Source organism: Streptomyces sp. NPDC018693 (assembly GCF_044391385.1).
Lineage (GTDB): Bacteria > Actinomycetota > Actinomycetes > Streptomycetales > Streptomycetaceae > Streptomyces.
Map to the genome: position 1 here is coordinate 57,672 of NZ_JBIRZZ010000004.1, position 56,109 is coordinate 113,780.

Genomic DNA, 56,109 nt, shown 5'->3' on the forward strand with positions numbered 1-56,109 from the left:
GGTCGGGGGTGGTCTCCTCACGGATGACCTCCTGCGCGACCCGGAAGGCGCTGCTCGCGGCGGGTACGCCGCAGTAGACGGCCGTCTGGAGCAGCACCTCCTTGATCTCGTCCGGGGTGAGGCCGTTGCGCAGGGCGGCGCGGGTGTGGAAGGCGAGCTCCTCGAGATGGCCGCCGGCGACCAGCGCGGTGAGCGTGACACAGCTGCGGGTGCGCCGGTCGAGGCCGGGGCGGTCCCAGATCTCGCCCCAGGCGTAGCGGGTGACGAACTCCTGGAAGTCGCCCGAGAAGTCGTCGGCCTGGGCGAGCACCCGGTCGACGTGCGCGTCGCCGAGCACCTCACGGCGCAGCTTCAGCCCCACGTCGTACAGGTCGGGGCGGCCGCCCTCCACCTGCGGGGGCACGACGGCGGCGGGCGCGATCTCCGCGATCGGCGCGACCGGCTGCGGCGGGACGGCCGGGGCCACCGGGGTGGGCCCGAGGGGGACGCCGGGGACGGCGGTCTGGCCGGTGTTGCTGTCGTACGCGGGCTGCCAGGCGGTGGAGAAGTGGGTGACCAGCAGGTCGGTGACGGCGGCGGGCTGCTCCACCGGGACCAGGTGCGAGGCGCCGGGTACGACGGCGAGGCGGGCGTCCGGGATGCCGGCGACCAGGGTACGGGCCTCGGCGGGCCCGGTGACCTGGTCCTCGGAGCCGACCAGCACCAGGGTGTGTACGCCGACCAGGCCCAGCTCGGCCCGTACGTCGAAGGCGGCGAGCGCCTCGCACGCGGCGATGTAGCAGCCGGGGTCGGTGGTGCGCACCATCTGCACCGCCCAGTCGGTGATCGCGGGCTGCGCGGCGGCGAACCCGCCGGTGAACCAGCGGTCGGGCGAGGTGCGGGCGATCGGGTCCAGGCCGTTGGTACGGACGATGACGCCGCGCTGCCGGAACTCGTCGGCCGTGCCGAACCGGGGCGAGGCGGCGATCAGCACGAGCGACGCGAGCCGCTCCGGGTGACGCAGGGCCAGCTCTACGCCGACGGCTCCGCCGAGCGCGCAGCCCGCGAAGCCGAAGCGCTGCACGCCGAGCCCGTCGAGGGTGGCGAGCAGGCGGGCGGTCAGCTCGGTGACGGAGCCGGCCGGGTAGGCGGGGGCGCCGCCGTGTCCCGGCAGGTCGAACCGGAAGACCCGCCACTGCTGGGCGAGTTCGGGGACCTGACGGTCCCACATGTGCCATGTGGTACCCAGGGAGGGACCCAGGATCAGGACCGGAGCGTCTTCTGGCCCGTCAAAGCGGTATTGCAGGGTGTTCGGTGGTGTCTCGCTCACCCGTCAGACCCTCTCACGTATCACGGACGCCCCTATAACGAGGGGGCGCTGGACGCCGCCCTGACCAGGTTGAAGACCTCTCGGGCGGCATATCGCTTGAGGCATCGAATGATCTCACGTCGGGTCTTGCCCTCTTGGGTACGGCGTTCGTAGTACGCCTGGGTGCGGGGGTCGAAGCGCAGCCGGGTGAACACGATCCGGTGCAGGGCGGCGTTGGCCTGGCGGTCGCCGCCACGGTTGAGTCGACGCGAGGTCCGACGGCCCGAGGAGTACTCGATGGGGCTGACTCCGCACAGAGCGGCGAAGGATGCCTCGGTGTTCAGCCGCTCGGGGTTGTCTCCCATGGTGATCAGGAGAGTGACGGCACTGTCCGGTCCGATGCCCACCGGCACGAGCAGCTGCGGGGCGTGGCGTTCGACGAGCCTGGTCAGGCGCTGATTGAGCTCGTCGATCTGTGCGGTGAGTTGCTCGATGCGCTGGGCCAGCAGGTTCAGGGTGATGCGGGTGGCCTGGGCCACGGCGTCCTCGTCGTCTCCGTCGCGCAGGCTGAGGCGCGCGCAGGTACGGAACAGTTCGCGGTTGCCCAGACTGGACAGTCGTTCTCGCAGGGGCGGGTCGGCTATGACCAGGACAGCTTTGAGCTGGTTGATCGCCTGGGTGCGAGCCTTGACCGCGGAGTCCTTCGCGAGTTTGAACATCCCGGCGCTGTGCACCGGACCGTCGCCAGTTTTGGCGCGGGCCCGGGCGCGACCGCTGAGCACGGCCCGCGCGGCAGCCTGCGCATCGAGCGGGTCCGACTTCCCGAGCAGACGGCGGGCTGTGCGGTCAGGCCGGTTCACTTCGTACACCTGGACGTGCTGAGCCAGCAGGTAGCGGGACAGGCCCGCGCCGAAGGTGCCGGTGCCCTCCACACCGGCCCGGCGCACGGCTCCCAGCTTGCGGGCCCAGACGAGCAGCCGACGGTAGCCGGCCGTCGTGGCAGGGAAGGACTCGGTGCCCAGGACCTTCCCCAGCGGGGAGACCACGGCAGCAACGTGAACCTCGCCGTGCGTGTCCACGCCCAGGACGACCTCGCCCGGAACGGGAGGATCCGTGCTGGAGGAGGTGCTGCGTTGTTTGGTCGTCATGGTGGTTCGCCTCCCGCGTGGTGACGTGCTGGGTGGATGGCACCGGCCTGCTCGGGCGGTCTGAACCGTGATGGCGCCTGATCGTCGGCAAGGCCCCTATTGGGACACGCCCTGTGGCTCGGTACCAGCAGTCGCCATCCCGCAACGACAGTCGACACGCCTGCGACTGGACACTTCGGTCATAGATCTCATGAGTCAGACCCTCGTCCGGGACGGCATTGCGCAACCGTCCCATTGATCCCGGCACAACGGCATGACTCGACCACAGCCGGATGGCTTCGTCCGAACCGGCGCTCAACCTGGCCTGGACGGGCTGACAATGAGTTGACTCTTCGTCCACTCGTGACCGGCATTGACGGGCAGCCGTGTGGCCCGCCTTACCGGCTGTCCTTCGTCGACCATGGCACGAACGGGCTCTTCGCAGTCGAGGGTGTAGAGCTGTTGGACGGTTGGATGTGAGTCGTCAGGAGGTGCGAGCGTCGTGGTTCTCGCGGTTTGCGAGGACCTCGACCATGTGCGTCTGCGCCCAGTTTCTGAGCCCGCGCGTCATGTGGTGGAGCGAGAGACCGAGGTCGGTCAGCTCGTAGGAGACGGTGACGGGGACTGTTGGCGTCACGGTACGGGTGAGCAGACCATCGCGCTCCAGCGACCGTAGCGTCTGGGTCAGCATCTTCTGGCTGACCCCGGCCAGAAGCCGAGAGATCTCGGAGTAACGCATCGCCTTCGGAGCGTCTGCGTGTGCTGCACCGGGCTGGCCGGGGCTGTTGTCGCCGCCCAGCGCACACAGGATCAGGACGACCCACTTGTCCGAGATTCGGTCGAGCAGCTGCCGGCTGGGGCACTCTGCCAGGAACGCGTTGTACTCCACCTTGGCCTGAGCCCTCTTCTGGGCCGCCTTCGTCGTCGTCACTGATCGCACCTCTCAGCTCTGGGTGGGTTACGCACTCCAGAGTGCCTACTTCCCGATGGGAAGTTTCTCTCCAATGCTGATGCAGGGAGGCAGCAGGCGCCACCCCCAAGTGCACGACGAAAGGCGACAAGATGAGCACTCCCTCCCTCTCTCTTCCCGGCGGCACCTGGACTCTGGGTGACCTGACCGTCACCCGGTTCGGTTACGGCGCCATGCAACTGGCCGGCCCGTGGGTCATGGGGCCGCCCGCCGATCGCGAGGGTGCCCTGGCCGTTCTGCGTGAAGCGGTCGACCTCGGTATCACCCACATCGACACCAGCGACGCCTACGGGCCGCGCGTCACCAACGAGTTGATCCGCGAGGCACTGCACCCCTATCCCGAGTCGCTGCACATCGTGACCAAGGTGGGTGCGACCCGCGACGAACAGGGTGGCTGGCCTCCGGCCCGGCGACCGCAAGATCTGCGCCGCCAGGTCCACGACAACCTCAAGTCCCTCCGGCTCGACGTACTCGACCTGGTCAACCTCCGACTGGGCAACGCCGAAGGTCCCCAGTCCGGTTCGCTCGCCGAGGCGTTCGAGACGCTCGTCGAACTCCAGCAGCAGGGCCTGATCCGCCACCTCGGGGTCAGCAACGCCACCGAGGAGCAGGTCACCGAGGCACAGAGCATCGCGCCGATCGTGTGCGTGCAGAACATGTACAACCTCGCCCACCGCCACGACGACAAGCTCATCGACCGGCTCGCCACCGACGGCGTCGCGTACGTGCCCTTCTTCCCCCTCGGAGGCTTTACCCCGCTCCAGTCCTCGGCGCTCTCGGCGGTCGCCGCTCGATTGAAGTCGACACAGATGTCCGTCGCACTGGCCTGGCTGCTGCAGCGATCACCCAACATCCTGCTCATCCCCGGCACGTCGTCCACGGCACACCTACGCGAGAACATCACCGGCTCGGGACTCTGTCTCTCTCATGAGGACTTGACCGAGCTGGACGACATCAGCCGCTGAATGCCGCAGAGCTGAACGGCCCACAAGCCACGACCGAAGCCACCGTTCAAGTTTCGGCCCCGGTCACTTCAGATCATCAACCGTCAGGGACCGGCGGTGGCAGCTCACCCCGCGTCGGTGGCCGGGTAGGCGTCGAGGTCTCCCGAGGAAGGGGGGTTCCTGCACCAAGCCCATCCGAAAGACCTCGACGTTGCACGACGCTACCCCTGAGGCGGGCTTCGCCCGCGCTGACATGAATACGTTCTGCCGCCTTGACGAGCTCGGGCTCGAAGTCACCGGTCAGCGACTCGCCACGGATCGTGCGGTTCTCGCGTGCCGGGTCGTCGAGCCCGATCAGTGGTGCCGCCGCTGCGGTTGCGAGGGCACACCGCGTGACACCGTGACCCGGCGACTGGCGCACGAGCTACTCGGCTGGCGGCCCACGATCGTTCACGTCACGATCCGCCGCTGCCGCTGCATCGACTGTGGGCACGTGTGGCGGCAAGACCGCCCCGAACCCCAGGACCGTGTCGACTACGTCCTCCACAACGGACAGGGCCTGAAAGTCCTCGACCCCCGCACCATCGTCAGCGGTACCCCACGCGCATGGCCCGACGTGGCCGGCAACGACTGTCCGTCGGACCTTGCGGCGGTACTCACCACCTTCGCCCTGCACCGCACGGAGTGACCGGCATCGTGCGCGTCATGCCTCGGGTGGAGCTGCCTTCGGACCGCGCGGGCGACGAAGGTCGCGCACGAGCGCGATGACTGCAGCCAGAAGGATCACAGCCCCCAGCCCCACCCAGAGAGCCGATGCCCCGGCCTGGTACTCCCGAAAGGCGCCGACGAGCAGCATCACGCTGGTGAGGACGCCGGCAACGGAGATCACTGTGCTGATGCGGTTGGCCACCGGTACATCATGAACGCTGCCGACACTCGCCGGGAGCCATCCGCCGCAGACGGACCGAGCGTCCACGATCCTTGCGCTGCGGAGATGCTCAGCCGGCCGGGCTGGGACAGCGAGTTGTTCGGCTGCCCACTGCCCGACTACGTCGGCACCGCCCAACTGCTCTGGGGATGCGCGTCTTCAACGCAGGGCATTTCGATCCCACGATCTTCGACAGCCCGGGTGGGGAGAAGTTCAACGGCGTGGTCAGCCGCGACACGGTCCTGCCCGTCATCTACTCAAGTCCGGGGCGGCTCCGGTGAGGGAACCGTGATCTGCGACAACGCGGTGGTGGTTGCGGCCTCCCCAGCCGGACTCGGTGGGGTGGCCGGCCGGAACGCTGGTGGAGGTTCCTGTCTCAGCGGGAGTCGGCCGTGTTCCACTCCGCCCTGCCGCACAGGCGCAGGCCCTCCGAGGTCCAGCAGGGCAGGTGGCCGTGAGTGCGGATGACGTCCTGGCCGTTGCCGCGAGTGAGGTACGTCAGGAAGCTGGAGACGAGGGAGTCGGCGGGCGGTTGGCCGTAGGTGTAGGCGTATTCGAGCTCGCGGTACGGGTAGTCGCTCGTACCATCCTCGATGGCGTCGACAGACGGCTCCTGGCTGTCGAGGCGCAGTAAGTGCAGGCCCTGCGCGCGGGCGGCGGCGTTCAGTTCGCTGTAGCCGATGGCGCCCGGTATCTCGGCGACCGTGCTCAGCACCGGCTGGGTGGAGTCGAGTTCGCAGCGGACGACGGGCGAGCTGACGTAGTCCTTGCTGCGGCAGTCGGTCGAGGTGTTGGCGAACTCGCTGGCACTGAGCACCCGGCGCTGGAAGACCTGCCGGGTACCGGAGTTGGCGTCGCGGCTGACCAAGTGCACGGGCAGGTCGGGGCCGCCGAGTTCGCTCCAGTTGTCGATATCGCCGCGGTAGAGGCGGCGTACCTGGGCCGTGGTGAGATTCCGCAGCGGTACCTCGTCGTTGACGACCAGTGCGAAGACGGACACGGCCACGCGGTTCTCCCGCAGCCGGTCCTGGCCGCTCTGCTCGGGCCCGTCGGAGAACGCGACGACGGGTGGGGAGCCCTTCCCGCTCCGGGCTCCGGCCTCGGATAGTTCCCGGACGCCCGCCGTCGAGCCGTGCGTGTCCACAACGACGGTCGCCTCCGCTTTCGCGCAGTCCTTCTCATACTTCTCCGCGACCTCCCGCAGGACGGGCGCGAACGCGGTCGAGCCGGTCAGCGTCAGTGTGCCACCCGCGCAGCCGATCGGCGGCCGGGCGCCGTCGCCGGTGACGACCATGGCCGCGAGGGTGAGGACGGAGACCGTGAGCAGCACGGTGATCGTGCGGGCGGCCCGGCTGAACAGAGGCGGCTTGGCGTCCGGCGTCGCGCTGCGGTTGAGGTGGATCTCGCCGTCCCGAACGCCGCCGGTGAGCCGGATCGCGCAACCCACGTCTCCGCCGGTCAGCAGCACAAGCAGCTTGAAGTACTCGCCGGGGTTGAGCGGGACGCGCGGGATGCGCACGGTGTTGCCCTCGTAGCCGAATCCCCGGGCCGCGGTGAAGTGGGGCATGAGGTGGTCGGTGTCCGACGGCTGCGTGACCGAGACCCCGCGGACCGTACGGTCGGTGAACACCGCGGTCAGGCCGTGGAGTTCGGGGCTGGTGTAGTCGTCGCGGTCGACGCCCTGGGAGCCGTCGTTCTCGATCCGGAGCAGCACGAGGGTGGCGTCGGACATGCCGGGGACCTCGTCGAACAGGCCGATGCGACTGTTGGTCCGGCCCGAGCGGACGTCGTCGCCGATCGGGTTGTCCATCTGTACGCGGTAGCCGACGCGTTTACGGCGCGGCACCCGACGCTCGTACCAGACCATGACGGCCGAGGCCGCGATACCGAGTACCGCGGTCGCCAAGGCAACGACGTTCTCCGCACTCAGCCACTCCACTTGGGTGCCCCCGCCACTGCCCGGAGTTGGATCGTGGGCGTAACCGTACGTCGGGCCGAGGCGACATTCCGCTACAGTTCGCTGAATTTCGGCTGACGTTCAACGCCTCGGTGCGTTAAGGCGATACGTCGCTGCCCCCGGGGCATCGGCGAGCGGCTGCCGGTCGAAACGCCGGCCCGTCGGTGTCGGGCTGCCGGGCAGCGGCACGACCACAGAGATGTTGCCCGGTCGCCCCGAAGAAGCGGCTGCGGCAACCCCCACCTCACTCAGCCAGTTCACCGGGCCGGGGCAGCGTCCACCGCCTGAACCGGTCGTGTGGGCGTCCTTCACCGGTCATTCATCTCAGGCGGAACAGGCCCGCTCCGTGAGCGGGCGGTTCGAGACACAGGTCGTGCCCGTCGTGCGGGATGTCCGTTCCCGTCCGCACCTCACGCACGTGGTAGTCCACGCTCGCGCCGATGGGCCCGAGGGGAACGGTCACCCCGCTCGGGGCGCTGGCCAGGGAGAACACTGGCGCGTAACGGGTGAGGCCGTCCACAGGACGTGGTCTCGCTCGCGCAGGATCTCCCGTGTCCCTGCTGTGCCAGATCCGCCACATGGTGGCGTGTTCCCTCAGATGGTCGGGACGGGCCAGCGACACTGTCCGTGCCGGGCGAGAGGCTGGCCTCGATCGGCCGCCCGCTGCGTTCGATGGCCCGGGGCCGCCACCATCCCGCTGCTCGGCCTGACCGGCGCCCTGCGGGCTGACTGCACGCTCGCGGTCGCCGAGCGTGCAGGCAAGGTGATCCGCTCCCCCGCCGAGGACACCCTCCTCTCCCACGCAACCGTCGCCGACCTGGTACACCGGCCACCGGGCCACCGCCCACGGCCTCTGCGGTCATGGGCGCCACCGAACTGGCGAGCGGCGCCCTGACCGGAGCCCTCCACGATGTGTCGATTCGCGTCCTGATCACCGTGGTGGCCGCCGTCCAGGCCACGCGTCGCCCGCGGCCCGACGCTGCCCGGCAGCCCACTCCGAGGTGGGAGACGAAGGTGACGTCGGGGTCGGCGTTGATCTGGCTGATGACGTGCGGGAAGTCGGCGATCTCGGCGTCGCCGTAGGGCATGTCTCCGATCACCGCGAAGGTGAACGGCATGTCGTCGGTGGTGGTGCCGGAGTCGGCGGCGCGCGGGCCGGCCGAGGCGCTCCCGGCGGACACGGCGAGCGTGAGTCGTTGACCTTTCCGCCTGGGATGCCCGCTGCCAGTCATACAGACCATCCATCTCTGGTGGAGCAGTCGTCGAGGAGCAGGTCCCGACTGCCGGTCGGGCGCCGGCAGTCGGGTCGGGTAGCCGGATCACAGGCAGACGCCAACGCCGGCACGGCTGCTGCACGGGACAGGTACGGCATCTGTCTCCTCCGGAACACGTCTGCCGAGGAGGCAGTCCCGCGTCGGCCCGCTGATGCCGGCCCTGACGACCACCCAACGGCATCGGTGAATGGGATATCGCCAACGGAAGTCGGTCCAGGGCGCCTTGGCCTGCTGCTCCCCACGGGACCTCCATCAGGTGGTTCGCAAGGATTCCCGGATCGTTCATTTGGTGGCAGATTGATCGTTTCTGCACCATATCTACTCACCGGTTGGCCGCGAAGAGTTGGTCTACGGGAGCCTGACCGTCCCCCGCCAGGGGGCCTAGGGTCCCGGTGACCAGTCGGCGGCGCTCAACACATCATCGTCCGCTCTCCCTCGACAAAGGAGTAGCTGTGGAACGTCGCAACTTCCTGCGTGGTGCAGTGTTCGGCACCTCGGTCACCGTCTTCGGCGGCACCTTGATGCACGGCGCCGCCTACGCGGCCCCGGCCCAGAAGGGCCCCGGCCCGTACGGGGCACTCGGCACCGCCGATGCCAATGGAATCCAGCTGCCCGGCGGCTTCACCAGCAGGGTCATCGCCCGTTCCGGACGGGTCGTCTCCGGCACCTCCTACACCTGGCACAACGCCCCCGACGGCGGCGCCTGCTTCGCCGACGGCACGGGCTGGATCTACGTCTCGAACTCGGAGATCTCCTCCACAGGCGGTGCGAGCGCCGTCAAGTTCAACTCCTCGGGCACCATCACCGGCGCCTACCGGATCCTGTCCAACACCAACCGCAACTGCGCGGGCGGCGCCACCCCGTGGAACACCTGGCTGTCCTGCGAGGAGGTGTCCCTCGGCTACGTCTACGAGACCGACCCGTGGGGCGTGAAGGCCGCCGTCCGCCGCAGCGCGATGGGCCGGTTCAAGCACGAGGCAGCCGCCGCCGACCCGGTGCGCAAGGTCATCTTCATGACCGAGGACGAGAGCGACGGCTGCTTCTACCGGTTCATCCCCACCACCTGGGGCGACCTGTCCTCCGGCACCCTGCAGGTCCTCAAGGCCGGCACGGCCACGTCCGGATCCTTCACCTGGGTGACCGTGCCCGACCCCGATGGCTCCCCGACCCCCACCCGTGACCAGGTCTCCGGCGCGAAGATCTTCAACGGCGGTGAGGGCTGCCACTACGCGAGCGACACCGTCTGGTTCACCACCAAGGGCGACAACCGCGTCTGGCAGCTCAACCTGCTGAACAACACCTACGAGCTGGCCTACGACGACAACCTGGTCAGCGGCGGCGGCGCCCCGCTGACCGGCGTCGACAACGTCACCGGCGCCTCCTCCGGAGACCTGTTCGTCGCCGAGGACGGCGGCAACATGGAGATCTGCATCATCACGCCGGACGACATCGTCGCGCCATTCCTGCGGATCAACGGCCAGTCGAGCTCAGAGATCTGCGGCCCGGCCTTCTCCCCCGACGGACGGCGCCTGTACTTCTCCAGCCAGCGCGGCACCAGCGGCAGCTCGTCCGGCGGCATCACCTACGAGGTCACCGGCCCGTTCCGTACCGCCGCCTGATCGCAGCCAGGTGATGGCCGGGCGGCGCAGAACGTACCGCCCCGGCCATCACCAGCCCAGCGACATCCGGCCCGCACAGCAGGCCGGTTTCGGTTGCCGTCGAGGACAGCGGCAACCGACGTCGAACGGGGCGGGCGGCGGCCAGGTCGATGGTGTGCAGCTCGGACGGCAGCTCGGCCCGGCCAAGCGGCGGGCCTTGCGCTCGACGAGGACCGGCGAAGTCACGCACAGGCCGGTCCCTGAACGCGGCGTGCGCCCCGACCACGGCGGCCTCAACGTCACCGGGCGTGTGGGTCTCGCTGGAGGCGGCCTTCAGACGGTCGGTGACACCGTGGATGGCCTCGTCCTCGCGGGGGTCGGTGGCCAAGATTCCTCTTGTGATCGCTCGCTGATCCTCAGTCCCGTCCATCGTTGCGGGGCAGCAGCATCACGCGTTGGAAATTGCACTCCGTCGGCGGGGTGCTTGCGCCAGGCGGCCACGCCTGGTGAGCCTGAAGGGCGATACTCACGAGACTCAGCAGCAGATCGAGGTCGGCGTCGCACTCGAGGCGCACGGTCACCCATCGCGAGCCGGGCACAAGCCGTATGGCTGTCGACTCCTCCAGGTCCGCCGAGAAGCGCTGGATGACGCGGGCGGTGAGGTGCACGTCGACGTCATGGTCCGAATGGAAGTGCACGATCTCGGTCTGCCGCGAGTGCAGTGCCCGACCGATGCCACAACTGGCCGGACCCGCTGTGAGGTCGGGCCAGCTCTCCAGTTGTTCCAGGGCACGCCGGGCGAAGGTCATGGACTCACGGTCGCCTCCTCACCTCACAGCCACCAGAGGTTGAGGGATCCGTAACCCGGGCGCGAGGTTGGCTACGGGTGCTCAGCGACGCTGCCCGGCACGAATCGGCGCCGGCATCACCGCTCATCCGGCTGGTGTGGCGGCGCCGGCATGGCCCGGTTCGCCGGGCTGGGGGTTGAAACGACTCCACTCGCAGCCTCCGGCCGGGACCGGAAGAGGTTCCCCCAATGCTCACTTTCCGTTGGGAATCGGACGAGGGATTCGCTCCTAGGGTGACTGGCGCCGATCCCCGATTCTCCCACTCCGTTCGTTGCACGAGAGGACTCCCATGACAGGCACGTTCGCCGGAAGATCGACCGGTCCCGGTTTCGAACGACGCACCCTCCTTCGCGGAGCAGCGGTGGCCGCGGCCGCGTCCGTCCCCTTCCAGGCCCTCGCCGCGCGCACAGCGGCAGCCGAGCCGGTCAAGCTCGCATTCGACGCCGAGTACGGCCCGTTGAGTCCGGTGAAGGACCAGGCGACCGGTCTGGAACTGCTCCAGCTGCCGCGCGGCTTCGAGTACATCTCCTATGGGTGGACGAACGACCTCATGAACGACGGGGTGCGCACTCCGGGCTCGCATGACGGCATGGCGGCCTTCCGCTACGGCGACAAGGTGCACCTCGTCCGCAACCACGAACGCGGCGCCGGCCCTGCCTTCACCGCCCCCGCCTACAACCCCGAGGCCGGTGGCGGTACCACCACCCTGGTGTTCGACCCGGACGCAGGCCAGTGGCTGGAGTCCTACGGCAGCCTCGGCGGCACGATCCGTAACTGCGCCGGCGGCCCCACCCCGTGGAACACCTGGCTCACCTGTGAGGAGACCTTCTCCACGACCGCCGGCAAGCGCCACGGTTACATCTTCGAGGTGGCCTCGCAGGGCAAGGGCAACCCCGAGCCCTACAAGGCCATGGGCCGGTTCAACCACGAGGCGATCGCCATCGACCCGGCGACCGGCTACGTCTACGAGACCGAGGACCGGGGCGACGCCTCGCTCTACCGGTTCGTCCCGGCGGTGCCCGGCGACCTGTCCAAGGGCGGCCGGCTGGAGGCCCTGCGCATCGGCGCCACGACGTATGACACCCGCCTCGACGGCGAGAAGGCGTACGGCACCGTCTCGTGGGTGCCCGTGGACGACGTCGATCCGGCGACGGACACGGTGCGCTACCAGGCGCAGGCCAACGGCGCCGCGATCTTCAGCCGCCTGGAGGGTGCCTGGTACGGCAACGACCGTATCTACGTGATCACGACCGACGGCGGTCCCGCCCGCCAGGGCCAGGTCTTCGAACTCGACCCGGCCACCGACGAGTTCCGGGTGCTGTTCGCCTCGCCCGGCGCCGAGGTCCTCAACGCGCCGGACAACATGTGCGTCAGCCCCCGCGGCGGCCTGGTGCTCTGCGAGGACGGCAGCGGCACCGAGTACGTCCACGGGCTGACCACGCAGGGCGAGATCTTCCGCTTCGCCGCCAACAATGTCGATCTGCGCGGTGGTACCGCGGGCAAGAACGTCGCCGCGGCCGACCACAGGGGCTCGGAGTGGGCCGGCTCGGTGTTCGAACCGAAGCACGGCAACTGGCTGTTCGTGAACGTCCAGACCCCCGGCATCACCTTCGCGATCACCGGTCCCTGGAGCCGAGGCGCGCTCTGAGCCGTCAGCCTGGCGGTGCGGACGCGTCGAGGCCGCCGTGCGCCCAGCCGGGCGTCACCGGATACGGAGTGCCGGTGGCCTCGACGCGTTTGCCCCAACACCAGGAGCCACTGCTCCACTCGGCGATGCCTCCCATGCCGTTCCCCGTCCGTATCCACGGGGCACAAGACGGCGTCACCATGAAGCATGAAACGGGCCCGAACGCCAACCCCGGTACCGCCGCCCAGCCCTCCGGTCACGACCGCTGTTTGCCAGGGAGGACGATCGTTCGCGGGGATCCCGGGCTTTGGGAAGACGGACAACGGCCCCACTCGGCCGTCCACGCGTCGGCTCAGCCGACGGGTGCGACGTTATAGGCCAGGCTCCCGGGCATGAAGCGGCCCTCGATGTAGGGGAACGGCCCGTCGGGCAGGTCGTAGACCGCCGTGGCCGGGCCGGGCACCGGCCGCCGCTGCCCCGCAACGTCCCAGCTCGTCACCGGAGTCCTCCAGCGCGCCAGGACCAGGCCGCCGGGCAGCGTGGCGTACCGGTCGGCGTGGAAGTCGACAGGGGCGCCGCGCTCATCGACAAACACCCGCCCGGTCACCGCGCGCCCGGCGTCAGCGAGGGTGACGTCGAACGAGCGGTCATCGACCTGGACCCATGACGCGGCAGGGGTAAGCAGCATCGACGGCGCGAGAAGCACGGCGTCGTTGAGATAGGTGATCAGCTCGCTGTGGTCGAACTCTTCGCCGCTGCTGTCGACGACGGGGACGACATTCATCAGCTTCACGCGCATCCGGCCATGGCCGTGCACGTACGTGTCGCGGCCGAGCACGGGTACCACGTGTGCGAAGCGGATGCGCATGGTGAAGACGCGGGCGATCTCGACGGCGGAGTTGTACTGCCATGCCTGCGCCGTCCTCCAGCCGGCGTCGGGCCGCATACGGAAGCGCCCGACGAAGTGGGCCCGAAACGACCAGTCGCGGGGCCGGCCGACGACACCCATGAACCGCATGTAGCGCTGCACGGCCTCGGGCAGCCCGTCCAGGTCCGCCTGCCCCACCACCTCCTCGCCGTGCGGGCCGGACCGGAGCCCGGCGGCGGCGACATCCTTGGCCAACATGTCGCAGAGACGGTCCTTCGCCCGCGACAGGTGCCCACGACGGGCTTCGCCGCCTGCCGCTGTGCCTGTGCTGATCATCAAGCCACCGACCTTCTGCCACGGCGCCGCACCGCTTGCGCAGGCACCCCCTCCATTCGACGCTTCCAAAGCCCAGGAGGACAGGTGCCATGAGACCCCTCCCCTTACCGACCCGTCGCACGCCGACGAGCCGCCGGGTCGGGGAGGCATCGCCGACGATGCCCTCAGGCGGGGATCTCATCTGCCTTGCCGACCACGGTTGCGAAGAGGTCGGCAATCCCCGCAAAGTGACGCCGACTGCAGGGTCGCGGCGGGCACCGACGCACCGTCCGCACCAGCCAGCTCACGGGTGGCGGTCGCCACGGCGAGTTCACGCCGGGCGGGACCGTTGTGCGGGACTCGGTGACTCCGTTCGCAAGACGCCAGTCCCGTCGAGCCGGACCCCGACCCGAACTGCTTGCGCGCCTCGGAGAGTCGGTGTCCGCCGGCTCCCGTCCCAGGCGGCTCGGCCCGGCCCGGTCGCGGGTCCAGGGGCGTACGCGATCTTCGCCGGCTGTTCATTCCGCCGTTCCGTCGGCACTTGTCCATCAGTGGGACGATCCGGCGCCGTAGTGGACCGTACCGGAGGGGAACGATGTCCCAGAAGAGAACCTACGCCGCGCTCGCGGCCTTGGTCGTGGCCGCCGGCTCCCTGGCGGGCGCGGGCGTGGCGAGCGCGGAGCAGCAGGCGAGCGCTCAGCACAGATCGCAGCGGCCGGTGGCCTTCGAACGCACCGCCACCTACCCGGTCTTCCAGAACCGGCCGCTCGCCGAGGACCCTGCCGCCGAGACCGTCGCCGAGATCTCGGCGGTGAGCGAGGACGGCCGCACCCTCGTCCACACGGACGCAGCGGCCCGGCGGATCGGTTTTCTGGACATCCAGAACCCCGCCCGCCCGCGCGGGCTCGGCACCCTGTCACTCGCACAGCTCGGCGACGCGGAGGACGAACCCACCTCGGTGTCCGTGGTCGGCCAGTACGTCCTCGTCGTGGTCAACACCAGCGCGAGCTACACCGACCCCTCCGGGCGGCTCGACGTCATCTCCCTGCGCGACCGCAAGCGCGTGGCGAACTTCGACCTCGGCGGACAGCCCGACTCCATCGCGATCAGCAAGGACAAGCGGTACGCCGCCATCGCGATCGAGAACGAGCACGACGAGGAGGCCACCCCGCAGGGAGGCGAGGAGGGCGACCTGCCCCAGAAGCCGGCTGGCTTCGTGCAGATCGTCGACCTCAAGAGCGGCTCCTCGCCCGCGAGTTGGCGCACCCGGACCGTGCCGCTGACCCAGGCCGATGGCACGGCGCTGCCCGCCCTGGCCGCCGCCGGGATCACCGCGCCGACCGACCCGGAGCCGGAGTACGTCTCGGTCAACGCCCGCAACCAGCTCGCCGTGACGCTCCAGGAGAACAACGGCGTGGTCGTGATCGACCTGCCGACGGGCAGGATCATCAAGGCGTTCAGCGCCGGTACGGCGTCCGTGGACGGCATCGACACGGTCGAGGACGGCACGATCGACCTGACGGGCTCCATCACCGACGTACCGCGCGAGCCCGACGCGTTGGGCTGGGTCGACGACCGCTACCTGGCGACCGCCAACGAGGGCGACTGGCACGGCGGCACACGCGGCTGGTCGGTCTTCGACAGCCATACGGGGAACGTCGTCTGGGACGCGGGCAACAGCTTCGAACGGCTCGCCGTGCGCCACGGGCTGTACAACGAGAACCGCTCCGAGAACAAGGGCACCGAGCCGGAGGGCCTGGCGATCGCCGAGTACGACGGCGTGCGCTACGCCTTCGTCGCCTCGGAGCGCAGCAACTTCGTCGCCGTCTACGACATCAGCCGTCCGGCCCACCCGGTCTTTTGCCAGGTGCTGCCCACCACCAACGGCCCCGAGGGGGTACTGCCGATCCCGTCACGCGGCTTGCTCGCGGTCTCCAGCGAGGTCGACGACGCCGAGGCGGGCGTGCGCTCCACGGTGAGCCTGTTCCGCCTGGGCAAGGGCACCGCCGAGTTCCCGACCATCGTCTCGGCTTCGGACTCCACCGGCGCGCCGATCGGCTGGGGTGCGCTGGGCGCGCTCTCCGCGGTGCCCGGCAGGCCGCACCAGCTGTACACCGTCACCGACGCCGCCTACTCCCCCACCAGGATCCTGACCGTCGACACGGCACGGCGCCCCACGGTCATCACCCGGGCGCTGACCGTCAAGGACACCGAAGGACAGCCCGTCGGCTACGACGCGGAGGGCATCTTCGCCCGGCCGCAGGGCGGCTACTGGCTGGCCGTGGAGGGCAAGACGGGTGCGGGCAACCAGCTGGTCCGGCTCGACCGAGACGGGGTGACCCGGCAGGTCGTCTCTCCGCCGGCGGACGTCGCCGCGGGCCTGGGCAAGCAGGGCTTCGAGGGGGTCACCGCCACCACCGACCGGAACGGCCGCGAGATCCTCTGGGCCGCGCTGCAGCGTGAGGTCACCACCGACCCGGCGGGGATCGTCCGGCTCGGCCGCTACGACGTCGAGTCCGGCACCTGGAGCTGGTACGGCTACCGGCTCGACGCCACCACCACGCCGGGCGACTGGATCGGCCTCTCCGAGATCACCGTGGCCGGCGACAAGCTCGCCGTCATCGAGCGCGACAAGCTGAACGGCCCAGCCGCGAAGATCAAGCGGATCTACACGGTCGACATGCCGAAGTCGGCGGCGCCCTCGGGTTCCCTGCCCGTGCTGCCCAAGACTCTCGCCTACGACGTCCTGCCCGACCTGCGGGCGACGAACGGCTGGACCCAGGAGAAGCTCGAAGGGCTGACAGTGGCCGGCAACGGTCACGTCTACGCCGTCACCGACAACGACGCTCTCGACGACGCCACCGGGGAGACGGTCTTCCTGGACCTCGGCCCCAACAAGAAGATCTTCGGCCGACGCGGCTGACCGACGTCTACAGCGGTGAAGGCCACCGCCGCACGGGGCGGAAACCCGGGCGGTCACCGGCGAACCGCTGGTGGCCGCCCGCACCATGATCCGGCCGCCGTCCTGGGCCACCGCCGCATCCGCTCGAACAGTCCTGCTCTGCTGTACTCGGCCGGGATGTCGGGGACACGCCTACTACCAGTTGTTGATCACGGAGAGAACTCCGGACGTAGTGGAGACTGCCGCCTTCACTCACCGCGGAGGTCCTGGCTGGCTATGACGTCGTCAATCGGCCCCAGCGTGACGCGGCCCCCGCTCATGCCCCCTCGTCGATCGGGCAGCGTCTTTCGGCTCAGCCACTACTCATCCAGGTCAGGCGGCCGGTCGTAGGCGCTCAGGAGCCCTTCGATGTCGTATAGGCACTTGGCGTACCGGCCCAGCAGGACCTCGACGCTGTTGTCGGCGCGCTGGGCGACCTCGGCAGGCTCGGCGAGCTCGGCCCTGAACTCGCCGGCCAACTTGGTCCGGCTCCCGAAGTCGGGAAGCCGGACCTTATTGAGGCGGCGCGATCAGATGGGCCGGATGTTCTCCGCCTGCGGGCCCTTCTGTCCCTGAGTGACGTCGAACTCGACCTTCTGGCCCTCACGCAGCTCGCGGTAACCCTGGGCTGCGATGTTGGAGTAGTGGGCGAAGACGTCGGGGCCGCCGCCCTCCTGCTCGATGAAGCCGAAGCCCTTCTCGCTGTTGAACCACTTGACCGTGCCCGTGGCCATGACTGTCTCCTTCGAGGGAAACCGGGCCCGCGCCCTGCGTACCCGGGAGGTGATCGCCCTGGTCCGGAGAGGCGCTGAAAAGCAAGAACGCCCGTGATGGCGATCACGGGCGAACGGGACTTCGGAACCACGACTGCTGAATCACAACGCTATACCGGCGTGGCGGCAGCCGCTACCGACAACGTGGCGGCATCAACGCCGGTGGCCGCCACAGCGGACGCCGCCGGGCCCCCAAGCGGACACCTGTGATCGGTGACTACTTCGGCTACGCCACCACCTTCGTCGGCGCCGGAGTGATCAGCGGGGCGGTGGTGCACCACCCGCTGGATCCCGACCGCTACACAGTGATCGCCCTGATCGGCGCACTGGTCTTCCTCGGCGCCACCCTGCTGAACGAATTCGTCCTCAAGCGGCAGCGCCCCAGCACCTCCAAGGTCCTCGGGGTCGTGCTGGCCTCGCTGGCGCTGTCCTTCGGTATCGGCATGCTCAGCGGCGGGATGCAGCACTTCGAGGACTTCCCCGAGCGGGCGGCCATGCTCATCCCCTTCGGTCTCGCCCTGTCCTTCGTCGCCTATGTGCTGCGCTACCAGACGGCACGCTGGCGCAGCATCGTCGGCCCGACGGGCATCCTCGTCCTCGTCACCGCGGCAATGGCGTTCTTCGGACTGCGCGGTATCGCCGCCGATGCCGGTCGCCGGAGAGGCGGACGATGGTGTCCATCTCGAAGGGGTACGCGATCATCGTGCCGATGGCCAGCAGCAGCGCGGCGAGCGTCGGGGGCACCGCGGCGAGAAGCCACAGCCCCACGCCGGATCCGGGTACGGGCACGGCGGTCGCGAGCAGCAGGGGCACGAACGCCAGGCCCATCAGCGCCAGGCCCCGCACGAGTGCCGGGCCGGGCTCGTAGCGGGCCTTGCACCAGGCGGTCACCCGTGTCTGGCCAAGGATGGTGCTCAGTCCGGAGACCGTGAAGAGCACCGCCACCGTGGCCGTGCCGAACTCCCCGTCGCCGCCGAGCCGTCGCACTTCCAGGGGGAGGGACAGGTAGACCTGGAAGGTCAGGACGTACGAGCCGATCATGGCTGCGGAGAAGAGCAGGAACGGCCGGTTGGCGAGGATGCCCCGCCACGCTCCTCCCCCGCGTCCTTGCGACGGGCGGGAAGGGCCGGTAGTCGCTCCCGGCGGTCCGGCTGATGGGCGATCGGCCGCCGAGCGCGGCGTGCGGCCGCTCGTGGTTGTAGTAGTTCACGAACTCCGCGAGTGCGACGCGGCGTTCATGCTCGGTTGTGCAGTCGCGGACGTACGCCCACTCGCGGGCGAGCGTCCCGTTGTACCTCTCCACCTTCCCGTTCGTTCGCGGCGTGTACGGCCTGGTCCGCCTGTGCTTCGTACCGGTCGCGGCGAGGGCGTCGGCCCAGGTCGTAGACCGGTAGCACGCGCCGTTGTCGGTGAGGCAGCGGCGGATCGGTGTGATGCCGTGGCCGGCGAAGAAGGAAACGGCCCGGTGCCAGAAGGCGACCGCGGTGACGGCCTTCTCATCGTCCAGGGCTTCGGTGTAGGCGAGCCGGGAGTGGTCGTCGAGCGCCGAATGCAGATGGGTGTATCCGAACCTTGCCGGTGCCGGGACCGGTGCGTTTGGAGGCGCGGGCGGACTCGGTGCCGACGCCGTGCATCCGCCAGCCGCCGCCGGTCGGGATGCGTCCGAGCTTCTTGATGTCGACGTGGACCAGGTCGCCGACCCGGTCGTGCTCGTAGCGGATGACCTCGCGCAGCTGCTCGCCGGTCGGTGGATCCAGGTCCCGGAGCCGGTTGAGTCCTCGCCTCACCAGGATGCGGTGCACGGTCGCCGGCGCGAGTGTGACGCCGTGCAGCCGCTGAAGGTCGGCGGCGAGCCGGGCCGGCCCGTGCTTGGTCCGCCGCCGCAGCGCCTCCACCAGGTCAGCGATCTCCTCGGGGGCGCGGGCGGGACTGGTGGCGGGACGGGAGGAGTGGTCGAGCAGTCCGTTCTCGCCGTGCACCCGCCAGCGGGCGTACCACTTGGCCAGGCAACGGCGGGAGATCCCGGCTCCGGCAGTGACGTGCGCGATCGGACGTCCGGCGTCGACCCGCAGACACAAGCGCAGACGTCCTTCGGGGGTCAGCGGTGCGTTCCGATGTCCCCTGCTGGTGGCGCTCCTGGACTCGGCGGCCGCGTTCACCGGGAGCCATGGGATCTCAGGGCTCCCGTGTGATCGGCTGTGCGTGGCGTCAGCGTGCGAACTTTTCGATGGCCGCCGGGGTGACGGGGGTGAAGAAGTTGACGAGGTTGCCGTCGGGGTCGCGGAACAGCAGCGACCGGTTGCCCCAGGGCATCGTGGTGGGCTCGTTGACGAAGTCGGTGACGAAGCCGGTCAGGTTCTGGTGCACGCGGTCCACGTCGTCGACGAGGAACTCGGTGATCACGCTGTGGTTGTCCGCCGGGCGGGCAGAGCCCGGGGCGAACAGCGGGACCGTGCGGGTACCGGCGATCGCGAGGGTGGCGCCCGCCGTCTTGAGTTCGGCGAAGTCCTCGGTGGCCCAGGTCGCCCGCACTCCTGTGGCTCGCTCGTAGAAGTCGACGAGGCGCGCTACGTCGCCGGTGATGATGCGGATCGAGACGAAGTCCATGGGAATCTCCTTGGCTGTGCTGGAGGCGTGCACGTCGCAGGCTAGGAGAAATAGTGGACAGAATCGGTCCTGTATTCGCGTTAGGCTGCGGACATGCCTCGACCCACCGGCCGCGTGCTGACACTCCTGGAGCTGCTGCAGTCGGGCGGCACCAGGACGGTGGCCGAACTCGCCGACCGGCTCGGCGTCGAAGGGCGCACCGTGCGCCGGTATGTGGACCAGCTGATCGACCTCGACGTGCCCGTGGAATCCGTGCGCGGCCGCTACGGCGGGTACCGGCTCGCCCCCGGCTACCGCCTGCCTCCGCTCATGCTCAGCGACGACGAGGCGCTGGCCGTACTGCTCGGCTTGATCGCGGGCCGCCGGGCAGGGCTGACGACGACGCAGCACACCGCGAGCGAGACGGCATCGGCGAAGATCCGGCGGGTGCTGCCCCCACACATCGCCCGCCGGCTCGACACACTCCTGCTAGCTCTCGCCTTCACAGATCGGCCCGGAGAGTTCGACACCCCGGACGCCGGTGTCTTGCTCACGATCGCCGATGCGGTGCGCCACCGCCGACCGGTCTCGATCCGCTACACCGACCGTGACGGACGGCGCAGCGAACGCACACTGCACGCGTACGGGATCGTCGCCCATGCGGGCCGGTGGTACGTCACGGGCAAGGACGCCCAGATCGGCGAGGACCGAACCTTCCGGCTCGACCGCATCGCAGACGCGCGGACCCTGCCCGGCTCCTTCGAAGCGCCCGTGGGTCCCGGCCCGGCACAGCGCCTGTTGTCGGGGTTCGCCACGGCCGAGTACCGGCATGAGGTGACCTTGCGGATCCACGGGACGGCCGAGCAGATCCGCGCCCGCCTTCCCATCAGCGTCGCGAACCTGGAGGAGCACGAGTCCGCAGCCGGCGAGGACCGCGCGACCGAGCGCTGGCTGCGCGTCGAGCTACGGGCGGAGCGACTCGACTGGTTGCCTCCGGTACTCGCCGCACTCGACCGGCCGTTCGTCATCGAGCGCCCTGATGAACTCCGCGACCTCGTCATCGCGCTCGCCGATCGCCTCACGTCCTACGCCGCCGAGCCCGACCGCCAGGAGCCAATGTCATGAGTGGGCGTTTTGCCCTACCGCGCCCCACTCGGGTCCGGATCGAGCGAGGCCGGGCACGATCCGGTGTCGGGGTGCGGGTGCGTGGCGAGTTCGATCAGTGCGTTGAGCCGTCGGCTCGCGGCCTGCAGCTCGGCGGTCTTCGCTTCGATGCGGGCGCGCTCGTGGAGCAAGCGGTCCAGTAGCTCTGGGCCCACCGAGCGGGCGTCGATGGAGGGCAGGAGTGTGGCGATCAGACGGCTGCCGAGACCGGCGCTGTAGAGCTCCTGGATGAGCTTCACCCGGTCGACGGCCGCCTCGGCGTAGAAGCGCTGGCCGCCGGACGTGCGCTGAGGGCTGAGCAGGAGCTGCTCCTCGTAGTAGCGCAGGGCCCGCGTGCTGACTCCGGCCCGATCGGCCAGTTCGCCGATGCGCATTGCGACTCCTTCTGCTCCCGGTTTCGCCGCCCGTCGACTTGCACTTCACGTCGACGTCAAGTTCTAGCGTAGGCGACACGGAGCGGGGCGGACCGCACGCCCGCCAGAGAAAGGGAATGACCATGGACATAGCCGGTTCCACCGCACTCGTGACCGGGGCCAATCGAGGGATCGGTCGGCGCTTCGTCGAGCATCTGCTGGAGCGCGGAGCCGAGAAGGTCTACGCGACCGCTCGCCGCCCGGAGTCGATCGGCATCCTGGACCCGCGGATCACGCCGCTGTACCTGGACCTGCTGGACGAGGAATCGATCTCAGCGGCGGCCGTAGCGGCGCAGGACGTCACGCTGCTGGTCAACAACGCCGGCATCAGCACCGGCGCGCACCTCCTCACCGATGACCTGGACATGGTCCGGCAGGACCTGGAGACACACCTTTTCGGCACCCTGAGAGTCATCCGCGCCTTCGCCCCGGCCCTGGCCTCCAACGGCGGGGGCGCGATCGTCAACATCCTCTCCGTGCTTTCGTGGGTGGCCACCGCCGAAGGGTCGGGCTCGTACTCGGTGGCCAAGGCTGCGGAGTGGAACATGACCAACGGCGTGCGCATCGAACTCGCCGGCCAGAAGACCCTCGTCCAGGGCGTACACCTGGGGGCTGCGGACACCGACATGATGGCGGGACGCGACGCACCCAAGATCGACCCTGCGGATGTCGCACGCGCCGCCCTCGACGGCGTACAGGCAGGAGCCATCGAGGTGCTGGTCGACGACCCCAGCCGCTTCGTCAAGTCCGCCCTCGCCGGCGACCCGGCGCTGCTGTACGGCCAGCCGTCGGGCAACTGACCGTACTCCGCCGGACCTGTCGTCGGACGATCGTTTGACGAGGGGCAGGGCCCTTCCTCCACACGGAAGGGCCGCGGTGGCGAACCTGGTCCACAAGCGGGTGTCAACCGAACAGCAGTCGTACCGCATCAGGGACTTCGAGGCCGAGCAAGAGTCACCAGTCGCGGGACTCCAGTGCGCGGAGGTAGGTGACGGCCCTGTCCTTGAGTTCCTGGCTCATGCGGCTCTGTCCTTCGTGTTCGTAGGGATGTGGGAGGCCCCGGGTCAGCCCTGGTCGGTGGCGTGGGTGAGGGCAAGCAGCGGTGGCGGCGCGTCCGTAACTGCTGTCGCGGTCCCGGCAGATGACCTCGGCGCCGGGGTGGGTGGTCAGCCACGCAGCGAGGGCCTCGGACGAGCGGTCGGGCAGGAGGTCGATCACCACCGAGGCATCGACGTCGATCAGGATGGTGCCGTAGGTACGGCCCTTACGGAACGCGAAGTCGTCCACGCCCAGCACCCGCGGAGAGCGGGACGCTCTGGTGGCCGATGGATCGGGCAGGGCCATCACCAGGCTGATCAGTGTCACCCGGCTGACCGCCGTCGAGAGCGCTGCCGCCATCCGAGCCCCAGCACGGCCGGCCAGGCCCAGCGCGAGCACCAGCAGAAGGCGGTGCAGCTGCGGGGTACGGCGCTGGTAGCGGACGGTCAGACCCTCAACCTGCTCAACGAAGGTACGGCGCGCACACCCTGACCGGTCGCAGAAGAGACGGCGCACCGACAGCTCGATGACCACCGGGCGCTCGGCGATGGCGATATCCGCAAGGTGCCGCAGGTAGCGGCTGTGGACACGGCGCGCGGAGAAGCCACAGGCCGGGCAGTCCACCGCTCGGTCGTCTCGGGTGCGCGCGGTAACGTGCACCGTGGCACCCTCCACGAACACCCGCTCCACCAGCACCGACTTCAGGTGCGGGAACACGATGCGCAGGAGCCCTGCCGGCTTCCTCTCCTGCCGCACTCGACCCGCTCCACCCTCTTTGCCGAGTGGGCCACCATGATCATCCTCATCCGTGAGGGTGACCGCCGTTACAAGCTCCCACCGCACCGGCGCGCCCTCGTCGGTCTGGTGTACCTGCGCCGAGACGGCACCCTCGCCCAGCTCGCGGCCGGTTTCGGTATCGCCGTGGGTGCCGCCCACGCGTACGCGAAAGCCGTCATCGATCTGCTCGCCGACCGTTCCCCCGGGTTGCTGCGCGTTCTGCGAGAAGCAGACCCCGACTACGTCCTGCTCGATGGCACCCTCGCGGAATGCGACCGAGTCGGCGACAGCTGGGCCGATTACTCCCACAAACGCCGCAGGCACGGGGTGAACGTGCGGCTGGTCACCGATCCGGGCGGTCGGTTGCTACCGGATCATCCGCATCTGCGAGCGCTATGGCGTCCCCATCCTGGCCGACCTCGGTCGCGCGTCTGAGTCCTGACAGATCTTCCGCAGATCCCGGTGCAGTCCCAACCGCTGGCCTCAATCGCCAAAGCCGTCCTCACCCTGGACGGCAAGGGTAACGAAGCCCAGTGACGCAGATCACTGCACATTCCCGTAGCTGTCTCGCCCGACCGGCAACCCCGAGGGCCTTCGGACGTCTGTCGGGATGGATGCGCCTCCAGCAGAGGGCCGCCGCAAGGGAAGCCACCCATGACGGACGGTCAGCCAACAAGCCGAAACCGATGATTCGAGGACCGAAAATGTCAGTACGTCACGCCGTCCGCAGCCTACGTCCGGGACGGGTCCGCGCCGCTCTGGGCGTCAGCGCAGTGGGCGCCGCGCTGGCCCTTGGCGGAGCCTTCACGGCCCACGCCGCATCCGCCGCGGCGGATGCTCCCGCCGATACGCAGAACGCGCACAAGGTTTCTCCGCTGACGTCCACTTCCACCGGCAAGCACGCCAAGCCCTACGTGTCCGGATCGGAGACACCTGGCGAGAGCTCCGAGACGGACGTCCCCGCGGACGCGCAGCCGGCCCAGCCGGCGCAGCCGCCCGCGCAGCCGTCCGTACCCGGGGAGAGCTCGGAGACGGACGTCCCGGCGAACGCGCAGCCCGCGCAGCCGTACGAGCCCGGGTCGCAGGAGCCCGGCGAGAGCTCCGAGACAGACGTTCCCGCCGACGCGCTGCCCGCCCAGCCGGCGCAGCCGCCCGCGGCTCCGGCCGGGTGAGGCTCTTCAGTGGTGTGGCCCGCTGATCGACGCTAGGTCGTTCGGCGACATCAGGTGATTGCGCGTTGCACGGCTCGGGCCCTGCACGCACGGTCCGTCCGCCCGGGACTCTGGGCGGACGGACCGGTACCGCGACGTCCAGGAGACATGTGAGAACAGCGACGTTCCCAACCGCCGCAACGTCGGTTGCCTGGTGGCGGAGCATGTGCAGACCGGTGCACCCCTTGTTCCGTGGCGGAGCCGATCTGATGCGCCGAACGCAGGACAGACTCGCTCTGCGTTCACCGGGAAGCCGACAGGACAGCGGGAGAAAACTGGTCGAAGCCGCACTCTCCGGCACGGCGACATCCGGGGACGAGCACGGCTTCAGCGAGCTCTACCAGCATCGCCGCCTAGCACTGGTGCGGCTGGCCGTGCTTCTGGTGGACGACCTTCCCACGGCCGAGGATGTGGTGCAGGACGCCTTCGCGGCGCTCCTGCGCCGCCACGGCCGTCGGCTCGCGGACCTGGACGACCCCGAGGCGTACTTGCGCACCAGTGTGGTCAACGCGGCGCGCTCGGTTCTGCGCCGGCGCCGTACGGCACGCGCCCACATTCCTGAGCGTGAACGCCATGTCCCGCCTGCCGACAAGAGCGTGCTCCTTGCCGAGACCCATCAGGAAGTGATCAACGCGTTGCAGCGTCTCACCCGCCGGCAGCGCGAGGTCCTGGTCCTGCGCTATTGGTCAGATCTCACCGAAGCCCAGATCGCCGACACCCTCAACGTCTCCCGCGGGACGGTCAAGTCAACTGCCAGCCGGGCCCTGGACGCTCTCGGCAGACACCTGGAGATACCTCGATGACCGAGCACCCCTCTCAGCCACGCCCCCGTCCATTTTGCTGTCGGCGGCCTGCGGAGATCTGGCGATGAGCCGCAACCGGATCCGCAACGAGGCGATCGAACAACGACTGCGCGACGCCCTGGAAGCCCGCGCCAACAGCGTTGACGTGAAAGACCTGCGGCCAGCCGCCCTTCCCGTCAGGCCCAGGTGGTCTTTCCTTCCCTCCCGCCGGACCGCCCTTGTGTTGTTCGGTCTGGCTGCGGCTGCTGCTTGTGTACTGCTCGCCGTCAGGTACGGCATTTCAGAGGGCCCGGTCCATCCCGCCGGCACCCCCTCGCATTCACCAAGCCCGCCCGCGTCTCAGGACCCGGCTTCCCCCGCCATCCCGACTACGCCTCCCCAGGGAGGCCACCGCTGAGCAAACGCCTGACCTGGCACCCACCGCCGCCAGCACAGGAGTCTTGTACGTTGCGGGTACCGGCGCTGTCACCCGATCAGTGGCCACGCTGAAAGCTCACTGAGCTTGGCTCTGGCTCTGGCCGCGCTTTCGTGAACAGGCGCACTGGGAAGGGGCGCTGTCCTCGCCCTGTCAGTAGGCTCGGGACGTGACGGATCACGGCATTGAGTTCCCGGTCTTCCGACTTCATGTTGTGCCAGCGGTTCTCGCCCTTGCGAGTCCCTCGTGGCAGCGCGATGTCTGGCTGCGGCCAGAGGAGTTCGAGGACCTGGACTACGTGATCACCATGTCAATCCCCTCGCAGCGTGGAGACGATCTATGCGGCCAGTCCCTCGGCGAGGGTGGCTCGGTAGTCTCGTTCGTAGTCGATCGGGCTCTTGAACCCGCATACGCTGTGTAGCCGCCTGGCGTTGTAGAAGTCGGTGATCCAGGTGGCGATCCGGAGCCTGGCCTCGGTGCGGGTACGGAAGCTGTGCCGGTGGACGTACTCGACCTTCAGCACGCTGTTGAACGCCTCGCTCACGGCGTTGTCGAAGCAAGATCCGACACGGCCCATGGACTGGACGATGCCGAGTTTGCGGCAGGCCCGCTTGAACCGCCGCGAGGTGTACTCGCTGCCCCTGTCGGTGTGCATGATCACGCCGCGGACGTCGCCGCCACGGGTAGCCGCGGCCATGTTGAGCGACGCCACCACCAGCTCCGCGTCGTGCCGCTCGCTCATCGCGTAGCCGAGCAGACGACGCGAGACAGATCGATCACCGTCGCCAAGTACAGCTTGCCCTCACCGGTCTCGATCTCCGTCATATCGCCCACCCAGACGAGGTCCGGCTCCTCGGCGGTGAAGTCCCGCCGCACGAAGTCCGGGGCCGCGAGCCTCTTGCCCGGCCTGGTCAGCGACCGGCGCCGACGAATCCTGCGTCCGGCCAGCCCAAGCTCGGCCATGGCCTTGGCGACCGTGTTCACCGACACCCGCCGCCCCGCCTGACCGGCTCGATGAACACTTTCGGCGAACCGTAGTGCCGCCCGAGCCGTGGAAGATCTCCTCGATCTCCTCGGCCAGGTGCTGCCGACGCACCTCGCGCTCGGCCGTGCGGTGGGCGCGTCCGCGGCCGAGGACCTCGGTGGCGTGATGATGCCGCTCGGGTCGACGAGCCGGAGTCTGCCGGGGTCGACGAGCTTGCGCGGTGGAGCGGCGGGAGCCGCAGGCGGGGCTGACGGCCCTGTCGCGGGCGGCGGTCCGCCGGGGACAAGCGGGAGGATCACCGCCGTGCGTGACGTGGCTGCCGTGCCGGCCTGCGCCTTGGTCGCGGTGCGGCGTTGGTCCACCTCGCTTCCGAGTTCCCGGAGCCGTCGTTCGCGTTCGGCCTCCGCCGCTTCCCGGTCGCGCCGCACCTGATCGTCGGCAAGGCTCAGTTGTACGGCCGTACGGCCCTTCTCGGCCTGGTCACACGCTGCTCCCCAGGCGAGGGCCACCTCGCGGCGGCTACCCGGAAACCGGGCGGCGATCGACCGGCCCACCCCGGATGTGCGTGTCAGAGCGGCAGTGTCACGCACGTACAACGTGCCCGAGGACCAGTCGATCCCGGCGTCCACGGGCACGTGCACCGTCTCGCCCGTGTCCGGAAGATCGAGGCAGCAGGCCAGGTGAGGGGCGATGCATACAGTCAGGTCAGCCAGCTGGTCCCACGGGTCATGTCCCTTGTCGTGGTGTAGCCGATCATCCAGGGGTTGTGTTGGTGGTGTTGGGTAGTGCGGGGGCGCTTTCGGGGCGTTCGGAAGGGTAGAGCTGGTCCATGCTTCCCTCGGGCAGGTAGCGGCGGGGGAAGGCGATCCATTCGTCGTGCAGTTCGAAGAGCACGGCGGTGACCAGCCGCAGGAGTGCTTCGTCGTTGGGGAAGACCTGGACGACGTCGGTGCGGCGCTTGACCTCGCGGTTGATCCGCTCCAGCGGGTTGGTGGACTGGATCTTCTTCCAATGTCGCTCGGGGAAGGCGGCGAAGGCGGTCAGGTCGTCCTTCGCCTCCAGCAGCATGTCTTTGACCTTGGGGAACTGTTTTCCGAGCATGTCGGCGACGGTGTCGAGCTGGGTGCGGACCGCATCCGCGGTGGGCTGGGCGAAGATCGTGCAGATCGTGGCGGCGGCCATCTCGGCCGCTTCCTTGCTGATCACGCTGAACACGTTGCGCAGGAAGTGAACCCTGCAGCGCTGGTAGGCCGCCCCGAGCATGACCTTGCGGATGGCCTTGACCAGCCCAAGGTGGTGGTCGCCGATGACGAGCCGGACCCCGGTCAGACCGCGTTCGCGCAAGGAACGCAGGAACTTGCGTCCAGAACACCTCGCTCTCGCTGTCGCCGACCATCACACCCAGCACCTCCCGGCCGCCGTCCTCGGTGATCCCGGTGGCGATCACCAGGGCGCGGGAGACGATCTGGTGCTCGACCCTGGCCTTGCAGTAGGTCGCGTCCAGATAGACGTACGGGAAGCGGACGTGGTCCAGGGGCCGGGCACGGAAGGCGGTCAGCTGGCCGTCCAGGTCCTGGCAGATCCGCGAGACCTCGCTCTTGGATATCCCGGTGTCCGCGCCGAGGGCCTTGACCAAGTCGTCGACCGACCGCGTGGACACGCCGTGGACGTAAGCCTCCATGATGACCGCATACAGCGCCTGGTCGATGCGGCGGCGTCGCTCGAGCAGGGCGGGGAAGAAGCTGCCCGAGCGGAGCTTGGGGATCGCGAGGTCCAGATCGCCGGCCTGGGTGCTGAGCGTCTTGTCGCGGTGGCCGTTGCGCAGCGCGGTGCGCGTCTCGGTGTGCTCGTTCCACTCCGCGCCGATCCGGACTGTGGCCTCGGCCTCGATCAGCTCCTGGAGCATCCGCTCGGCCACATGCCGGACGAGTTCGAGCCCGTCCGCCGAACGTAGTGACTCAAGCAGCCGAAGTAAGTCATGCTGAGACAGGGCCATCCTGCACCTCCCGCGTTGAACTGCCCGTTCACTACGCAGAGTTGCACGATGGCCCACCTTGCGGGCAGGGAGCGAAAGCCCATCGGCACACGCCCCGGCGCACTCCCTCACCTTGATCGGCTACACCACGTCAAGGGACGCCATCTCCTCCTCCCGGCCCATATCCAGCAGAGCCGGCAGATGGAAGTGAAGCTTCTCGATCACAGACTCCTGGTAACCCGACGAGTTCTTCGCCTGCAGGATGACCAGCTCGATCTTGCCAGCACGTGGCGGAAGGAACTGATGCGCGTCAGCGGTGATGTAGCGCTCGTCCACGAACGTCCAGATACCGTCAATTCCGCAGTCGTGCGCACCGTCGACGATGCCGTCCGTGATCTCGTCGTTGTCCAGGTCCCAGTCCTGCAGAGCCTTGTCCGCGGCGAAGAACGTGAAGAAGTCGTCCCGGCTCTTGTCCGGCGCGAGCTTACGATGCTGGTCCTCCAAGATGCGCTCCAGCAGCCGCTGATCATTGCTCTGCACCGACACCACGCGAGACCCCCAATCTCCGCACCGGAACAAAGAGATGTTGGCCGGCTTGCGCGACCATGAACAGCCCGCAGACGAGAAGCCCGTGCGCTCCTTGGCGGGGGCAGGCATCGCCTCAGACACCTCCAAGGGCGTTCGACTTTGCAGAGGCGAAGGCTATGACCTGTTGGTCGCCAAGGGCCCCGGGCCGCGTCTACCGCAGGTGTGTCATCGCTACGCCCTCGCGTCAAGTGCTCGCTGGAGGAGAACCCGGGGGTGCGGTGCCACCGCCGGAGCTACAGCGGAAGCGCCCTCCGGCCGCGTCTGCAGGGGCTTGCCGTCGAACGCCTCTCTCACAGGCGCTGTCACACGTCTGTCACCAACTACGCCGACTCCCCCGGACTGCGATGCCCTGACCTGCCACTACACACCCGCCCTGGACTGACGTGGACCCCAAAGACGGTCCCTACAACCTGTGCCATGTGGTACCCAGGGAGGGACCCAAGATCAGGACCGGAGCCTCTTCTGGCCCGTCAAAGCGGTATTGCAGGGTGTTCGACGGTGTCTCACTCACGCCTCAGACCCTCTCACGTATCACGGACGCCCCTATAACGGGGGTTTGGTGGATACCGTCCTGACCAGGTTGAGGACCTCTCGGGCGGCATACCGCTTGAGGCATCGGATGATCTTCAGACCCCCGCCCGGGACGGCACTGCGCAACCGTCCCATTCGCCCCGCTTGTCGCCCTGCGGAGCATCACCGCGGGCGCGGGGTCGACTCGCCCGACCCCGAAAATGAAGAACGACGCTGGCCGGCCGGAGTTCCACGAACCGGAAGGTAGTCCTCGGCCCGACTCCGCCACCGCGTCATCGCCGTCGACGGTCGAACCGCCGCAGTCCACCTGCGTCCGGCACTGCCCTGTCACCTGCCTGGCGCCGTCGTACCAGCAGTTCCGCGCACTGTTCGTGCCAATGGCTCGTTGGGGCGCGCGAGACGCCGATCGGCTCTGGCCCGCTGATCACTGCGGCAGACGGTAAGGGCCCGGCGTCCCGAAGCCGGGATGCCGGGCCCTTACCGAGGCGCGCGATCAGGCGGGGCGGATGTTCTCCGCCTGCGGGCCCTTCTGGCCCTGCGTGACGTCGAACTCGACCTTCTGGCCCTCGTGCAGCTCGCGGTAACCCTGGCTGGCGATGTTGGAGTAGTGGGCGAAAACGTCGGGGCCGCCACCCTCCTGCTCGATGAAGCCGAAGCCCTTCTCGCTGTTGAACCACTTCACTGTGCCCTTGGCCATGACTGTCTCCTTCGAGGGAAACCGGGCCCGCACCCTGCACGCCCGGGAGGTGATCGCCCTGGTCCGGAGAGGTGCTGAACAGCAAGAACGCCCGTGATGGCGATCACGGGCGAACGGAACTTCGGAACCACGACTGCTGATCACAACGCTATAACGGCATGGCGGAAGCCGCCAGCGATAACGCGCCAGTATCCGGCCCGGGACCAAGGGCTGGATCGCCCGTGAGGCTCGATCGATGGTGATCAAGCAGTTTCGTGCCCTTCTTCTGCACAAGGCGGCGGCGAGGCATGGCCTCCCCGCCGCCGACTGTTTTCCGGGTGGGCCTCACTGAGGTGCACGAGATCTTCTCCAGCACCGGGCGAACGGTTCGGCCACGGAGGGTGGTACCGCTTTCACCACTCCCTGTCCCGCTCTCCGGGTACCGTCAGGGTATGAGTCATCCGCACCCCGAACTGAAAGCCGCCCCATCCCTTCCCGAAGGAGGGCTGCGGGTCATCGCCCTGGGCGGCCTGGGTGAGATCGGCCGCAACATGACCGTCTTCGAGCACGCGGGCAAGCTGCTCATCGTCGACTGCGGTGTGCTGTTCCCCGAGGAGACCCAGCCCGGCGTGGACGTGATCCTGCCGGACTTCACCTCGATCCGGGACCGGCTGGACGACATCGTGGCCGTGGTACTCACTCACGGTCACGAGGACCACATCGGTGGCGTGCCGTACCTGCTGCGCGAGCGGTCCGACATTCCCGTCGTCGGCTCCAAGCTGACGCTGGCGTTCCTGGAGGCCAAGCTCAAGGAACACGGCATCCGGCCGCGCACGGTACGGGTGCGGGAGGGCGACCGGCGCGGCTTCGGGCCCTTCGACTGCGAGTTCGTGGCGGTCAACCACTCCATCCCCGACAGCCTCGCGGTCGCGATCCGCACCCGGGCCGGGATGGTGCTGCACACCGGCGACTTCAAGATGGACCAGTTCCCTCTCGACGACCGCATCACCGATCTGCGAGCTTTCGCCCGCCTCGGCGAGGAGGGCGTGGACCTGTTCCTCACCGACTCCACCAACGCCGAAGTACCCGGCTTCACCACCTCCGAGCGTGAGCTGAACCCGGCCATCGAGCAGGTGATGCGCACCGCGCCGCGCCGGGTCATCGTCTCCAGCTTCGCCAGCCACGTGCACCGCATCCAGCAGGTCCTGGACGCCGCCCACCAGCACGGCCGCAAGGTCGCCTTCGTCGGCCGGTCGATGGTCCGCAACATGGGCATCGCCCGTGACCTGGGCTATCTGAAGGTCCCCTCCGGTCTGGTCGTGAGCACGAAGGAACTGGAGAAGCTCCCGGACCACAAGATCACGCTGGTGTGCACCGGCTCTCAGGGCGAACCGATGGCCGCGCTGTCACGGATGGCCAACCGCGACCACATGATCCGGATCGGCAAGGGCGACACCGTCCTGCTCGCCAGCTCCCTCATCCCCGGCAACGAGAACGCCATCTACCGGGTGATCAACGGACTCACCCGGTGGGGCGCCCACGTGGTCCACAAGGGCAATGCCAAGGTGCACGTCTCCGGGCACGCCAGCGCCGGCGAACTCGTCTACTGCTACAACATCGTCAAACCCCGCAACGTCATGCCCGTGCACGGCGAATGGCGCCACCTGCGGGCCAACGCCGACCTCGCCATCCGTACCGGTGTCGACCCCGACCGGGTCGTCATCGCCGAGGACGGCGTCGTCGTCGACCTGGTCGACGGGCGCGCGTCCATCACCGGCAAGGTCCCCGCCGGCAACGTCTATGTGGACGGCATGGAAGTCGGCGGCGCCACCGAAGCGTCCCTCAAGGACCGCCTCACCCTCGCCGCCGAAGGCGTGGTCACGGTGGTGGCGATCGTCGACGCAGACACCGGCGCCCTCGCCGAAGCCCCCGACTTCCTGGCGCGGGGCTTCGTCCACGACGACTCCACGTTCGAGCCGGTCATCCCCGTCATCGAGAAGACTTTGGCCACCGCGGCCGAGGAAGGCGTCGGCGACGCGCGCCAACTCGAACAGCTCCTCGCCCGCGCCGTGGCGAACTGGGCGTTCCGCACCCACCGCCGCAAGCCCCTCATCATCCCCGTCATCATCGACGCCTGAGCCACAGCCCGGCAGCACGGCCGCCGGCCCCGGTCGCGGCCCCGCCCACGACGGACTTCCCGGGCGGTGCCGCCTCAGCGGTGGCCAGGAGCTGCCCCAGATTCCAGATCCCCGCCACCCAGGGCAACCTCCTGTCGGTTGCCGCTCCTTCTTCCCCGGGTTCGCCCCTCGTCACCCAACTACATGCATCACGCCCGCTCGCGGTTCTCTCTTCCGGCGGAGTTCGGTCAACGCGTTGAGCCCGCCTGAGCGGCAGGGACGGCGGTGCGATCCCTAGGCGGCCTCGCCCGTCGGCGCTGCATCGGTTGCCTCGGGTTCGGGCGTTCTGGTCAGGCTGATGTCTTCGGCTGAGGCTTGCCGCCTTCGGCGCGCAGTCGCTCGTTGATGCGCTGCGCCTCTTCGAGCTGGTCTTCGAGGATGACGATGCGGCAGGCGGCCTCTATGGCGGTGCCCTGGTCGACGAGTTCTCGGGCGCGGGCGGCGATGCGCAGCTGGTAACGGGAGTAGCGGCGATGGCCGCCATCGGAGCGCAGCGGGGTGATCAAGCGGTGTTCACCGAGGGCACGGAGGAAGGCAGGGGTGGTGCCGAGCATCTCGGCGGCCCGGCCCATGGTGTAGGCGGGGTAGTCGTCATCATCGAGAGGGTCGACGGGACGGGAACCGGCAGGCGGCATAGACCTCTTCTTTCGGAGACGCGTCGGGGGGCCCGGGTGCCAGAACGGCACCCGGGCCCCGAGCTTTCAACACCATCTACCGGCGCGCTGCGCCGGCCTTCTTTTTCCGCAGCCGCCCGGGAGGGCGGGGTTGCGGGGATCGCGGATGCGTGACCGGGGACCACCTTCCAATCCGGGGCCTTGCGGTACCCGGGCGGACTGCTTCCTCGCCCGGGCGATCCTGATGGCGTTCTGCTCCTTTACCTTTCGATATGCGGATACCACAGGTGCTGCTCACAGCCCCGCTGGGGCCGTGTCCTTCTGGTCTACCTGCACAGCAGTTCGTGCCTGCTGTGCCCACTTCGACTTCTGGGTACGCCGATAACGCTAACCCTGCGACGGCGGAATGTCTACTGCAGCCATGACAGTTTTTCTCCATGGAGTCCGCTTCTGCTTCTACCGCAGGCACACCAGGAAGAGTGCTCACTCGAATGGCGGTCCCAAGCGATCCCCCGCCGCCGCAGAGACGACGGCACACACGGAGCGCGCCATGCAGACGAAGCCGGTGCCCTGCGAGGACGGCGGGCGGATTCGCGAGCGCGGTCCCGATCCGTACTGCACCGACGCGATGGTAGAAGTCCTCGGCGGGGAGGTGCGACACGACCATGACACGGTCGAGCCCGGCGGCACGGGCCTCGGATTGCATGTGCGCGACGAGCAGTCGTCCAATACCCCGTCCTTGCGCTTCGTCGGCGACGACCAGCAGGTCGAGCTCCGGTGGAGCGAGGACGAGCGAGTAGAACCCGAGGACTCGGCCTCCATGCCCGTCAGAGCCGACGGCTACGTAGGCGCGGTGGGCCTCGATCCAGTCAGGACCGACCCGGTGGCCCGCGACTGCGGCTGCGTACTTACCCTCGTAGGCCAGCGCTGTCCGGTCCGACACCCACCGGTGCCAGCACGTGCGGGAGATGCTCCATGAGCCGGGCCGGCAAGGACAGTGTGATGCGGGTGGCCTGGAGCACGTCCTGACCGGTACCGGTATCCTCCTCGGCGCCGCCGAACCTGCGCAGGCACGGAACAGTGCTGTGTCGCCCGGCCCCGCCAAAGGGACAGCCCTGCTCCATAGCCAGGACCGGTGACGGCCGCACGGCCGTCGTGGGTTCCGTCCGCCGGTCCCCGGCCCGCTCCGGAAGCGAGAAGGAAGCGGTGCGGAAGCAGTTGGGGGCTCCTCCCGGTAGCACCGCCGCGGGTTTCCTCGCAGGAAGGTGTCCGCCCGGCACGGTGGGCACGTCATCCGTGCTGAAGGAGGCCACCCATGCCCGGGCAACAGGCGCAGTGCCCACGGAGCGACCTGCTCTACGCGGAGATCAGCCGCGACGACTACGCGGAGACCGCCGCACGCGACTTCGTCCCGTTCCCGGTCTCGCCGGGCATCACCCTTCTCGAGGGCCCGTGTCCACGGTGCCGCGGGACGATGTCCGTGCACCTCGTGGAGGACATCGTCCGGGGCGGCGGGTCCACCACGGCCACGGCCGAGCCCTACCACACCATGCGGTGCGGGTGTCAGAACACACACGCCGGGCGGCCGGACGGCCGTACCGGCTGCGGAGCGTACTGGAACATCGTCGTGGCACGGGCGGAACCGTCGTGACCGGGCCGATACTGCGGCCCGGCCCCCCGGCGACACCCGGCGACCTGCACCGGGCACAGCACCGCGAGGAACTGCTGAACGGGGCCGAGCTGGAGCGCATCCGCTCCGCGGCGGTCGCCTGGCGCAACGGTCTGGGCGGGCTGATGGTCGGGCTCATCGGCTTCGGTCTGGTCAAGGGCCGCTCGGACATCACGCAGCTCTCGCCCGCGCCGGGCATCGCGGTGGGCGTGCTGCTGGCACTGGCCGCCGTGACCGGCGCAGTGGCGGCCTGGTGGGTGTTGCGGGCCGCGCACGGCATGCCCCGGGTGCTGCCCGCCGACAGGCTCCCCGGCCGGGTCGCGGACGAGCACGGGCAGGCCACCGCCGCCGCGCGTGACCTGCGCCGCGGCAGTGCCCTGGTGGTGGCGCACGCGGTCGTGCTGATCGCCGCCGTCGGCGTGACCTGGTACGGGCCGGCCCGGGCGAAACCCCGGATCGAGGTGGTCACCCCTGACGTCACCGCGTGCGGCGTCGTCCGGCTGGTCGAGAACGGCACCATGACCGTACGTAGCGGGAGCGCTGACCTGCGCGTTCCGCTCGGGGAGGTGCTCAGCCTCAGCGCGGTCGACTCGTGTCCGGCCCGCTGACCGGCCCGCCGGTGGTCAGCGGCCCATGTGCACGAAGGGCGCCCACAGCGTGACGGCGGCCTGGGACGCGGCGATGTCCCGCAGTTCCCGCGTCGCGCTGTGCAGGGCCCGCGCCACGTCGTCCGGGGTGGGGTCGGCCCGCTCGGCGACCGCGGCGAAGACCGCCTTGGCCGCTTCTGCGATGGTCGCGTCGTTGGCCTTCCACAGCGAGCCGATCACGTTCCGCCAGCCCGCGAAGCGGAGTGCGGCGGTCAGACTGATGGCCTCGTCCATGTTGACCAGTCCCCCGTTGGCCGTCTCGCACGCCGCCAGGAAGGCCAGGTCACCGCAGTGGGCTTCGCCCACGAGCTGAGCCACGGTCAGCACTCCGTCGTGGAGCACCAGCCCGCCCCGGGAGGGGTCGGCGAGGTCCTGTTCGCCGTGGCAACCGAAGTAGGCGTAGCGGTGCCCCCGCAGCTCGTCGAGCACCCGCGCCCCCGTGGCCTTCACGCGCTTCAGGGGGGTGTGCCGCTCGCGCGGGAACAGCTCGACCAGCCGCTGCTCCTCGAACAGACCGAGAGGGGGGTACCCCTCGGTCTCCGGCATCGCAACGAGGAGCAGCCGCGCCGGTTCGGCGTGCGGTGCCCGAGCCGGCTCGGTGGTGGTCAGCAGGTGGAGGGTCGGGGTGTAGGAGGAAACGACCCGGTCCATCACGGTGTCGCCGGGCTCGCTCCCGACGCCGTGGTGACCCGCGGCGTGCAGGGGCACCAGCGACAGCACACTCGTCGGACACCACCAGATCCGGGGCAGCACCTCGTCATCGGCCCCGGGGGCGTGGCCGAGCGCCGTCATGACCGGTTCCGCGATCATCTCCCAGGCCCACTCCAGCAGGTCCCGCGCGTGCGCGTTGCGTTGCCGACGCTCCGCCGCGACCTCCCCGAGCAGCACGCCCAGATGTGAGAAGAGGGTGTCGAGCGCCTCGCCGAAGACGATTCCGGGCAGCGGCACCACCCGCACGCCGGCGGCCGAGACCACCAGCGCGTCACTGCGCCAGCGACTGAAGTTGATCAGTACGGCGTCCCCGTCGACAGCCCAGTGCTCCGTCAGGTAGGCCAGCGTCACCTCGGCCGGTTCGACGGCCGACGCGGCGGCGAGCGACTGGGCCCAGATCACTCCACGGCCCTGTTCCAGCAGTTCCACGGCCAGGGCGGGGTCACCCGTGTTCAGCGCGCACGCCGCCGCGTCGGCCGCCAGTCCGATCCAGGCGCGCCGCGCCAGGTGCAGTTCCTGGTCGGACCGGTCGAGTCCGCGGTGAGCGAGCAGCGGCAGTGTGTGCACGGCGATCCGGTATGCCTCGAGTGCCGAGGTCCAGGCGTTGCGTTCGGCTTCGAACATGGCCCACTTCTGGGCCGTGTCCAGCCGCGCCCAGGGTTTGACGCCGTCCGTCCCGGTCACCTCCCGCCAGGCGGCGACGGCGACCTCGGCGTCGTCGGCGTCTCCCGTCAGGTCGTACCGCATGCGTGCCGCCGTGGCCCGGTTGGTCAGGAACTCGCCGCGGCTGCGGTGCTCCCGGGGCAGTACCGCCACCAGCGTGTCGCTCGTCGCCCGTGCCTCGTCCAGGTAGTCCACGCGCGCCAGCAGTTCCCCGGCCCACATCATGGTGGCGACATGGTGGTTGAGGATGTCGCCCCGGGCCGGGTGCCCGGCCGGGAGACCCCGGACCGCCTCCCGGCTCGCCTCCACCGCCTCCGTCAGCAGGCCCTCGTCACCGTCGGCACGGCGACCGGCATGGCTCAGAACGATCGCGAGGTGGGAGAAGGCCAGTGGCCTCTCGGTACTGCCCCGGTCGACCACCCGCGCGGCTTCCCGGCACCGTCGCACCGCCTCCTCCAGGTGACCGCCGTCCTCGGACATCTCGTACTCGAACAGCAGGGCCATCCCCAGCGCCGCGAGGAACTGCGCCCGGTCGGGAAACTCCGCCGGAACCTCGTCGCACACCTCGCGCAGCAGTCGCACGCCGTCGGTCAGGTCCTCGCGCCGACCGACGGCCTTGAACCGGCTGACGAGCGCGCTGGCGACACCGTGGGCCACCAGCACCCGCAGCAGGGGGTGCGGCCAGTCCCCGTCCAACAGGGGTCGCCCGAGCGAGATCGCCTCGTCGAGGTGGGCGGGGTCGCCGCCGTCCCCCTCGTACCGCAGGCACAGCGCCATCACCCGGTGTCCGACCGCCACGAGATGGCCCGGATCACCCTCGGGCAGGAGGACGAGCAGTTCCCGCGACTCGGCCGACAGCCGCTTCAGGTCCTGCGCCGACCCACTGAGGCGGTAGCGCAGCATCAACGCGTTCACGAGCTGGATCTTCGCCCGCGCGGGATCGGGTGGCGCGCTCGCCGCCCGCCGGGTGAGGTGGCCGACCAGCGCATCAAGGCGGTCGGCGGGCAGCCTGCCCATCCCGGCCTCGGTGAGCTGGAAGTCGATCTCCTTCTCCTCCCTGTCGGCGCGGACCTGTTCCGCCAGCGCCGTACGGGCCTCACGGACACGGTTGAGCAGCCTTCCGAGCATGCGTCACCTCACCTCGTGCTGAGGGCGTCGGACCTGGCCCCACCGTGGCCCGGCAGCACGCCCAGTCTCCTCGCCGTGCTCTCGACGTAGCGGATCGCCAGCACGAGCAACCCGATGTCGTCCAGGTACACGGGGTCCGGAAGCAGGTCGACGGGGCTGAACGTGTAGAGGAGGGACCCGTAGAAGACCATCTTGTTCGAGAAGGGCATCTCCTCGTGGCGGAGCAGCTTGGAGACCTTCCACAGTTTGACCACGAGGGCGATCGCGATCCCCAGCATGGTCACGACCGCGACCGCGATGACGATCAGCAAGACGGTGGGCAGCTCACTCATCGGTTCCTCCTGCGCGTCTCACCGCACCGTGCGAACGTGCGGACGGGATATGCGCCCGTGACACCCATCAGACAAGCGCTTCCGCTTCCGCAGGAATCACCCGCCGCTTCCGGTTCGCTTCCGGACCGCTTCCGGCCCTCCGCCGGGCAGCTCCGGCGGGAGTGCCGGCGCGTCGTCCGGCGGGAGTACGGGTGCCCGGTCGTAGGCGTGCAGGGCACCGAAGTCCCCGGCGCTGAGCCAGTCCTGCCCCGGATGCCGGACCCGGCACCCGGCGAGTTCCAGCCGACTGGCGAGTTTCGACCGGAAGTCGGGGGTGTCGGTGACCGTGAGGTAGTTGAGGCCGCCGAGATCGGTCGCCGGGCGCAGCTCACCGAACTGGAGCAGTACGGTGCGGGAGGGCTGGAAGGCGAGGGCCATGCCGAGTTCCAGCAGGACGTTGGGACGGGCCTGGAGGCCCGGTTCGCGCTCCGCCCGTGGTTCCTTCGGTCCGTGCAGGCCCGGGTGGAGGTGGACGATGTCATCGGGGGTCAGCAGCACGACGACCGCGCGGGCCAGCGGTATCGCGCGGGCGACGGCCTCGCCGAGCGTGGGGGTCGCCTTTCCCGTGCGCCTGACCACCTCCTCCCACTCCAGGGGGTTCAGTCCGATGGTGCGCAGGAAGTCGAAGACCGCGCGGCGGGCCGGTTCGTCCCGGCCGTAGACGACGAAGACGTTGCGCGCCGGATCGGGGTCCTCCGTGCCGGTGGACGGGCCGGGTTCACAAGGCGCCTCGGCAGGCGACGCCGGCCGGGGAGCCGGGCCGCGGGTGGGGGTCGACCTGATGGCGGGTAGCCCTCCGGCGGCCGGTTCGACGCTCTGCCCAGTGGCGGGCGGCACGCCGGACGCGGCCGTCAGCGCGGCCCGCTCGGCGGCCACCGCGAGGTAGGCGAGTTGGTCGTCGAGGCGTTCCAGGAACGAGCGGGCGAGGGCCGCGTCGTCGGCGAAGGGCCCACCGGGGGTCAGCATCCCCTCCAGGTCGAAGGCCCGGGTGAGATTGTCGGCGGCGATCTCAACCGTCCGGTGCATCTCCTGAAGGCCGGTGCGCAGCAGGAGGGCGTCGAACCGGCGCAACCGCAGCAGGTCCGCCTGCGCCCCGCCACCCGCCCCGAGTGCACGCAATTGCGTTCCGAGCCGGTCGATCGAGTCCCGCAGCTGTCGTGCCTGGTCGTCGCGTCGCCACACGCGGAGCTGGTAGCGGAGTTTGGCGGCGTGCGCCAGGTAGCGGGCCAGCGGCGGGATCCCCGTGTCGCCGTTCGACCAGACCCACGCGCTGGCCACCGGGTCGGCGTCCGGGCGGATCGCCAGCACGAACCGCCGTCGCGCTCGCTCGTCGGGCGCGGCGGGGTGTTCCCACAGCGCCGCCGCGCCGTCCGGGAGAACGACACCGGGTTGAGGGCCGGGCAGCCCTTCCGCGGTCTCGGGAAGCAACGCGTGCAGTGACTGGTGGAGTTCGGCCGCCGCCGCGCGTATGCCGGCCTCCGCGTCCACGCGCGCCAGATGGAGCCGGGCCTCGCCGATCATCAACGGCAGGTGTTCGGCGACCAGGGTGTGCCACTGGTAGTCCTGGGTCCGCCACCACGGCCATCGCGTACCGGTGGCGCCGTCCGCGGGCAGCCGGGCCTCCGGCGGAGCCAGTGCCACCGAGAGAGTGAGCAGGTCGTGGTGCCGGCGCAGGATCGCCTGGCAGTCGGCACCCGCGCGTTCCAGGGCGGCGATGGCCCCCTCGCCCTCGGCAACGACGTCGTCCAGGTGGTCCGGTGGCACGGGGGGAAGTCCGGTGCCCGGTACGGGTTCGGTCATGCGCAGCAGCAGCGCGCACCCACGCCAGATCTCCTTGAGCCGTCGGTAGGCGGCGGTCGCGTCGGGGCCGTCGGTCGGCGCGTAGAGGTGGGCGACGAACTGCTGGTCAAGGATCATCGATGCTCCCGGTGACTGCCGTCGGCTCGTCCTCTCGCCAGTCGTCGCGGGCGGCCCGTCCGCGATCGCGGTGTCGTCCGTCACCGGTCAGCGCCTCCATGTACTGGGCGACCTCGGACAACCGCACTCCCCGCAGATCCTGTGGCCGTAGGACGATCCGCAGTTCAGGGGTGACCGGCCCCTGTCGACAGGCCCGGAGGAACGACTTCACGATCATGAGGATCACCTGCTCGCCACGGAGCGCGACCCGGGCCAGCCCGGCTCCCACCAGCGGTATCGCCACCGGCCGGAGCAGCCCGTGCACCGCCACGGACTCCCACAGCCGCTCCAGTGACACGCCCAGATCCTCGGGGTTGGACCGGGCGACGAGGTCGAGACCCTGGTGGCTGTACGCGACCGCGAACGCTCGCCCGCCGGGCTCCGGCAGTGACAGCGGGACCACGGTCCCTATCGGGTAGCGAAGCCGTTTGCCCTTCGGTTTGTCCCGGGCGGACTCCCGGCCGACCGGTGTCACCGCGCGCAGCCCGCTGCGCAGTTCCCGGTCGAGGAGTGTCCGGTCACCTCCGTAGCGCCGGTGCAGCAACTGTCCCTGGACGCTCTCCCGGCTGATGATGGCGTCCCTCTCGGTGGCGGTGTCGAAGGTGTCACCGAAACCGGCGACGAGGCTCGCGTCCGTCTCCTCGAAGAGATCGCCCCGCTTGACCACCAGCGAGGTACGCAGGGCGGGGAACTCCCGCCGCAGGAGTTCCGCCCCGTGCCGTTCGCGCAGCTGAGCCCGGAGCTTGGTCAGAGCGGCGAGGGCCTCGAGATCGTCCGGGCGTCCGGCCACCAGCCGTTCGGCGACCGGCAGGGCCAGTTCGGGATGGCCGGAGTCGGTGTGCAGGACGACCAGTTCAGCGCAGACGGATTCGTACGTCGTGGTCAGCCGCCGTATCAGGGGCTCGGCGAAGACCGCGTCCGCCACCTCGGGAAGTGGCGTGCCCCGCCACAGGCCGAGTGCCTTGGTCAGCAGCACCGCCGCGGTCGCCGGGGCGGCGTGTGCGGCCTGGTTGAACAGGCCGGTGAACTCCAGGACGTCGATTTGGTCCGGGTTCAGCACCAGACGGTAGGCCGAGTCCCGGCCCTGTCCCGTCAGCACCTGCTCGGTGCGCAGCACCGAGGTGCCGTCGCTCGCCCTTGCGGAGTCCAGGGCGCGGCGCAGTTCCAGGACTCGTTTCTGGACCTCGGTGCGGTGCGGGCGGCTGATTCTGCCACGGACCGGTTCTCCCCAGAGGTCCGTGTAGAGGTCGCCGCAGGGCACCGCCTCGCCCTGAGCCGTGACGAGCCGGAGCAGCAGCCTGGTGGTGAGGGGGGTGAGTCTGATGTCCTCGCCGTCGCGGCGCACAACAGTGTTGCCCAGAACGCTTATGCGGATGCGCGCCACTCACGACTCCATCGCCGACCCCGTTCCCCCTGAGGGGTGACATCGAGCCTACCAAGAGCGTCCAGGGGCGCACCGTGCGTAAATACGTTCCCCTCCCGGTGAGCGGAATCAACCCGATATGCTGAAGTTCATGCCGCAGCCCCACGCGTTCTCGCCCCGGTCACCCGACGGGGACGGCAGGACCGCGCTCGTCGCGCAGATCCTCACCCTCCTCGAACACTCGGTGTCGACATGGCAGTTGCCCGACACCGACTGGCAACAGCTCGACGGGCCCGTCGACGCGCTGACGGCCACGGGAGCCGACAGCGACGTCCCGACACTGCGCAGGGCGCTGGTACAGCTGCAACTCGCGGCGCCCGACCGCATCACCCCGGTGACCAGGACCGCGGCGGTCTCCGCACCCGCCCGACTCCGGGAGAGGGTCAACCACTTGGTGCACACGCTCCGGGGCGGCGCCGAGGGTTCCGCCCCCGACCACGCCCCGCGGTCCAGCGACGAGCCGCGCGGCGCCGGCTCCACCGGCGGCCAGTGAGGCCCTTCGCATGATCCGAACGACAGGCTCCAGCCGAGCCGGCGATCCCACGCACCATTGATGGTCCACCGTCACTGTCTGCCCGTACGTCGCAAGGCGCGACCACCCAGCATTCACAGCGGCCCAGTCCCGCAGTCGGCGGAGTGGAGCCAGGATGGTCCTGGCTCCACTCCGTGGTGCGGGTGTGTCACTGGAACTGTGCGAAGAACCTCCAGATCTCTGCCTTGGTCCAGGTGGCGACGCCGCTTTCGCCCGGGGAGCCGTCGACCGGACCGGGTATGTGGCCTCCGTCGAACGCGGCCCATTGGACCGGGTGGCCGGCGCGGCAGCCCGAGTAGGTCGTCGTGATGTGCGTTCGGCTGCCCGGCGCGGGCTCGCGCGGGCTCTGGGGAGTGCAGCCGTTGTTGCCGACGAATCTGTCGCGCAGGGACCGTCCTTGCGAGATGTTGAGGACGGAGTCGCTGATGCCGTGGATTCCGAAGTAGGCGATGGGCTGGGTGCCGCCGCTGCACCCGCTGATCTGGGCGCCGGCGATGACCGCGACGGCCCTGAAGACGTTCGCCCGGGCGCATGCGAGTGCGTAGCTCATGCCGCCGCCCCAGCTGAAGCCCGTGGCGAAACGCTGTGCCGGGTTGACGCAGAGGCCGCCCTCGATTCGCCGGATCATGTCGTCGACGAAGGTGACGTCCTCACCGCCCGCATTGGCCCAGCCGTTGCCGAGGCCCTGAGGGGCGACGAGGATCGCGGTGTTGTTCGACTGTTCTTGCTGGCCGTAGTAGGACCAGGCGTTCCCGCTCGTGCCGCCCGAGGCGACGTCGCCGGCGGTTCCGCCCCGCCAGTGGAACGCGAAGATCAGCCGGTAGGGGCGGCTGTTGTCGTAGTTGGCGGGAACCCTGAGGATGAAGCTGCGGCTCTTGCCGCCGCTCTGAATCGTGTGCGTACCGCTCGCCAGGGTCGGGGCGCTGCCACATCCGCCGCCGCCACCGGACGACAGCTTGACCATCTGCCATTGCTGGTTGGCGCCGCCCCAGTCGCTGTACTGGACGACGTTGCCGCCGTCGGCGGTGGAGGCGCCCTGCACCTCCACCGCCTTGCCGCTGTTGCGGTTGATCAGCCGGACGTGGCCCGCGTCGGAGTCGGCCAGGCGGAACTGCTGGTTGGTCCCGTTGCCGTCGGCCCACTGCTGGATCGCGGCACCGTCGGCGGTCGAGGCGCCGGCCACGTCGAGAACCTTGCCCGAATGCCGGGCCTTGAGCCGGTAGAAGCCGCCGCCGGAGTCCACGAACTGCCACTGCTGGTTGGCTCCGTCGTGGCGCGTCCACTGGCTGATCCGCGCGCCGTCGGTGGTGGACACGCCGGAGACGTCCAGCGCCTTGCCGCTGTTGCGATTGACCAGGACGTACCAGGCGTTGGTGTCCACCGCCGCAGCCTCGGCGGGCGCCGTCGTCGCCTGGGCGTGCCCAGTCATCGTCGCGACGAGCATGCCGGTCGCGAGGACCGCTGCCACCGCGGCGGTGAACCGGGACCACCAGCGATGTCCCGGTGGAGGGGCGGGGGGAGCCGCACCATGGGTCTTCATCGATCCACTCCTTCGTGTGTGGCAGGTCCCCTCAGGTGCGGGTCCAGCGTTGGTTGCTGCCGTTCCAGCAGGAGTAGAGCTGGATCAGGGTGCCGTTGGCGGTGCCGCTCGCGGCGGCGTCGAGGCAGAGCCCCGACTGGACGCCGACGATGGTGCCGTCGGAGGTGAAGCGCCATTTCTGGTTGTCGCCACCCCAGCAGCTGTAGATCTGGACTTTGGCGCCGTTGCCGGTGCCGGCGGCGTCCAGGCACTTGTTGCCGTAGACCCTGAGCTCGCCGGCGGCGGTGTACGTCCACTGCTGGTTGGTGCCGTTGTGGCAGTCCCACAGGTGGAGCTGGGTGCCGTCGGTGGTGCTGGTGCCGGGCACGTCCAGGCAGCGGCCCGAACCGACGCCCTTGATCTGTCCGGAATCCGAAGGGGGCGTGGAGGTGCCGCCGTTGAGTGCGTCGAGGACGGCGGTGTAGGCCGGCTTCTTGCTGCCGTTGCCGTTGAACAGCAGAGGCGTCTGCTCCGATCGCCAGGAGTCGGTGTCGCGCACACCCCACACGGTGATGCCGAGGCAGCGCGGGACTGCCAGGCAGTCGTTGGTCACGTTGGCGTAGGTCGTGGGCGAGGCGCCCTGGATGTCGAGTTCGGTGATGGCCACGTCGACGCCGAGGGCGGCGAAGCTCTGCAGGGTGGTGCGGAAGTTGCTGTTGTAGGGGCTGTTGTTGTTGAAGTGTGCCTGGAAGCCGACGCAGTCGATCGGCACGCCGCGCTGCTTGAAGTCCCGGACCATGGCGTACATGGCCTGGGTCTTGGCCCAGGTCCAGTTCTCGACGTTGTAGTCGTTGTAGCAGAGCTTGGCGGCCGGGTCGGCGGCGCGCGCGGTGCGGAAGGCGACCTCGATCCAGTCGTTGCCGGTGCGCTGCAGGTTGGAGTCGCGCCGGGCTCCCGAACTGCCGTCGGCGAAAGCCTCGTTCACGACGTCCCACTGGACGATCTTGCCCCTGTAGTGGCGCATCACGCCGTTGATGTGGTCGATCATGGCCTGGCGCAGCGCGCTGCCGCTGAGGGCCTGCATCCAGCCGGGCTGCTGGGAGTGCCAGGCCAGCGTGTGGCCGCGCACCTGCTTGCCGTTCTGCACCGCCCAGTTGTAGACGCGGTCACCGGCGGCGAAGTTGAACTGGCCCCGCTGGGGTTCGGTGGCGTCGATCTTCATCTCGTTCTCGGCCGTCACCGAGTTGAACTCGCGGGCCGCGATCGTCGTGTACGCCGAGTCGCCCAGCCTGCCCGAGGCGATGGCGGTGCCGAAGTAGCGACCGCTCTGTGCCGCCGCGGCGCCGAGCGTGGTCTCCGCGGCCTGTGCGCCCGGCGGCGCGACCAGTGCGCCGGCCACACCGAGGACGCCGATGAACAGCGCTGTCAGCAGACCGCGGAGCCTCCGGCGGACGGCGGGTGGGGGGATGGCATACGAACCCATGACTGTGCCTCCAGGGTAGAAATCACGGAAGGACTGAAGTGCGGCGGAACGGTCTCGACCGGCCCGGACAGCACCCGGTCGGCCTCCGATGTCCCCCGGGTTCCTCCCGGCGGCGGTGTTTCGACAGAGGCATGGGGGTACTCCATCGCGGCTCAGCCGGGGGACCGCCACGCGGCGTCGCGTACCTCTCCAACTGCGCGACGAGCCGGGATGCGCTGGCGCGAACCTCACCGGAACGTAAACGGGGTGGCGCGGGTGCTGTGGTGCGCGGATCTGTCGTGCAGCACAGATTGCTCACGGCCACAGCTGTCCGGAATCCCGAACTGTGACCGGCGTCTCAGACAGGGATGATTGAGGGATTGACGGTGGATCGTCAACACTCCTCACAGAAGAAATTTCCGTTCGTTGTCCGAAACTTTCGAGACCCCGGCCTTGAGCGGCCTCGAGGCGGCGAGGGGCATGGTTTCCGGTCGGAGGACGACTCCTCAGGCGCAGGAGAGGCGCTGTTTACGGACAGATCGGCGCCATACCTTGACCGGGAGGCCCCGCATTCCTACCTTGTGGCGTCAAAGAGTCCGAGAAGTTTCCGTAAGTTTTCCGACTGAACTGACGGCCGGAGACCTCTCTCATCTCGGTCCACGGCGAACTGCACCGGCTTGAGCACCCAGAGCACCAACTCTTCGGCATATGCGGCCGCCTTCGCACCTGTGCCGTCCCTGACCCCCCGGGGGCGGCCGCTCCGCGGTTCATCGGGTCAATTCCCCCCCGCCCCCCAGAAAAGGAGGCCCTCTGATGTGGCTTCGCCGTCCGTCCCCGCTCCTCGTGAGACGACTGCTCGCCGTCCTTGCGCCCTTGCTGCTCGTGGCCACCTTCCTCGGCGCCCAGCCCGCCGCCGCGGCGACCGTCGACCCCAACGCCTCGTATGTGCTGGTCAACCGCAACAGCGGCAAGGCCCTGGACGTCTACAACCTTGCGACCAGCGACGGCGCCCGCATCACCCAGTGGACCAGGAACGATCAGAACCAGCAGCAGTGGCAGTTCGTCGACTCCGGAGGCGGCTACTACCGCATCAAGTCCCGCCACTCCGGCAAGGTCCTGGACGTCCACAACTGGTCCACCGCGAACGGCGGCGCGATCGTCCAGTGGGCCGACTTGAACGGCACCAACCAGCAGTGGCGGCTGGCCGACAGCTCGGACGGCTACGTGAGGTTGATTTCGCGCCACAGCAACAAGGCCCTCGAAGTGCAGGGTGCCTCCACCGCCGACAACGCGAACATCGTCCAGTACGACGACTGGGGCGGCGCCAACCAGCAGTGGCAGCTCGTCAAGGTCGGTTCCGGCACCCCGGGCACGTGCGAACTCCCCTCGACGTACCGCTGGTCGTCCACGGGCGCACTGGCACAGCCCAAGCCCGAATGGGCCTCGCTCAAGGACTTCACCGTCGCTCGCCACAACGGCAAGCAGGTCGTCTACGCGACGACCCACGGGGCCGCGGGGACGGGCAAGGCATGGGGCGCGATGAACTTCACCCCGTTCACCAACTGGCCGGAGATGGGCACGGCCGGCCAGAACACGCTGTCGTTCACCGCCGTCGCACCCTCGCTCTTCTACTTCGCGCCGAAGAACATCTGGGTGCTTGCCTACCAGTGGGGCGGTTCCTCCTTCTCGTACCGGACGTCGAGTGATCCCTCCAACCCGAACGGCTGGTCCTCGGAGCAGGTGCTCTTCACCGGCAGGATCGCCGACTCCGGAACCGGCCCCATCGACCACACGCTGATCGCCGACGGGTCGAACATGTACCTGTTCTTCGCCGGCGACAACGGCAAGATCTACCGGGCGAGCATGCCGATCGGGAACTTCCCCGGCAGCTTCGGCTCGTCGTACACGACGATCATGAGCGACACCGTGAAGAACCTGTTCGAGGCCCCGCAGGTCTACAAGCTCCAGGGCCAGAACAAGTACCTCATGATCGTCGAGGCCCGGGGGGCGAACGAGCACCGCTACTTCCGCTCGTTCACAGCCACGAGTCTGAACGGCTCATGGACACCCCAGGCCGCGACCGAGAGCAATCCCTTCGCCGGCAAGGCCAACAGCGGCGCCACCTGGACCAACGACATCAGCCACGGCGAACTGCTCCGCACCAGCCCCGATCAGACCATGACCGTCGATCCCTGCAACCTGCAGTTGCTCTACCAGGGACGCAGCCCCAACTCCGGCGGCGACTACGGTCTCCTCCCCTACCGTCCGGGCCTGCTGACACTGCAGCGCTGACGGCGTGACTCGGATCCGGCTCCGGCATGGAGCCGGCGTGGCGGGCTCGGCGGTAGGCCGAGCCCGCCAGGTCACGCGACAACGTCAGGACTCATACGGCGACGGAGCGCCGGGGGGGGGAGCAATGCTCACCGGTCCGAGGGGCATCCCGCGGCGATGGCCGCGGTGGGAGCGACGCCGGCGTGCGCGGGCGATCAACGAGGTCAGGGCCTTCGCGCTTTCAGCGGTCGCCGCTGAGGCCGGTCGTCACCAGGTGTGGGCCACATCGACCACCAGGCGGTCGGGCAGCTGGATCACCCGGAACGGCAGCCGGGCCCGGACGCCGAGACCGACCTGTGTCTCGCCCTCGAAGCTGCCGGCGAACCGGGTGTCCCTGAAGGTGCTGTAGCCGGCGATGTTCACACCGGGCAGGGGGCGGGCCACCTGTCCCGGGTACACGGGGGTGCCGGTGTTCGGGTCGTAACTCGGGGCGGCCACACGGATCTCGAGGACGGCCCCGCCCCCGACCGGGATGTAGTCCCCCGAACCGACCTGGTGGAGGCGGTCGACGTACCTGACGTAGTACCCGATGTTCGCGCCGCCGGGGACGTCGAACACCATACGGTCGAAGCAGTCGTGCCGACCGGTCCTGATGTTCTGCAGTGGCGCGGCGCCGGTGGCCACACCACTCTTGACGCCGCTGCCCCAGCCCGTGGGGCAGGCCGTGGCGGCTGCCGTGGTCGCCTGTGCGGCGCCCGCGGTGGTCGCCCCCGCTGCCAGCACGGTGCCCGCGAGAACGAGTGCCGCTGCCGCCGCTCCCATGCGTCGCATGATGGTCCTCCCTTGGTCGCGTACCGCCGATGTGGGTAAGACGACCGGGTGGGGCGGAAGGTTGTAACGGCCTGCCCGGGGGAACGCCGGACCTCCGGCCGAAGAACCGGACGAACCTCAGGACGCGTGCTCACAGCGTTCTCCGGGTGAATTACTACTTGCCGGTAAACGCGCGCGAGTTGAGCGTGGGGCCGGGCGTGCTGACAGACTGCCTGTCCATGAGCGGACAGGAGAGCGGGCAGCGTGGCGTCGGCGCGGGTGTGACCCTCGGGTTGCTGGCAGCGTGGGCGGCGCACGATGCGGAGGAAGTGGTCCTGGTGCCGCGGTGGACACGCTCTCGGGTGCCCGAGCTGCGGGAACGTTTTCCGCAGGTACCGGATCGGATATGGCGGCGTCTGGAGTCCATCGACGAGCGCGAGTTCGCGACCGCCGTCGCCGGAATGGCCGTCGTGGTGGCCGCAGCGGCGGCCGACGGGTACCGCACCGGCGGGCGCTCTGCCTTCTATCAGGGGGCCCTCAACGGATTTGGGCTGCATGCTCTGGTGCATCTGGGGCAGGCCGCCGTGGTCCGCGGGTACACGCCGGGCTCGGCCACCTCGCCGTTGGTGGTCATTCCCTTCACGCTCTGGGCCCGCGGCCGGCTGCGGCGGGCTGGGGTGCTGCACCCGACCCGTCCCCGCGACATCGTGCAGGGCCTCGCGTTGACCGCGGCTGCCACGGTCGGGACGCATGTGATGGCGCGACGGGCTGTCGGCCGGAACCGAACGCCGTCCCGGACTTGACCACCTGGGCGGGGATTCACCGCAGCGCGCAGGTCAGGTCAGCGAAGCGCTGCGGGCCCGGAGACGAAGCGGGCGAACTCCTCGGCGGCACCCCGTGGCAGGTGGGTGACCGCTGCCTGAGGCAAGGCCGCGATCACGGTCCGCAGTCGGGCGCCGAGTTCTGGCAGCGGGGTCCAGGCGGAGGCAGGGGCGCTGACGGCGGCGAGCAGCAGGTCGCCCTCGTAGAAACAGGCGTCGAGCAACGGGTCCTCGATCAGCAGGCGCGCTGCGAGCGGAAGGACGTGAGGCAGCGCCACCCGCTGTGCGAGGAGCGTGCGCAGCGCCGCCGGATCGAGTTCGCCCAGAGGTACGCGCCGCAACTCATGCACGGTGCGCACCAAGTGGGTCGCGTCGGCGGGAGCGGGCGCCCACCGGGGCGGGTCCAGTTCGTCGAGCGTGCGGTCGAGGTGCAGCAGATGATCCACGGGTTCATTCTCGGACGGTGCCGTCACCAGCCGATCGGCAGGCCGGCGATGAACGACGTCAGCCGGTCGGCGATGAGCCGGTCGTCGCGGGCCGAGTAGTGCCAGTGGCAGCCGAGGAAGTCCAGGCCCGAGTCGTCGAGGAACCAGGAGCGGACCCGGCTGTCGCCGGCGTCGTTGCGCGCCTTGACCACCTGCTGGACATGGCCGGCGTACTGGCCGGCGCCGACCGCCACGATGGTCGTGTCGGCCCCGTAGCGTGTCCGCAGTTTCTGGAGGAAGTCGCCGTAGGCGGTGCGGTAGGCGGCCGCGAGGCTGTCGGTCGTCCACGGCTCACCGGGCTTGACGGCGGTCGAGAAGTCGTTGGCGCCGAGGTTGACCACCACCAGCTGAGGGCGCCAGGTGCCCGGGTTCTGCCAGACGTCGCCGGACACGTTCAGCAGGGCGCGGTCGTAGTAGGTCCGGTACGTGGTGCCCGGTGAGTGTCCGTCGTAGTTGCGTACCATGCCGAGGCCCGAGTAGCCGTTGATCTGGTAGTCGGCGTTCAGTTGGCGGGCGGTGAGGGCGCCGTAGCCGACGTCGGTGTTGGTGGTCCGCCTGACCTGGTCCGCGGTGCAGTCGCGGGAGGTCGAGAGGTTGCCGTAGCCCACGGTGAGGGAGTCCCCGATGAACTCGATCTGGCGGGTGCGGGCGGCCGGCTTGCTCAGTACGGCACCTCCGGGCGCGGCGACGAAGCCGCCGAACACGCTGGTGTCCCCCGGGGTGTCGTTGCGCTTGACGAGCCGGACGGTGTGCGTGCGGTCCTGGAGGCCGTTGATCCAGTGCGTGGTGTCGCCGGGCGTGACGAGCGTGGTGACGGTGGATCCGTCGATCTGGACGTCGTAGTCGGCGGCCGAGTCGTTGAGTACGATGCCCACGCCGGTGCCCCTGACCGTGCCCTCGAAGTACACGCCGGGCCAGCTGTACTGCACGGTGTTCCCGGTGTCCTTGACCCGCCCCGCGGTGTGGACCTGCGCCAGTACTCCCGTCGCGCGGACCAGTCGCCACTGCTGGTTGGCGCCGCCCCAGTCGGTGTACTGGACGACCTTGGCGCCGTCCGCGGTGGAGGCGTTCTGGACCTCGACGGCCTTGCCGCTGCTGCGGCTGATCAGACGGATGTGGCCGTCGGGTGAGTCGGCCGGCCGGAACTGCTGGTTGGGGCCGCCCGTGTCGCTCCACTGCACGAGGTCCGCGCCGTCGGCCGTGCTCGCACCGGACACGTCGAGCAGCTTGCCGGAGTGCTGTGCCTTGAGCCGGTAGTAGCCGCCGCCGGAGTCGACGAACTGGAACCGCTGGTTGGCCCCGTCGTGACGGGCCCACTGCTGGACGGACGCGCCGTCGGCCGTGCTTCCTCCCGACACGTCGAGCGCCTTGCCGCTGGCCCGGTTGACCAGCACGTACCAGGCGTTGAGGTCCACGGTGGCCGCGTGCGCCGGGCCTGCGGCGCCCAGCGCGGTCAGGAGCGCCGCCAGCAGGGCGGTCACCGCCGTGAGCGCCGCGGTTCGCCTCGGCCCGGCGCCCGTACGCAGCATGCGCATGTCCCTCATCCCTTCCTCTCCTTCACTGGTCGTAGCGGAGGTCGGTCGTCGCGCACCCCGCGATGCCGGTGTGCACGGTTCCGTCGGGGCCGCCGATCCGCAGCCGCCAGGAGTGCGGACTGTCGGTCGTGACGTGGAGGCGGTCTCCCTCTCGGTGGAGGTCGAAGCGGGCCGTCTCGCCGGGGCCGTCGGTGCGGGGGATCACGACCGTGCGACGGGCACCGTCCGCGAAGGCGTGCAGCCGCAGTTCGACGCCGTCCGCCCAGGCGGAGACCGGACGCTGGTCGTCGGCGGCGAGGGGGATCACGGAGTCGGGGCGGGCCAGCAGCGGCAGGGTGTGGAAGCCGTGCTGCTCACGCACCCAGCGGGGGCCGGTGACAGGTGCGCCGGTGAGGATGTTGGTCCACGTTCCCTCGGGCACGTAGTACTCGACCGTGCCGTCGTCGGTGAGGACAGGGGCGACGAGCAGGTCGTCCCCGAGCATGTACTGCCGGTCGAGCAGTGCGGCGGTGGGGTCCTCGGGGAACTCCAGGACCATGGCCCGCATGACGGGGACGCCGGTGGTGTGGGCCTGCTGGGCGGCACGCTGGAGGTAGGGGGCGAGGCGGTGCTTGAGGAGGGTGAACTCGCGGGTGACCTCGACGGCTTCCTCGCCGTAGTCCCAGGGGACGCGGTAGGACCCGCTGCCGTGCAGGCGGCTGTGCGAGGAGAGCAGACCGAACTGCACCCAGCGTTTGAAGACGGTCGGTGTCGGGGTGCCTTCGAAGCCGCCGATGTCATGGCTCCAGAACCCGAACCCGGACAGGCCCAGGGAGAGGCCGCCGCGCAGTGACTCGGCCATGGCGTTGAAGTGGGAGTCGCAGTCGCCGCCCCAGTGGACCGGGTACTGCTGGCCGCCGGCGGTGGCCGAGCGGGCGAACAGCATCGCCTCGCCCTCGCCGCGCTCGGTGCGCAGCAGGTCGAAGACGGCCTGGTTGTAGAGGTGGGTGTAGTAGTTGTGCATCCGTTCCGGGTCGGAGCCGTCGTGCCAGACGACGTCGGTGGGGATGCGTTCGCCGAAGTCGGTCTTGAAGCAGTCCACGCCCTGGGCGAGCAGGGTGCGCAGTTTGCCGGTGTACCAGTCGCGGGCGACCGGGTCGGTGAAGTCGACCAGGGCCATGCCCGGTTGCCACAGGTCCCACTGCCACACGCTGCCGTCGGGGCGGCGTACGAGGTGGCCCTCGCGCATGCCCTCCTCGAACAGCTCCGACTTCTGGGCGATGTAGGGGTTGATCCAGGCGCAGACGCGCAGTCCCCGCTCCTTGAGCCGGGCCAGCATGCCCGCCGGGTCGGGGAAGGTGTCGGTGTCCCACGCGAAGTCGCACCACTGGTAGCCGCGCATCCAGAAGCAGTCGAAGTGGAACACGCTCAGCGGGATGCCGCGCTCGGCCATGCCGTCGATGAAGCGGCCCACGGTCGCCTCGTCGTAGTCGGTCGTGAACGACGTGCTCAGCCACAGGCCCAGGGCCCAGGCCGGCGGCAGGGCCGGGCGGCCGGTGAGCGCGGTGTAGCGCTCCAGGACCTGCTTGGGGGTCGGGCCGTACACGACGAAGTACTCCAGCGACTGGTCCTCGACGCTGAACTGGACCTGGCCGACCGACTCGGAGCCGATCTCGTAGCTGACCTTGCCGGGGTGGTTCACGAAGACGCCGTATCCACGGTTGGTCAGGTGGAACGGGATGTTCTTGTACGCCTGTTCACTGCTGGTGCCGCCGTCGGCCTGCCAGATGTCCACCGCTTGCCCGTTCTTGACGAACGGGGTGAACCGCTCACCCAGTCCGTAGACCAGTTCGCCCACTCCCAGGGCGAGTTGGCCGACCATGTGGTGCCGTCCCCCGGCGTCGGTGACGAAGCCGGTGCCGCGCTCACCGGCGGAGGTGAGCACGTGTCCGTCGGCGGTGAACTCCAGTCGCCAGGGCTGCTCCGTGTCCACCCGCAGGGTCAGGTCGCCGGAGGACAGCTCCAGCACGGCCCCGTCCCGGCGCACCTTGCCGGCGTCCCCGCCCGCGCCGGGCAGCGCGAACTCCGGTCCCCGGCGGGCCGATCCGGCGTGGTGGGTGGTCCGCACGCCGATGACCCCCTCGGCCGGGGACCAGCACTCCACGGTCAGCAGCGGGCTGTTGAGGGTCTGCCCGCGGCGGCTCACCCGTTTCACGGGCGCGTACAGGGTCATCCGGTGGTCGTCGGCGCGGAGGTCGGCGACCTCGGCGGCATAGCGGGCGGTGCAGCCCGGACGCATCAGCCAGTAGCCGTCCGTGAACTTCATCGGGCAGGTTCCTCCGTCCGCGCGCGGTGCGCGGTGATCAGGCCCCGGTACCAGTGGTAGCTGTCCTTGGGGGTGCGGGTCAGGGTGTCGTAGTCGATGTGGACCAGGCCGAAGCGCTGGTCGTAGCCTCGCGCCCACTCGAAGTTGTCCAGCAGCGACCAGGCGTAGTAGCCGCGTACGTCCACCCCGGCGGCGACGGCGTCGGCCACGGCGGCGAGGTGGTCGGCCAGGAAGGCGATGCGGTCGGGGTCGTGGACGCGGCCGTCGGGCGAGACCGTGTCGGCCTCCGCGGAGCCGTTCTCGGTGATCCAGATCGGCGGCAGCCGCGGGTGGCGACCATGGAGTTCGCGGAGCAGCTCGGTGAGGGCGGACGGGACGACCGGCCAGCCCATGGTGGTGTGCCGGGTGCCGTACGGGTCCCGTTCGGCCACGCCGATGTCCACGGCGGTGCGGTGCTCGGGGTCGGCCACGCGGTGCGGGGCGGCGGTCACGGTGAGGGGCCGGTAGAAGTTGACGCCGAGGAAGTCCAGCGGAGTGCCGATCAGGTCCAGGTCGCCCGGCAGCCGCCAGGGGCCGTCGGCGAGCCCCGCCCAGGTCTCGGCCTCGTGCCGAGGGTAGCGGCCGGCGAAGAGGGGTTCCGTCCAGATGTCGTTGTGCAGGACCTCGGCACGGCGCAGGGCCGCCAGGTCCTCGGGCCGGTCGGAGGCGGCGTGGATACGGTCCAGGTTGAGGGTGATGCCGATTTCCCCGGCGCCCGCGGCGCGCAGGGCTCGTACGGCGAGGCCATGGCCGACGAGCAGGTGGTGGGCGGCGGCCAGGGCACCCCGTCCCTCCTGTGTGCCGGGGGCGTGACGGCCTTCGGCGTGGCCGGTGAAGGCGGAGCAGTAGGGCTCGTTGAGGGTGATCCAGCGTTCGACCCGGTCGCCGTAGCGGTCGGCGGCGAGCGCCGCGTACGCCGCGAACGCCTCGGCGGTGTCGCGGACCCGCCAGCCGCCGCGGTCTTCGAGGGCCTGGGGGAGGTCCCAGTGGTAGAGGGTGACGGCGGGTGCGACACCGGCGGCCAGCAGGTCGTCGATGAGGCGGTCGTAGAAGTCCAGGCCCTTGGTGTTGACCGGGCCGCTGCCCTGGGGCAGCAGGCGCGGCCAGGCGATCGAGAACCGGTAGCCGTCGACGCCGAGTTCACGCAGCAGCGCGACGTCCTCGCGGTGGCGGTGGTAGTGGTCCGCGGCCGTGTCGCCGGTGGCACCCGCGTGGGTGCGCCCGGGGGTGTGGCTGAAGGTGTCCCAGATGGACGGGCCCCGGCCGTCCTCGTCGTGCGCGCCCTCGATCTGGTAGGCGGAGGTGGCCGCGCCGAAGCGGAATCCGGCCGGCAGCTGCGGGAGGGGCGGGGTGTTCACGGGGCACCGCCGTCCTGACCACGGGCGTCATCGGTCGCGGCGAAACGGAAGGAGGCCAGCCGGAAGTCGCCGTGGAGGGTGAGGGACACGTCGTGGCGGCCCTCGCCCCGGGCCGCCGTCACGGCGGTCACGGTGGTCCACGCGTAGAGGTCGCCGGTGACCGGTACGTCGATGTCGGCCAGGAGCCGATCCGCCGCCCGCACCTCCAGCCGCGCCTCGACCGGGCCGCCGGCCGTGCGCGCGACCTCGGCCTCGAAGCGGGAGGCGCCCGTCAGGTCCGCGGAGCGGAACAGCAGCGTCGCGGGGTGAGCGAGATCCGCCGGGGCGACGGCATCGCCCGTGGCGCGGGTGGCGTCGACCAGGGTGACGCCGGTGTGGTCGTCGAAGTCGACGGCGCGGGTACGCCGGTCCACCAGGGCACGCGGTGCCGGTGCGGTACCGCTGACGGTGAGCGGGGCGGTGAGGACGATGTCCTCGGCCGAGCGGGCGACGAGCACCTCGTAGTGGCCGGGATCGACGGTGAAGGCGCCCGCGGCGACGTCCCAGTGCGCCAGTCGCTCGGCGGGGAGGCGGAAGGTCACCTCCTGGCTCTGCCCGGGGTCGAGCCGCACCTTGCGGAAGTCCGCGAGCCGGAGCCGGGGCGCCTCGTAGCGGGCGTCGACCGCCCGGACGTAGAGCTGGACCACCTCACTGCCGGGCCGTGTGCCCGTGCCGGTCAGGGTCACCGAGACGTCCACCGCCCCGTCCTGGGCCATGACCGGCGCGGACAGCCGCAGGTCGCGGTGGGCGAACTCGGTGTACGACAGGCCGTGGCCGAAGGGGTAGAGAGGTGCGGCCCGGTGGTACTGGTACGTCCAGCCCGCCTTGATGATGTCGTAGTCGAGCGGGTGCGGCAGCGGGTCGTCGCCCCGGTACCAGGTCTGCGGCAGCCGGCCGGCGGGGTCGGCCGCGCCGAGCAGGACGTCGGCCAGCGCGCGGCCGGTCTCCTGTCCG

47 protein-coding genes and 8 pseudogenes (2 of these 55 running past the window's edge) are annotated in these 56,109 nt (G+C 69.6%); 19 read left to right on the forward strand and 36 right to left on the reverse strand.

Translation table 11 applies throughout. The features are described 5' to 3' along the window. The 3 genes from pcaC to ACH5AC_RS12305 form a co-directional block, all read right to left on the reverse strand. Positions 1-1,309, reverse strand: partial view of a 4-carboxymuconolactone decarboxylase gene (pcaC, locus tag ACH5AC_RS12295; protein ID WP_398861686.1) — the 5' portion only. The gene continues 5 nt to the left of window position 1, outside the view; 1,309 of the gene's 1,314 nt are visible here — the first part of the coding sequence; it begins with the start codon at positions 1,307-1,309; its stop codon lies off the left edge, out of view. 32 nt (positions 1,310-1,341) lie between these two features. Beyond that, positions 1,342-2,436, reverse strand: coding sequence for an IS110 family transposase (locus ACH5AC_RS12300; protein ID WP_398861687.1), 1,095 nt, complete (start codon positions 2,434-2,436; stop codon positions 1,342-1,344). Between the two features lie 463 nt (positions 2,437-2,899). Beyond that, a complete protein-coding gene (locus tag ACH5AC_RS12305) occupies positions 2,900-3,346 on the reverse strand; it encodes a winged helix-turn-helix transcriptional regulator (protein WP_398861688.1) in 447 nt (148 codons plus the stop codon). A gap of 131 nt (positions 3,347-3,477) precedes the next feature. On the opposite strand from ACH5AC_RS12305, the gene ACH5AC_RS12310 reads away from it, so the two are divergent. The 3 genes and pseudogenes from ACH5AC_RS12310 to ACH5AC_RS12320 all read left to right on the forward strand — a co-directional run. Next, positions 3,478-4,350: an aldo/keto reductase family oxidoreductase gene (locus tag ACH5AC_RS12310; protein ID WP_398861689.1), complete on the forward strand. Its 873-nt coding sequence runs from the start codon at positions 3,478-3,480 to the stop codon at positions 4,348-4,350. Positions 4,351-4,582: 232 nt separating this feature from the next. Beyond that, positions 4,583-4,837, forward strand: a pseudogene (locus ACH5AC_RS12315) (ISL3 family transposase); the annotation flags it as partial. Then, positions 4,811-5,017: pseudogene (locus ACH5AC_RS12320) on the forward strand (hydrolase); the annotation flags it as partial. The pseudogenes ACH5AC_RS12315 and ACH5AC_RS12320, both read left to right, overlap by 27 nt. Positions 5,018-5,032: 15 nt before the next feature. Here the strand turns inward: ACH5AC_RS12320 and ACH5AC_RS12325 are convergent. Continuing rightward, entirely contained in the window at positions 5,033-5,239 is a 207-nt protein-coding gene (locus ACH5AC_RS12325) for a hypothetical protein (protein WP_398861690.1), read from the reverse strand. Positions 5,240-5,406: 167 nt separating this feature from the next. Between ACH5AC_RS12325 and ACH5AC_RS12330 the strand changes: the two genes are divergently transcribed. Further along, entirely contained in the window at positions 5,407-5,538 is a 132-nt protein-coding gene (locus ACH5AC_RS12330) for a hypothetical protein (protein WP_398861691.1), read from the forward strand. A 95-nt stretch (positions 5,539-5,633) separates the two neighbouring features. On the opposite strand, the gene ACH5AC_RS12335 is transcribed toward ACH5AC_RS12330, so the two are convergent. Continuing rightward, on the reverse strand, positions 5,634-7,196 hold the full coding sequence (locus ACH5AC_RS12335; RefSeq protein WP_398861692.1) for a substrate-binding domain-containing protein: 1,563 nt from the start codon (positions 7,194-7,196) through the stop codon (positions 5,634-5,636). A gap of 879 nt (positions 7,197-8,075) precedes the next feature. Here ACH5AC_RS12335 and ACH5AC_RS12340 point away from each other — a divergent pair. Both ACH5AC_RS12340 and ACH5AC_RS12345 read left to right on the forward strand, forming a co-directional pair. After that, a complete protein-coding gene (locus ACH5AC_RS12340) occupies positions 8,076-8,297 on the forward strand; it encodes a hypothetical protein (protein ID WP_398861693.1) in 222 nt (73 codons plus the stop codon). Between the two features lie 643 nt (positions 8,298-8,940). Beyond that, the gene (locus tag ACH5AC_RS12345) at positions 8,941-10,107 is read left to right on the forward strand and encodes an alkaline phosphatase PhoX (RefSeq protein WP_398861694.1); all 1,167 of its coding nucleotides are present in this window, start codon (positions 8,941-8,943) and stop codon (positions 10,105-10,107) included. On the opposite strand, the gene ACH5AC_RS12350 is transcribed toward ACH5AC_RS12345, so the two are convergent. After that, positions 10,079-10,474, reverse strand: coding sequence for a three-helix bundle dimerization domain-containing protein (locus ACH5AC_RS12350; RefSeq protein WP_398861695.1), 396 nt, complete (start codon positions 10,472-10,474; stop codon positions 10,079-10,081). The genes ACH5AC_RS12345 and ACH5AC_RS12350 overlap by 29 nt on opposite strands. A 28-nt stretch (positions 10,475-10,502) precedes the next feature. After that, positions 10,503-10,895 (reverse strand): luciferase family protein, encoded by a 393-nt coding sequence (locus tag ACH5AC_RS12355; protein ID WP_398861696.1) that lies wholly within the window; start codon positions 10,893-10,895, stop codon positions 10,503-10,505. Between the two features lie 328 nt (positions 10,896-11,223). Between ACH5AC_RS12355 and ACH5AC_RS12360 the strand changes: the two genes are divergently transcribed. Next, positions 11,224-12,582, forward strand: a complete 1,359-nt coding sequence (locus ACH5AC_RS12360; RefSeq protein WP_398861697.1) for an alkaline phosphatase PhoX — start codon at positions 11,224-11,226, stop codon at positions 12,580-12,582. Between the two features lie 4 nt (positions 12,583-12,586). On the opposite strand, the gene ACH5AC_RS12365 is transcribed toward ACH5AC_RS12360, so the two are convergent. Further along, positions 12,587-12,718, reverse strand: a complete 132-nt coding sequence (locus tag ACH5AC_RS12365) for a hypothetical protein (protein WP_398861698.1) — start codon at positions 12,716-12,718, stop codon at positions 12,587-12,589. Between the two features lie 195 nt (positions 12,719-12,913). Beyond that, positions 12,914-13,687, reverse strand: a complete 774-nt coding sequence (locus ACH5AC_RS12370) for a DUF6544 family protein (RefSeq protein WP_398861699.1) — start codon at positions 13,685-13,687, stop codon at positions 12,914-12,916. Positions 13,688-14,339: 652 nt separating this feature from the next. Between ACH5AC_RS12370 and ACH5AC_RS12375 the strand changes: the two genes are divergently transcribed. After that, the gene (locus ACH5AC_RS12375; RefSeq protein WP_398861700.1) at positions 14,340-16,667 is read left to right on the forward strand and encodes an esterase-like activity of phytase family protein; all 2,328 of its coding nucleotides are present in this window, start codon (positions 14,340-14,342) and stop codon (positions 16,665-16,667) included. Between the two features lie 338 nt (positions 16,668-17,005). Here the strand turns inward: ACH5AC_RS12375 and ACH5AC_RS12380 are convergent, their stop codons facing one another. The 5 genes and pseudogenes from ACH5AC_RS12380 to ACH5AC_RS12400 all read right to left on the reverse strand — a co-directional run bounded on the left by ACH5AC_RS12380 (position 17,006) and on the right by ACH5AC_RS12400 (position 20,065). Further along, complete coding sequence (locus ACH5AC_RS12380) at positions 17,006-17,164, reverse strand: hypothetical protein (protein ID WP_398861701.1); 159 nt, start codon at positions 17,162-17,164, stop codon at positions 17,006-17,008. Between the two features lie 51 nt (positions 17,165-17,215). Continuing rightward, the gene (locus ACH5AC_RS12385; RefSeq protein WP_398861702.1) at positions 17,216-17,419 is read right to left on the reverse strand and encodes a cold-shock protein; all 204 of its coding nucleotides are present in this window, start codon (positions 17,417-17,419) and stop codon (positions 17,216-17,218) included. A 687-nt stretch (positions 17,420-18,106) separates the two neighbouring features. Next, positions 18,107-18,547, reverse strand: a pseudogene (locus tag ACH5AC_RS12390) (MFS transporter); the annotation flags it as partial. Between the two features lie 58 nt (positions 18,548-18,605). Further along, positions 18,606-19,617 (reverse strand): annotated as a pseudogene (locus tag ACH5AC_RS12395) (IS481 family transposase); the annotation flags it as partial. 49 nt (positions 19,618-19,666) lie between these two features. Further along, positions 19,667-20,065, reverse strand: coding sequence for a VOC family protein (locus tag ACH5AC_RS12400; protein ID WP_398861703.1), 399 nt, complete (start codon positions 20,063-20,065; stop codon positions 19,667-19,669). Between the two features lie 93 nt (positions 20,066-20,158). On the opposite strand from ACH5AC_RS12400, the gene ACH5AC_RS12405 reads away from it, so the two are divergent. Beyond that, positions 20,159-21,169, forward strand: a complete 1,011-nt coding sequence (locus ACH5AC_RS12405; protein WP_398861704.1) for a helix-turn-helix transcriptional regulator — start codon at positions 20,159-20,161, stop codon at positions 21,167-21,169. Positions 21,170-21,183: 14 nt separating this feature from the next. On the opposite strand, the gene ACH5AC_RS12410 is transcribed toward ACH5AC_RS12405, so the two are convergent. Further along, positions 21,184-21,582 carry a MerR family transcriptional regulator gene (locus tag ACH5AC_RS12410; RefSeq protein ID WP_398861705.1) on the reverse strand — a complete coding sequence of 133 codons (399 nt, stop codon included), beginning with the start codon at positions 21,580-21,582 and terminating at the stop codon, positions 21,184-21,186. 122 nt (positions 21,583-21,704) lie between these two features. Between ACH5AC_RS12410 and ACH5AC_RS12415 the strand changes: the two genes are divergently transcribed. Continuing rightward, positions 21,705-22,421: an SDR family oxidoreductase gene (locus ACH5AC_RS12415; protein ID WP_398861706.1), complete on the forward strand. Its 717-nt coding sequence runs from the start codon at positions 21,705-21,707 to the stop codon at positions 22,419-22,421. A gap of 154 nt (positions 22,422-22,575) precedes the next feature. Here the strand turns inward: ACH5AC_RS12415 and ACH5AC_RS12420 are convergent, their stop codons facing one another. Beyond that, the gene (locus ACH5AC_RS12420; protein WP_398861707.1) at positions 22,576-23,415 is read right to left on the reverse strand and encodes a transposase; all 840 of its coding nucleotides are present in this window, start codon (positions 23,413-23,415) and stop codon (positions 22,576-22,578) included. Here ACH5AC_RS12420 and ACH5AC_RS12425 point away from each other — a divergent pair. The 3 genes and pseudogenes from ACH5AC_RS12425 to ACH5AC_RS12435 all read left to right on the forward strand — a co-directional run bounded on the left by ACH5AC_RS12425 (position 23,391) and on the right by ACH5AC_RS12435 (position 25,450). Further along, a pseudogene (locus ACH5AC_RS12425) lies at positions 23,391-23,973 on the forward strand (transposase family protein). The gene ACH5AC_RS12420 and the pseudogene ACH5AC_RS12425 sit on opposite strands and share 25 nt — an antisense overlap. Positions 23,974-24,140: 167 nt before the next feature. Further along, on the forward strand, positions 24,141-24,608 hold the full coding sequence (locus tag ACH5AC_RS12430; protein ID WP_398861708.1) for a hypothetical protein: 468 nt from the start codon (positions 24,141-24,143) through the stop codon (positions 24,606-24,608). Positions 24,609-24,856: 248 nt separating this feature from the next. Further along, the gene (locus tag ACH5AC_RS12435; RefSeq protein WP_398861709.1) at positions 24,857-25,450 is read left to right on the forward strand and encodes a SigE family RNA polymerase sigma factor; all 594 of its coding nucleotides are present in this window, start codon (positions 24,857-24,859) and stop codon (positions 25,448-25,450) included. Between the two features lie 752 nt (positions 25,451-26,202). On the opposite strand, the gene ACH5AC_RS12440 is transcribed toward ACH5AC_RS12435, so the two are convergent. The 6 genes and pseudogenes from ACH5AC_RS12440 to ACH5AC_RS12465 form a co-directional block, all read right to left on the reverse strand. Next, positions 26,203-26,607 (reverse strand): transposase, encoded by a 405-nt coding sequence (locus ACH5AC_RS12440; protein WP_398861710.1) that lies wholly within the window; start codon positions 26,605-26,607, stop codon positions 26,203-26,205. Continuing rightward, entirely contained in the window at positions 26,604-26,855 is a 252-nt protein-coding gene (locus tag ACH5AC_RS12445; protein WP_398861711.1) for a hypothetical protein, read from the reverse strand. Before ACH5AC_RS12445 ends, ACH5AC_RS12440 begins: the two co-directional genes overlap by 4 nt. 748 nt (positions 26,856-27,603) lie before the next feature. Continuing rightward, positions 27,604-28,846 (reverse strand): annotated as a pseudogene (locus tag ACH5AC_RS12450) (IS256 family transposase). A gap of 120 nt (positions 28,847-28,966) precedes the next feature. Continuing rightward, a complete protein-coding gene (locus ACH5AC_RS12455; protein WP_398861712.1) occupies positions 28,967-29,482 on the reverse strand; it encodes a hypothetical protein in 516 nt (171 codons plus the stop codon). Positions 29,483-29,825: 343 nt separating this feature from the next. Next, positions 29,826-29,924 (reverse strand): annotated as a pseudogene (locus tag ACH5AC_RS12460) (3-oxoadipate enol-lactone hydrolase); the annotation flags it as partial. A 513-nt stretch (positions 29,925-30,437) separates the two neighbouring features. Further along, the gene (locus ACH5AC_RS12465) at positions 30,438-30,641 is read right to left on the reverse strand and encodes a cold-shock protein (protein WP_086605444.1); all 204 of its coding nucleotides are present in this window, start codon (positions 30,639-30,641) and stop codon (positions 30,438-30,440) included. 431 nt (positions 30,642-31,072) lie between these two features. Here ACH5AC_RS12465 and ACH5AC_RS12470 point away from each other — a divergent pair, with 431 nt between their 5' ends. After that, positions 31,073-32,758: a ribonuclease J gene (locus ACH5AC_RS12470; RefSeq protein WP_398861713.1), complete on the forward strand. Its 1,686-nt coding sequence runs from the start codon at positions 31,073-31,075 to the stop codon at positions 32,756-32,758. A gap of 329 nt (positions 32,759-33,087) precedes the next feature. Here ACH5AC_RS12470 and ACH5AC_RS12475 read toward each other — a convergent pair whose 3' ends face one another. Together ACH5AC_RS12475 and ACH5AC_RS12480 are read right to left on the reverse strand one after the other, a co-directional pair. Next, positions 33,088-33,432, reverse strand: a complete 345-nt coding sequence (locus ACH5AC_RS12475; protein WP_398861714.1) for a MerR family transcriptional regulator — start codon at positions 33,430-33,432, stop codon at positions 33,088-33,090. A gap of 556 nt (positions 33,433-33,988) precedes the next feature. After that, a pseudogene (locus tag ACH5AC_RS12480) lies at positions 33,989-34,381 on the reverse strand (GNAT family N-acetyltransferase); the annotation flags it as partial. Between the two features lie 345 nt (positions 34,382-34,726). On the opposite strand from ACH5AC_RS12480, the gene ACH5AC_RS12485 reads away from it, so the two are divergent. Then, positions 34,727-35,062, forward strand: coding sequence for a hypothetical protein (locus ACH5AC_RS12485; protein WP_398861715.1), 336 nt, complete (start codon positions 34,727-34,729; stop codon positions 35,060-35,062). Then, positions 35,059-35,688, forward strand: a complete 630-nt coding sequence (locus ACH5AC_RS12490; protein ID WP_398861716.1) for a hypothetical protein — start codon at positions 35,059-35,061, stop codon at positions 35,686-35,688. Before ACH5AC_RS12485 ends, ACH5AC_RS12490 begins: the two co-directional genes overlap by 4 nt. A gap of 15 nt (positions 35,689-35,703) precedes the next feature. Here ACH5AC_RS12490 and ACH5AC_RS12495 read toward each other — a convergent pair whose 3' ends face one another. The 4 genes from ACH5AC_RS12495 to ACH5AC_RS12510 all read right to left on the reverse strand — a co-directional run bounded on the left by ACH5AC_RS12495 (position 35,704) and on the right by ACH5AC_RS12510 (position 41,940). Then, the gene (locus ACH5AC_RS12495; RefSeq protein WP_398861717.1) at positions 35,704-38,229 is read right to left on the reverse strand and encodes a CHAT domain-containing protein; all 2,526 of its coding nucleotides are present in this window, start codon (positions 38,227-38,229) and stop codon (positions 35,704-35,706) included. A gap of 8 nt (positions 38,230-38,237) precedes the next feature. Beyond that, positions 38,238-38,561: a YkvA family protein gene (locus ACH5AC_RS12500; RefSeq protein WP_398861718.1), complete on the reverse strand. Its 324-nt coding sequence runs from the start codon at positions 38,559-38,561 to the stop codon at positions 38,238-38,240. A 96-nt stretch (positions 38,562-38,657) separates the two neighbouring features. Then, positions 38,658-40,517, reverse strand: coding sequence for a CATRA conflict system CASPASE/TPR repeat-associated protein (locus ACH5AC_RS12505; protein ID WP_398861719.1), 1,860 nt, complete (start codon positions 40,515-40,517; stop codon positions 38,658-38,660). After that, on the reverse strand, positions 40,507-41,940 hold the full coding sequence (locus ACH5AC_RS12510) for a macro domain-containing protein (RefSeq protein ID WP_398861720.1): 1,434 nt from the start codon (positions 41,938-41,940) through the stop codon (positions 40,507-40,509). Before ACH5AC_RS12510 ends, ACH5AC_RS12505 begins: the two co-directional genes overlap by 11 nt. 130 nt (positions 41,941-42,070) lie before the next feature. Here ACH5AC_RS12510 and ACH5AC_RS12515 point away from each other — a divergent pair, with 130 nt between their 5' ends. Next, positions 42,071-42,472: a CATRA system-associated protein gene (locus ACH5AC_RS12515; protein ID WP_398861721.1), complete on the forward strand. Its 402-nt coding sequence runs from the start codon at positions 42,071-42,073 to the stop codon at positions 42,470-42,472. A 187-nt stretch (positions 42,473-42,659) separates the two neighbouring features. Here ACH5AC_RS12515 and ACH5AC_RS12520 read toward each other — a convergent pair whose 3' ends face one another. Both ACH5AC_RS12520 and ACH5AC_RS12525 read right to left on the reverse strand, forming a co-directional pair. Further along, positions 42,660-44,051, reverse strand: a complete 1,392-nt coding sequence (locus ACH5AC_RS12520; RefSeq protein WP_398861722.1) for an RICIN domain-containing protein — start codon at positions 44,049-44,051, stop codon at positions 42,660-42,662. Between the two features lie 31 nt (positions 44,052-44,082). Beyond that, on the reverse strand, positions 44,083-45,513 hold the full coding sequence (locus ACH5AC_RS12525) for an endo-1,4-beta-xylanase (RefSeq protein ID WP_398861723.1): 1,431 nt from the start codon (positions 45,511-45,513) through the stop codon (positions 44,083-44,085). Between the two features lie 792 nt (positions 45,514-46,305). On the opposite strand from ACH5AC_RS12525, the gene ACH5AC_RS12530 reads away from it, so the two are divergent. After that, the gene (locus tag ACH5AC_RS12530) at positions 46,306-47,784 is read left to right on the forward strand and encodes a non-reducing end alpha-L-arabinofuranosidase family hydrolase (protein WP_398861724.1); all 1,479 of its coding nucleotides are present in this window, start codon (positions 46,306-46,308) and stop codon (positions 47,782-47,784) included. A 246-nt stretch (positions 47,785-48,030) separates the two neighbouring features. Here ACH5AC_RS12530 and ACH5AC_RS12535 read toward each other — a convergent pair whose 3' ends face one another. Then, entirely contained in the window at positions 48,031-48,594 is a 564-nt protein-coding gene (locus ACH5AC_RS12535) for a hypothetical protein (protein ID WP_398861725.1), read from the reverse strand. Positions 48,595-48,812: 218 nt separating this feature from the next. Between ACH5AC_RS12535 and ACH5AC_RS12540 the strand changes: the two genes are divergently transcribed. After that, the gene (locus tag ACH5AC_RS12540; RefSeq protein ID WP_398862198.1) at positions 48,813-49,376 is read left to right on the forward strand and encodes an HXXEE domain-containing protein; all 564 of its coding nucleotides are present in this window, start codon (positions 48,813-48,815) and stop codon (positions 49,374-49,376) included. A 38-nt stretch (positions 49,377-49,414) separates the two neighbouring features. Here ACH5AC_RS12540 and ACH5AC_RS12545 read toward each other — a convergent pair whose 3' ends face one another. The 5 genes in view from ACH5AC_RS12545 to ACH5AC_RS12565 are tightly spaced (at most 23 nt apart) and all read right to left on the reverse strand, a layout consistent with a single transcriptional unit that may run on beyond the window. Further along, on the reverse strand, positions 49,415-49,840 hold the full coding sequence (locus ACH5AC_RS12545; RefSeq protein ID WP_398861726.1) for a contact-dependent growth inhibition system immunity protein: 426 nt from the start codon (positions 49,838-49,840) through the stop codon (positions 49,415-49,417). A gap of 23 nt (positions 49,841-49,863) precedes the next feature. Further along, a complete protein-coding gene (locus ACH5AC_RS12550) occupies positions 49,864-51,414 on the reverse strand; it encodes an RICIN domain-containing protein (protein WP_398862199.1) in 1,551 nt (516 codons plus the stop codon). Between the two features lie 22 nt (positions 51,415-51,436). Further along, positions 51,437-53,719, reverse strand: a complete 2,283-nt coding sequence (gene yicI, locus ACH5AC_RS12555; RefSeq protein ID WP_398861727.1) for an alpha-xylosidase — start codon at positions 53,717-53,719, stop codon at positions 51,437-51,439. Further along, the gene (locus tag ACH5AC_RS12560) at positions 53,716-55,116 is read right to left on the reverse strand and encodes a GH1 family beta-glucosidase (RefSeq protein WP_398861728.1); all 1,401 of its coding nucleotides are present in this window, start codon (positions 55,114-55,116) and stop codon (positions 53,716-53,718) included. The genes yicI and ACH5AC_RS12560 overlap by 4 nt, the downstream gene beginning before the upstream one ends. Next, positions 55,113-56,109: the 3' end of a glycoside hydrolase family 3 C-terminal domain-containing protein gene (locus tag ACH5AC_RS12565; protein WP_398861729.1), read on the reverse strand. The gene runs 1,877 nt beyond the window's last position; only the last 997 of its 2,874 coding nucleotides appear in the window; its start codon lies beyond the right edge, outside the window; the stop codon is at positions 55,113-55,115. Before ACH5AC_RS12565 ends, ACH5AC_RS12560 begins: the two co-directional genes overlap by 4 nt.

Coding starts and splice junctions, on each gene's coding strand:
- ACH5AC_RS12360 (WP_398861697.1), top strand. CDS start 11,224: ATGACAGGCACGTTCGCCGGAAGATCGACCGGTCCCGGTTTCGAACGA.
- ACH5AC_RS12470 (WP_398861713.1), top strand. CDS start 31,073: ATGAGTCATCCGCACCCCGAACTGAAAGCCGCCCCATCCCTTCCCGAA.
- ACH5AC_RS12405 (WP_398861704.1), top strand. CDS start 20,159: ATGCCTCGACCCACCGGCCGCGTGCTGACACTCCTGGAGCTGCTGCAG.
- ACH5AC_RS12535 (WP_398861725.1), bottom strand. CDS start 48,594: ATGCGACGCATGGGAGCGGCGGCAGCGGCACTCGTTCTCGCGGGCACC.
- ACH5AC_RS12550 (WP_398862199.1), bottom strand. CDS start 51,414: ATGCGCATGCTGCGTACGGGCGCCGGGCCGAGGCGAACCGCGGCGCTC.
- ACH5AC_RS12430 (WP_398861708.1), top strand. CDS start 24,141: ATGTCAGTACGTCACGCCGTCCGCAGCCTACGTCCGGGACGGGTCCGC.
- ACH5AC_RS12310 (WP_398861689.1), top strand. CDS start 3,478: ATGAGCACTCCCTCCCTCTCTCTTCCCGGCGGCACCTGGACTCTGGGT.
- ACH5AC_RS12355 (WP_398861696.1), bottom strand. CDS start 10,895: ATGACCTTCGCCCGGCGTGCCCTGGAACAACTGGAGAGCTGGCCCGAC.
- ACH5AC_RS12435 (WP_398861709.1), top strand. CDS start 24,857: ATGCGCCGAACGCAGGACAGACTCGCTCTGCGTTCACCGGGAAGCCGA.
- ACH5AC_RS12495 (WP_398861717.1), bottom strand. CDS start 38,229: ATGCTCGGAAGGCTGCTCAACCGTGTCCGTGAGGCCCGTACGGCGCTG.
- ACH5AC_RS12365 (WP_398861698.1), bottom strand. CDS start 12,718: ATGGGAGGCATCGCCGAGTGGAGCAGTGGCTCCTGGTGTTGGGGCAAA.
- ACH5AC_RS12415 (WP_398861706.1), top strand. CDS start 21,705: ATGGACATAGCCGGTTCCACCGCACTCGTGACCGGGGCCAATCGAGGG.
- ACH5AC_RS12530 (WP_398861724.1), top strand. CDS start 46,306: ATGTGGCTTCGCCGTCCGTCCCCGCTCCTCGTGAGACGACTGCTCGCC.
- ACH5AC_RS12465 (WP_086605444.1), bottom strand. CDS start 30,641: ATGGCCAAGGGCACAGTGAAGTGGTTCAACAGCGAGAAGGGCTTCGGC.
- ACH5AC_RS12375 (WP_398861700.1), top strand. CDS start 14,340: ATGTCCCAGAAGAGAACCTACGCCGCGCTCGCGGCCTTGGTCGTGGCC.
- ACH5AC_RS12330 (WP_398861691.1), top strand. CDS start 5,407: ATGCGCGTCTTCAACGCAGGGCATTTCGATCCCACGATCTTCGACAGC.
- ACH5AC_RS12520 (WP_398861722.1), bottom strand. CDS start 44,051: ATGAAGACCCATGGTGCGGCTCCCCCCGCCCCTCCACCGGGACATCGC.
- ACH5AC_RS12525 (WP_398861723.1), bottom strand. CDS start 45,513: ATGGGTTCGTATGCCATCCCCCCACCCGCCGTCCGCCGGAGGCTCCGC.
- ACH5AC_RS12505 (WP_398861719.1), bottom strand. CDS start 40,517: ATGATCCTTGACCAGCAGTTCGTCGCCCACCTCTACGCGCCGACCGAC.
- ACH5AC_RS12410 (WP_398861705.1), bottom strand. CDS start 21,582: ATGCGCATCGGCGAACTGGCCGATCGGGCCGGAGTCAGCACGCGGGCC.
- ACH5AC_RS12515 (WP_398861721.1), top strand. CDS start 42,071: ATGCCGCAGCCCCACGCGTTCTCGCCCCGGTCACCCGACGGGGACGGC.
- ACH5AC_RS12300 (WP_398861687.1), bottom strand. CDS start 2,436: ATGACGACCAAACAACGCAGCACCTCCTCCAGCACGGATCCTCCCGTT.
- ACH5AC_RS12370 (WP_398861699.1), bottom strand. CDS start 13,687: ATGTTGGCCAAGGATGTCGCCGCCGCCGGGCTCCGGTCCGGCCCGCAC.
- ACH5AC_RS12440 (WP_398861710.1), bottom strand. CDS start 26,607: ATGAGCGAGCGGCACGACGCGGAGCTGGTGGTGGCGTCGCTCAACATG.
- ACH5AC_RS12485 (WP_398861715.1), top strand. CDS start 34,727: ATGCCCGGGCAACAGGCGCAGTGCCCACGGAGCGACCTGCTCTACGCG.
- ACH5AC_RS12400 (WP_398861703.1), bottom strand. CDS start 20,065: ATGGACTTCGTCTCGATCCGCATCATCACCGGCGACGTAGCGCGCCTC.
- ACH5AC_RS12385 (WP_398861702.1), bottom strand. CDS start 17,419: ATGGCCACGGGCACGGTCAAGTGGTTCAACAGCGAGAAGGGCTTCGGC.
- yicI (WP_398861727.1), bottom strand. CDS start 53,719: ATGAAGTTCACGGACGGCTACTGGCTGATGCGTCCGGGCTGCACCGCC.
- ACH5AC_RS12540 (WP_398862198.1), top strand. CDS start 48,813: ATGAGCGGACAGGAGAGCGGGCAGCGTGGCGTCGGCGCGGGTGTGACC.
- ACH5AC_RS12500 (WP_398861718.1), bottom strand. CDS start 38,561: ATGAGTGAGCTGCCCACCGTCTTGCTGATCGTCATCGCGGTCGCGGTC.
- ACH5AC_RS12455 (WP_398861712.1), bottom strand. CDS start 29,482: ATGCCTGCCCCCGCCAAGGAGCGCACGGGCTTCTCGTCTGCGGGCTGT.
- ACH5AC_RS12340 (WP_398861693.1), top strand. CDS start 8,076: ATGGGCGCCACCGAACTGGCGAGCGGCGCCCTGACCGGAGCCCTCCAC.
- ACH5AC_RS12475 (WP_398861714.1), bottom strand. CDS start 33,432: ATGCCGCCTGCCGGTTCCCGTCCCGTCGACCCTCTCGATGATGACGAC.